The sequence below is a fragment of the Bacillus sp. ISL-7 genome (assembly GCF_018613065.1).
Window position 1 is genome coordinate 1 of the sequence record NZ_JAGGQW010000044.1, and the last position, 57,671, is coordinate 57,671.

The 57,671-nt window shown below is 36.4% G+C and carries 54 protein-coding genes, 1 tRNA gene and 7 pseudogenes (1 of these 62 running past the window's edge); 42 read left to right on the forward strand and 20 right to left on the reverse strand.

What is annotated here, in order from left to right; all coding sequences use genetic code 11:
* Positions 1 to 36: 36 nt before the first annotated feature.
* Both J7E66_RS17650 and J7E66_RS17655 read right to left on the reverse strand, forming a co-directional pair.
* Positions 37 to 255, reverse strand: coding sequence for a hypothetical protein (locus J7E66_RS17650; RefSeq protein WP_215002222.1), 219 nt, complete (start codon positions 253 to 255; stop codon positions 37 to 39).
* 191 nt (positions 256 to 446) lie between these two features.
* The gene (locus tag J7E66_RS17655) at positions 447 to 716 is read right to left on the reverse strand and encodes a hypothetical protein (protein WP_215002224.1); all 270 of its coding nucleotides are present in this window, start codon (positions 714 to 716) and stop codon (positions 447 to 449) included.
* A gap of 478 nt (positions 717 to 1,194) precedes the next feature.
* Here J7E66_RS17655 and J7E66_RS17660 point away from each other — a divergent pair, with 478 nt between their 5' ends.
* From J7E66_RS17660 to J7E66_RS17670, 4 genes are all read left to right on the forward strand, one after another.
* Positions 1,195 to 2,037, forward strand: coding sequence for a ComEC/Rec2 family competence protein (locus tag J7E66_RS17660; protein WP_215002226.1), 843 nt, complete (start codon positions 1,195 to 1,197; stop codon positions 2,035 to 2,037).
* A gap of 1 nt (position 2,038) precedes the next feature.
* A complete protein-coding gene (locus J7E66_RS17665) occupies positions 2,039 to 2,254 on the forward strand; it encodes a DUF3006 domain-containing protein (protein ID WP_215002228.1) in 216 nt (71 codons plus the stop codon).
* Positions 2,255 to 3,114: 860 nt separating this feature from the next.
* Positions 3,115 to 3,570 carry a CBO0543 family protein gene (locus J7E66_RS32910; protein ID WP_374103862.1) on the forward strand — a complete coding sequence of 152 codons (456 nt, stop codon included), beginning with the start codon at positions 3,115 to 3,117 and terminating at the stop codon, positions 3,568 to 3,570.
* A 198-nt stretch (positions 3,571 to 3,768) separates the two neighbouring features.
* Positions 3,769 to 5,043, forward strand: coding sequence for an IS110 family RNA-guided transposase (locus J7E66_RS17670; RefSeq protein WP_215002229.1), 1,275 nt, complete (start codon positions 3,769 to 3,771; stop codon positions 5,041 to 5,043).
* 743 nt (positions 5,044 to 5,786) lie between these two features.
* On the opposite strand, the gene phaC is transcribed toward J7E66_RS17670, so the two are convergent.
* The 3 genes from phaC to J7E66_RS17685 all read right to left on the reverse strand — a co-directional run bounded on the left by phaC (position 5,787) and on the right by J7E66_RS17685 (position 8,354).
* A complete protein-coding gene (phaC, locus tag J7E66_RS17675; protein ID WP_374103863.1) occupies positions 5,787 to 6,830 on the reverse strand; it encodes a class III poly(R)-hydroxyalkanoic acid synthase subunit PhaC in 1,044 nt (347 codons plus the stop codon).
* Between the two features lie 105 nt (positions 6,831 to 6,935).
* A complete protein-coding gene (gene phbB, locus J7E66_RS17680) occupies positions 6,936 to 7,679 on the reverse strand; it encodes an acetoacetyl-CoA reductase (RefSeq protein WP_215002233.1) in 744 nt (247 codons plus the stop codon).
* A 48-nt stretch (positions 7,680 to 7,727) separates the two neighbouring features.
* Positions 7,728 to 8,354, reverse strand: coding sequence for a hypothetical protein (locus tag J7E66_RS17685; RefSeq protein ID WP_215002235.1), 627 nt, complete (start codon positions 8,352 to 8,354; stop codon positions 7,728 to 7,730).
* Between the two features lie 182 nt (positions 8,355 to 8,536).
* Here J7E66_RS17685 and J7E66_RS17690 point away from each other — a divergent pair, with 182 nt between their 5' ends.
* Positions 8,537 to 9,049, forward strand: a complete 513-nt coding sequence (locus J7E66_RS17690; RefSeq protein ID WP_215002237.1) for a hypothetical protein — start codon at positions 8,537 to 8,539, stop codon at positions 9,047 to 9,049.
* A gap of 326 nt (positions 9,050 to 9,375) precedes the next feature.
* Positions 9,376 to 10,563: an acetyl-CoA C-acetyltransferase gene (locus J7E66_RS17695; RefSeq protein WP_215002239.1), complete on the forward strand. Its 1,188-nt coding sequence runs from the start codon at positions 9,376 to 9,378 to the stop codon at positions 10,561 to 10,563.
* A 594-nt stretch (positions 10,564 to 11,157) separates the two neighbouring features.
* Here the strand turns inward: J7E66_RS17695 and J7E66_RS31875 are convergent.
* A pseudogene (locus J7E66_RS31875) lies at positions 11,158 to 11,280 on the reverse strand (site-specific integrase); the annotation flags it as partial.
* A 78-nt stretch (positions 11,281 to 11,358) separates the two neighbouring features.
* Here J7E66_RS31875 and J7E66_RS17700 point away from each other — a divergent pair.
* The gene (locus tag J7E66_RS17700; RefSeq protein WP_215002241.1) at positions 11,359 to 11,784 is read left to right on the forward strand and encodes a PLP-dependent aminotransferase family protein; all 426 of its coding nucleotides are present in this window, start codon (positions 11,359 to 11,361) and stop codon (positions 11,782 to 11,784) included.
* Positions 11,785 to 11,959: 175 nt separating this feature from the next.
* Here the strand turns inward: J7E66_RS17700 and J7E66_RS17705 are convergent, their stop codons facing one another.
* A complete protein-coding gene (locus tag J7E66_RS17705; protein WP_215002243.1) occupies positions 11,960 to 12,418 on the reverse strand; it encodes an Lrp/AsnC family transcriptional regulator in 459 nt (152 codons plus the stop codon).
* Positions 12,419 to 12,895: 477 nt separating this feature from the next.
* On the opposite strand from J7E66_RS17705, the gene J7E66_RS17710 reads away from it, so the two are divergent.
* The 6 genes from J7E66_RS17710 (at position 12,896) to J7E66_RS17735 (ending at position 19,629) form a co-directional block, all read left to right on the forward strand.
* Entirely contained in the window at positions 12,896 to 14,035 is a 1,140-nt protein-coding gene (locus tag J7E66_RS17710) for a Leu/Phe/Val dehydrogenase (RefSeq protein WP_215002245.1), read from the forward strand.
* 25 nt (positions 14,036 to 14,060) lie between these two features.
* Complete coding sequence (pdhA, locus tag J7E66_RS17715) at positions 14,061 to 15,128, forward strand: pyruvate dehydrogenase (acetyl-transferring) E1 component subunit alpha (protein WP_215002247.1); 1,068 nt, start codon at positions 14,061 to 14,063, stop codon at positions 15,126 to 15,128.
* The gene (locus J7E66_RS17720) at positions 15,128 to 16,150 is read left to right on the forward strand and encodes an alpha-ketoacid dehydrogenase subunit beta (RefSeq protein ID WP_215002249.1); all 1,023 of its coding nucleotides are present in this window, start codon (positions 15,128 to 15,130) and stop codon (positions 16,148 to 16,150) included. The genes pdhA and J7E66_RS17720 overlap by 1 nt, the downstream gene beginning before the upstream one ends.
* 12 nt (positions 16,151 to 16,162) lie before the next feature.
* Complete coding sequence (locus tag J7E66_RS17725) at positions 16,163 to 17,449, forward strand: dihydrolipoamide acetyltransferase family protein (RefSeq protein ID WP_215002251.1); 1,287 nt, start codon at positions 16,163 to 16,165, stop codon at positions 17,447 to 17,449.
* A 381-nt stretch (positions 17,450 to 17,830) separates the two neighbouring features.
* The gene (locus J7E66_RS17730) at positions 17,831 to 19,207 is read left to right on the forward strand and encodes an amino acid permease (RefSeq protein ID WP_215002254.1); all 1,377 of its coding nucleotides are present in this window, start codon (positions 17,831 to 17,833) and stop codon (positions 19,205 to 19,207) included.
* A 158-nt stretch (positions 19,208 to 19,365) separates the two neighbouring features.
* Complete coding sequence (locus tag J7E66_RS17735) at positions 19,366 to 19,629, forward strand: hypothetical protein (RefSeq protein WP_215002256.1); 264 nt, start codon at positions 19,366 to 19,368, stop codon at positions 19,627 to 19,629.
* Between the two features lie 881 nt (positions 19,630 to 20,510).
* Here J7E66_RS17735 and J7E66_RS17740 read toward each other — a convergent pair.
* Positions 20,511 to 21,867: pseudogene (locus J7E66_RS17740) on the reverse strand (transposase).
* Between the two features lie 570 nt (positions 21,868 to 22,437).
* On the reverse strand, positions 22,438 to 22,644 hold the full coding sequence (locus tag J7E66_RS17745; protein ID WP_215002259.1) for an ATP-binding protein: 207 nt from the start codon (positions 22,642 to 22,644) through the stop codon (positions 22,438 to 22,440).
* A 352-nt stretch (positions 22,645 to 22,996) separates the two neighbouring features.
* Between J7E66_RS17745 and J7E66_RS17750 the strand changes: the two genes are divergently transcribed.
* Together J7E66_RS17750 and J7E66_RS32915 are read left to right on the forward strand one after the other, a co-directional pair.
* A complete protein-coding gene (locus J7E66_RS17750) occupies positions 22,997 to 23,704 on the forward strand; it encodes an IS6 family transposase (RefSeq protein ID WP_215002261.1) in 708 nt (235 codons plus the stop codon).
* A gap of 359 nt (positions 23,705 to 24,063) precedes the next feature.
* Positions 24,064 to 24,160: pseudogene (locus J7E66_RS32915) on the forward strand (recombinase family protein); the annotation flags it as partial.
* Between the two features lie 202 nt (positions 24,161 to 24,362).
* On the opposite strand, the gene J7E66_RS17755 reads toward J7E66_RS32915, so the two are convergent.
* The 4 genes from J7E66_RS17755 to J7E66_RS32640 all read right to left on the reverse strand — a co-directional run bounded on the left by J7E66_RS17755 (position 24,363) and on the right by J7E66_RS32640 (position 26,068).
* Complete coding sequence (locus J7E66_RS17755) at positions 24,363 to 24,851, reverse strand: hypothetical protein (RefSeq protein WP_215002262.1); 489 nt, start codon at positions 24,849 to 24,851, stop codon at positions 24,363 to 24,365.
* A 209-nt stretch (positions 24,852 to 25,060) separates the two neighbouring features.
* The gene (locus J7E66_RS32630) at positions 25,061 to 25,357 is read right to left on the reverse strand and encodes a DUF3231 family protein (RefSeq protein ID WP_308162536.1); all 297 of its coding nucleotides are present in this window, start codon (positions 25,355 to 25,357) and stop codon (positions 25,061 to 25,063) included.
* Positions 25,320 to 25,640, reverse strand: a complete 321-nt coding sequence (locus J7E66_RS32635; RefSeq protein WP_308162540.1) for a DUF3231 family protein — start codon at positions 25,638 to 25,640, stop codon at positions 25,320 to 25,322. The genes J7E66_RS32630 and J7E66_RS32635 overlap by 38 nt, the downstream gene beginning before the upstream one ends.
* Positions 25,556 to 26,068, reverse strand: coding sequence for a DUF3231 family protein (locus J7E66_RS32640; RefSeq protein ID WP_308162537.1), 513 nt, complete (start codon positions 26,066 to 26,068; stop codon positions 25,556 to 25,558). The genes J7E66_RS32635 and J7E66_RS32640 overlap by 85 nt, the downstream gene beginning before the upstream one ends.
* A 719-nt stretch (positions 26,069 to 26,787) precedes the next feature.
* Between J7E66_RS32640 and J7E66_RS17765 the strand changes: the two genes are divergently transcribed.
* Both J7E66_RS17765 and J7E66_RS17770 read left to right on the forward strand, forming a co-directional pair.
* Complete coding sequence (locus tag J7E66_RS17765) at positions 26,788 to 28,236, forward strand: SulP family inorganic anion transporter (protein WP_215002265.1); 1,449 nt, start codon at positions 26,788 to 26,790, stop codon at positions 28,234 to 28,236.
* Positions 28,237 to 28,251: 15 nt separating this feature from the next.
* A complete protein-coding gene (locus tag J7E66_RS17770) occupies positions 28,252 to 28,671 on the forward strand; it encodes a universal stress protein (RefSeq protein ID WP_215002267.1) in 420 nt (139 codons plus the stop codon).
* Positions 28,672 to 28,729: 58 nt separating this feature from the next.
* Here J7E66_RS17770 and J7E66_RS17775 read toward each other — a convergent pair whose 3' ends face one another.
* Positions 28,730 to 30,019, reverse strand: a complete 1,290-nt coding sequence (locus tag J7E66_RS17775) for an MFS transporter (RefSeq protein ID WP_251032983.1) — start codon at positions 30,017 to 30,019, stop codon at positions 28,730 to 28,732.
* A 317-nt stretch (positions 30,020 to 30,336) separates the two neighbouring features.
* Here J7E66_RS17775 and J7E66_RS17780 point away from each other — a divergent pair, with 317 nt between their 5' ends.
* Complete coding sequence (locus J7E66_RS17780) at positions 30,337 to 31,815, forward strand: SulP family inorganic anion transporter (RefSeq protein ID WP_215002269.1); 1,479 nt, start codon at positions 30,337 to 30,339, stop codon at positions 31,813 to 31,815.
* Between the two features lie 127 nt (positions 31,816 to 31,942).
* Positions 31,943 to 33,047 (forward strand): annotated as a pseudogene (locus J7E66_RS17785) (cation:proton antiporter).
* Positions 33,048 to 33,110: 63 nt separating this feature from the next.
* Here J7E66_RS17785 and rnjA read toward each other — a convergent pair.
* Positions 33,111 to 34,781 (reverse strand): ribonuclease J1, encoded by a 1,671-nt coding sequence (rnjA, locus tag J7E66_RS17790; protein WP_215002271.1) that lies wholly within the window; start codon positions 34,779 to 34,781, stop codon positions 33,111 to 33,113.
* Between the two features lie 376 nt (positions 34,782 to 35,157).
* On the opposite strand from rnjA, the gene J7E66_RS17795 reads away from it, so the two are divergent.
* Positions 35,158 to 35,682, forward strand: a complete 525-nt coding sequence (locus J7E66_RS17795) for a hypothetical protein (protein ID WP_215002273.1) — start codon at positions 35,158 to 35,160, stop codon at positions 35,680 to 35,682.
* 216 nt (positions 35,683 to 35,898) lie between these two features.
* On the opposite strand, the gene J7E66_RS17800 is transcribed toward J7E66_RS17795, so the two are convergent.
* Positions 35,899 to 36,372 carry a DUF4367 domain-containing protein gene (locus J7E66_RS17800; protein WP_215002275.1) on the reverse strand — a complete coding sequence of 158 codons (474 nt, stop codon included), beginning with the start codon at positions 36,370 to 36,372 and terminating at the stop codon, positions 35,899 to 35,901.
* 299 nt (positions 36,373 to 36,671) lie between these two features.
* Here J7E66_RS17800 and J7E66_RS17805 point away from each other — a divergent pair.
* From J7E66_RS17805 to J7E66_RS17840, 8 genes and pseudogenes are all read left to right on the forward strand, one after another.
* Positions 36,672 to 37,082 (forward strand): annotated as a pseudogene (locus J7E66_RS17805) (acyl-CoA dehydrogenase family protein); the annotation flags it as partial.
* Positions 37,060 to 37,932, forward strand: a complete 873-nt coding sequence (locus tag J7E66_RS17810; RefSeq protein ID WP_215002277.1) for a transporter substrate-binding domain-containing protein — start codon at positions 37,060 to 37,062, stop codon at positions 37,930 to 37,932. The pseudogene J7E66_RS17805 and the gene J7E66_RS17810, both read left to right, overlap by 23 nt.
* A gap of 21 nt (positions 37,933 to 37,953) precedes the next feature.
* Positions 37,954 to 38,661, forward strand: a complete 708-nt coding sequence (locus tag J7E66_RS17815) for an amino acid ABC transporter permease (protein WP_215002279.1) — start codon at positions 37,954 to 37,956, stop codon at positions 38,659 to 38,661.
* Between the two features lie 11 nt (positions 38,662 to 38,672).
* The gene (locus tag J7E66_RS17820) at positions 38,673 to 39,014 is read left to right on the forward strand and encodes an ABC transporter permease subunit (protein ID WP_251032984.1); all 342 of its coding nucleotides are present in this window, start codon (positions 38,673 to 38,675) and stop codon (positions 39,012 to 39,014) included.
* 45 nt (positions 39,015 to 39,059) lie between these two features.
* A complete protein-coding gene (locus tag J7E66_RS17825) occupies positions 39,060 to 39,323 on the forward strand; it encodes an ArsR/SmtB family transcription factor (RefSeq protein ID WP_215002344.1) in 264 nt (87 codons plus the stop codon).
* Between the two features lie 80 nt (positions 39,324 to 39,403).
* Entirely contained in the window at positions 39,404 to 40,498 is a 1,095-nt protein-coding gene (locus J7E66_RS17830) for an alkene reductase (RefSeq protein ID WP_251032987.1), read from the forward strand.
* Positions 40,499 to 40,625: 127 nt separating this feature from the next.
* Complete coding sequence (locus J7E66_RS17835; RefSeq protein WP_215002283.1) at positions 40,626 to 41,816, forward strand: MFS transporter; 1,191 nt, start codon at positions 40,626 to 40,628, stop codon at positions 41,814 to 41,816.
* Between the two features lie 105 nt (positions 41,817 to 41,921).
* Complete coding sequence (locus tag J7E66_RS17840; RefSeq protein ID WP_374103861.1) at positions 41,922 to 42,158, forward strand: tyrosine-type recombinase/integrase; 237 nt, start codon at positions 41,922 to 41,924, stop codon at positions 42,156 to 42,158.
* 56 nt (positions 42,159 to 42,214) lie between these two features.
* Here J7E66_RS17840 and J7E66_RS17845 read toward each other — a convergent pair.
* Positions 42,215 to 42,757, reverse strand: a pseudogene (locus J7E66_RS17845) (transposase); the annotation flags it as partial.
* Between the two features lie 284 nt (positions 42,758 to 43,041).
* On the opposite strand from J7E66_RS17845, the gene J7E66_RS17850 reads away from it, so the two are divergent.
* The 7 genes and pseudogenes from J7E66_RS17850 (at position 43,042) to J7E66_RS17880 (ending at position 48,541) form a co-directional block, all read left to right on the forward strand.
* Entirely contained in the window at positions 43,042 to 43,989 is a 948-nt protein-coding gene (locus J7E66_RS17850; protein WP_215002289.1) for a site-specific integrase, read from the forward strand.
* Between the two features lie 449 nt (positions 43,990 to 44,438).
* Positions 44,439 to 44,521, forward strand: a tRNA-Leu gene (locus J7E66_RS17855).
* A gap of 158 nt (positions 44,522 to 44,679) precedes the next feature.
* Positions 44,680 to 45,675 (forward strand): annotated as a pseudogene (locus J7E66_RS17860) (tyrosine-type recombinase/integrase).
* A 354-nt stretch (positions 45,676 to 46,029) separates the two neighbouring features.
* Positions 46,030 to 46,515 (forward strand): hypothetical protein, encoded by a 486-nt coding sequence (locus J7E66_RS17865; protein WP_251032988.1) that lies wholly within the window; start codon positions 46,030 to 46,032, stop codon positions 46,513 to 46,515.
* Positions 46,516 to 46,556: 41 nt separating this feature from the next.
* Entirely contained in the window at positions 46,557 to 47,012 is a 456-nt protein-coding gene (locus tag J7E66_RS17870; RefSeq protein WP_215002291.1) for a hypothetical protein, read from the forward strand.
* A 279-nt stretch (positions 47,013 to 47,291) separates the two neighbouring features.
* Positions 47,292 to 47,630 carry a YolD-like family protein gene (locus J7E66_RS17875; protein ID WP_215002293.1) on the forward strand — a complete coding sequence of 113 codons (339 nt, stop codon included), beginning with the start codon at positions 47,292 to 47,294 and terminating at the stop codon, positions 47,628 to 47,630.
* A gap of 77 nt (positions 47,631 to 47,707) precedes the next feature.
* Positions 47,708 to 48,541: an HNH endonuclease gene (locus J7E66_RS17880; protein ID WP_215002295.1), complete on the forward strand. Its 834-nt coding sequence runs from the start codon at positions 47,708 to 47,710 to the stop codon at positions 48,539 to 48,541.
* Positions 48,542 to 48,659: 118 nt separating this feature from the next.
* Here J7E66_RS17880 and J7E66_RS17885 read toward each other — a convergent pair whose 3' ends face one another.
* Positions 48,660 to 48,830, reverse strand: coding sequence for a hypothetical protein (locus J7E66_RS17885; RefSeq protein ID WP_215002298.1), 171 nt, complete (start codon positions 48,828 to 48,830; stop codon positions 48,660 to 48,662).
* A 529-nt stretch (positions 48,831 to 49,359) separates the two neighbouring features.
* Between J7E66_RS17885 and J7E66_RS17890 the strand changes: the two genes are divergently transcribed.
* From J7E66_RS17890 to J7E66_RS17905, 4 genes are all read left to right on the forward strand, one after another.
* Positions 49,360 to 49,581 carry a helix-turn-helix transcriptional regulator gene (locus J7E66_RS17890; RefSeq protein ID WP_215002300.1) on the forward strand — a complete coding sequence of 74 codons (222 nt, stop codon included), beginning with the start codon at positions 49,360 to 49,362 and terminating at the stop codon, positions 49,579 to 49,581.
* 62 nt (positions 49,582 to 49,643) lie between these two features.
* A complete protein-coding gene (locus J7E66_RS17895; protein WP_215002302.1) occupies positions 49,644 to 50,387 on the forward strand; it encodes a phage antirepressor in 744 nt (247 codons plus the stop codon).
* A gap of 83 nt (positions 50,388 to 50,470) precedes the next feature.
* Positions 50,471 to 51,724 carry a DEAD/DEAH box helicase family protein gene (locus J7E66_RS17900; RefSeq protein WP_215002304.1) on the forward strand — a complete coding sequence of 418 codons (1,254 nt, stop codon included), beginning with the start codon at positions 50,471 to 50,473 and terminating at the stop codon, positions 51,722 to 51,724.
* A 144-nt stretch (positions 51,725 to 51,868) separates the two neighbouring features.
* Positions 51,869 to 52,120 (forward strand): hypothetical protein, encoded by a 252-nt coding sequence (locus J7E66_RS17905; RefSeq protein WP_215002306.1) that lies wholly within the window; start codon positions 51,869 to 51,871, stop codon positions 52,118 to 52,120.
* A 732-nt stretch (positions 52,121 to 52,852) separates the two neighbouring features.
* On the opposite strand, the gene J7E66_RS17910 is transcribed toward J7E66_RS17905, so the two are convergent.
* Positions 52,853 to 53,872, reverse strand: coding sequence for a DUF3231 family protein (locus tag J7E66_RS17910; RefSeq protein ID WP_215002308.1), 1,020 nt, complete (start codon positions 53,870 to 53,872; stop codon positions 52,853 to 52,855).
* A gap of 547 nt (positions 53,873 to 54,419) precedes the next feature.
* Here J7E66_RS17910 and J7E66_RS17915 point away from each other — a divergent pair.
* Complete coding sequence (locus J7E66_RS17915) at positions 54,420 to 55,034, forward strand: recombinase family protein (RefSeq protein WP_215002310.1); 615 nt, start codon at positions 54,420 to 54,422, stop codon at positions 55,032 to 55,034.
* A gap of 250 nt (positions 55,035 to 55,284) precedes the next feature.
* Positions 55,285 to 56,997 (forward strand): GMC family oxidoreductase, encoded by a 1,713-nt coding sequence (locus J7E66_RS17920; RefSeq protein WP_308160465.1) that lies wholly within the window; start codon positions 55,285 to 55,287, stop codon positions 56,995 to 56,997.
* A 329-nt stretch (positions 56,998 to 57,326) separates the two neighbouring features.
* Here the strand turns inward: J7E66_RS17920 and J7E66_RS17925 are convergent, their stop codons facing one another.
* Positions 57,327 to 57,560 (reverse strand): hypothetical protein, encoded by a 234-nt coding sequence (locus J7E66_RS17925; RefSeq protein ID WP_215002312.1) that lies wholly within the window; start codon positions 57,558 to 57,560, stop codon positions 57,327 to 57,329.
* A 22-nt stretch (positions 57,561 to 57,582) separates the two neighbouring features.
* On the opposite strand from J7E66_RS17925, the gene J7E66_RS17930 reads away from it, so the two are divergent.
* A protein-coding gene (locus tag J7E66_RS17930) for a hypothetical protein (RefSeq protein WP_215002314.1) crosses the window boundary here: on the forward strand, positions 57,583 to 57,671 show its 5' portion. It continues 100 nt past the right edge of the window; 89 of the gene's 189 nt are visible here — the first part of the coding sequence; the start codon lies at positions 57,583 to 57,585; the stop codon falls past the right edge of the window.

Genomic DNA, 57,671 nt, shown 5'->3' on the forward strand with positions numbered 1-57,671 from the left:
TGTCTAATATGTATTCTCCTTTATTTTTTAGGCTTTTTATAATTTAGGTCTTGATAAGACGGTTCCTATTGGAATGTTCAAATCTAATAGCTCAGGAAAACGGTTAGTGACATCGGTTTTATGGCGAGTATAAAGCTTTTTATCTTCTATATAGGAATAGACAAGTCGGAACCCGTCCATTTTTGGCTCCGAAACATAATCATCATGATTGAAGGGTTCATCTGTTTTATGAAGTAACATTGGGCTAATAAACATATTTTTCACCTCTATTCTATGATACTGCGGAATTGGTTTACAGAAATTAGGTGGTTGTTGGAAGGTTACTTTTCGGTGGGTGACGGGGCAAGCACTGGAATAGAAATGGACACAGGGATAACTGTGTTTATCGTTGTTAACTGTTATATGATCAGAAATTCTCAACGCATTACCTTGATGTCTAATAACATCTAATGTCTATTTGGATTAGTTTTTGTCATATACATTGATCTCATTAATTTATGAAGTTCATCCGAACCTCTACTTTTTATAACTGACGTTGCATATTCTCTTTCAATGTTTAAATTCTGTGTTACCTTCACAATACTGTTTGTTAATGCGTATTCCTTAATGATTTGTTTTTCTAAAGTATCTGACTGATACGATTCAACCAGATTAATAAATTGCTGTAATCTTTTTACCTCTTCTTTTGCCCTATCAACGGTAATTAACTTTGCCATAATATCTCCTCCTTCAATGGAGATATTCGACAAAAGTTTACTTCAGCCTATTATTAGTTGTTAATGTTTTGTGACATTATAAAAATCACCCTCGAAAGGATGCTTTTTTAACTAAATCTTTTGGATATTATTGGGGGAGATGGTTTTTTGATTTATTGACTTTTGAAAAGAAATAAATTATTGCAATCAAAATGAGTGAGGCTAATTCCATTAACGGGTGCATTAGTAAAAAAGGACAGTAAAAGAATAATCTATAAGCAGTACAAGGGACAGCCAGTCAATTATGCTGTCTTTTTGTATGAATTCTGCTTGAAGTTCTCTATAAAAAGTCACACGATCCGTGAGCTTAATCTATGAATTCTAGACCCTTTGATGTGGTATGGATTTTCAGTAGTATCAGGAAATAACCTATTTCTAAATACCTAGTACCAAATTACTGAATAAATGGTAAAATATTTATAATTGAGGAGGAGAGACAATGAAATCAAAAATTATTAAAATAATAACAGCAGTATCTTTATTGGTAGGCCTTTTATATGGGGTTTCAACAACCGAAGCTGCAACAAAGGATATGAAAGTCCACTTTATTAATGTGGGACAAGGTGATTCAATTTACATTAAGACTGCTGCTGGTGAAGACATCATAATCGATGGTGGAAATAAAGACGGTAGCGATGTTGTAGCGTATTTAAAAAAGGAAAAAGTGGGCGACATTGAAGTGATGATTTCCACTCACCCAGATGCTGATCATATCGGTGGATTGGATGAGGTCTTAAAAGCATTTAAGGTGAAATCGGTGTATGCTCCAAAAGTGAGTCATACCTCTATTGCTTACAAAGAATTTTTAACAGCTGTTAAGCGTGAGGGTGTTAAAATTAAGACAGCCCAAAAGGGAGTCAAATTACCATTAAAAGGTGTCACAGCAACCTTTGTTGCACCAGTCAAAACATATTCTAATAGTGATTTGAATGACTGGAGTGCTGTTTTACGCCTTGTTTACGGTACAAAATCTTTCCTATTTACAGGTGATGCGGAAGTAAAATCTGAAACAGATATGATTAATTCCAAGCAAACATTAAAAGCTGATGTACTAAAAGTAGGTCATCATGGTGCTAAAACCTCGACTAGTTCTGCGTTCCTAAAAGCTGTAAAACCAACTTATGCAGTTATAAGTGTGGGCAAAAATAGTTACGGACATCCTACAAGTACGGTTGTAAACCGATTAAATTCATTAAAAGTAAAAACATATCGGACCGATAAAAGTGGACATATTATTTTTACTACCAATGGTTCAAAAATTAGTGTAAAGACGGTGAAATAATTTGGTTAAAGGAATCATTGACCGGTTTGAAGGGAAATATGCAGTTGTAGAAATAGATGGGAAAACTAAGGATTTTCCTAAAGCAATTTTTCCTAAGAGTGCAGCTGTTGGGGATGTTGTTGAAATTAACGGAGAAAAAGTCAAAGTTTTAAAAGAAGAAACTGAAAAGCTAAGGCAAGAGATTGATGAACTTATGGATGATGTGTGGGAAGATTAAATGGTGAAGCCCTCTCGATAAAAGAGAAGGGCTTCTTTTTTGCTTTAATGAAAAGGTATTTTTTGAACTATGGTAAATTTCTTCTTCAACTAACGTGGCAGGTTACTTTAAGAATGATTATAATTGAATAAAGAACTTAACTCAGAGGTGTTGCTGTTTCTTAATTAAGGAGGTATATGATGAAGTTTTTTATAAAGTTAAATATTATTAGTGCCTTATACGCTATAGCGTTGTTTATAGCAATCGAACTCATAATAAATGTATCTCATATTAGTATGTTAACTGGCTGGGAATGGGATAATGTTTACATTGTAATTGCTGCTATTAATGTTATTGGACTTCTACTTTCGACAATTTTATTCATTTACTTAACAAAAAAATGGACTATAAGTAGAAAATACAGCTATTTGTCACTCCTTTTGTGGGTACCATATTTTATTCTTTTTTTCTCTTTTTTCTCTGTTGTTTTTCCTATTAATGTAGGAGTAACACTATTTCCGAGATTTAGCCTTCTGATTTATGGGTCTGTCATTCTGTATCCAGTTTACATATTATTTATTAATCTATATGCTTCACCTCTAATTACAGATTATGAGGAAATAAGGCATTAATAATGCAGGTCACTTTTTGCAACTTATTCATCTCGCTTATTGAATTAAAGGGTGCTTTAGTTTAACAAAGAGTCGTAGCTGCGGCTCTTTTTCTTGTTCCACTAACGTATGCAGGTTAGCTTAAGAAGGTGTTCCCTTCTCTTAAGGCATAAGAATACTAATAAATTCAAATAATATTATTAATGTATATCGTATTGGGAAGTGATTAAAATTCATATAGCAATAGCAATATGGGCTATTTTGGCTGCTATGTATTGGGGGGATTGGAAAAATTTCAAACATTACTATCCAACGATAATTTTCGTTATTGCTGGCGATTTTTTATATAAAATCTTTGCACTTAATAATTATCATTTATGGAAAATCCAAAAAGACTATATTATAAATCATATTACGACTTACCTTTTGTACGTTTTAATAACCTTTTCATTGTCCACTTTTATCTTCTTATCAACTTATCCCACCCCATTAAAAAAACAAATAGTTCATATTTTGAAATGGGTCTTTATTTATAGTGTAGTCGAATGGATTGGTTGGAAATTTGGGCGGATTACTTATTATAACGGGTGGAGTATTTGGTGGTCGATTTTTTTTAACGTCAATATGTTAATAATGATGCGAATTCATTATGTTAATTTCTTGTGGGCTATTACATTAAGTATTTTATTTACATTTTTTTACTTGTTTGCCTTCAATTATATATAAAATCGAACATAGAAATTCTTGAACTAAAGGGTGCTTTACTTGAATAAAGAGTAAAGCACTTTTTCTTATTGAAGTAACGGATGCAGGTTAGCATTCCTGTAGATCGTTAAATATCAGGTTTGAAAAAAATAGAGCCCCTCAGTAAGATACGAGTATAGAGTCCAATCTAACTCAGAGTCTAAAGGAGGAAGCCCTAATATGAATTTTAAAATGCAAGACAAACAAAATCAACTAATTGAAAGAATTTCCGATACACATCTTATTGTTGGTGTTGATATTGCTCAACAACTACACGTTGCAAGAGCAGTTAACTTCCGTGGAATTGTAGTTGGAGATCCTCTTATATTTGAAAATAATGAAGAGGGGTTCATTAAACTATTAAACTGGATTCATGATTTAAAAAGATTAAAAAACTTAGATGCAGCAATAGTAGGTATGGAGCCTACAGGCCATTACTGGATTAACCTATCAAAATGGTTATACAACCAAAACATTGAGGTAGTAACAGTCAATCCTCACTTAGTAAAAAGGAATAAAGAGAATCGAGATAATACCCAATCTAAGAGTGATAAAAAAGATGCGCTCGTTATCGCAGATATGGTCAAAAACGGATACTATTCCTTTATCCGCCCTTCCTCAGAATCATTTGAGAAACTTAGAGTTCTAATGTCTAACCGTGATGTGATTGTAAAACGTCTCGTCATGTCTATAAATCAAATAAATCGATGGGTGGATGTTGTCTTTCCAGAGTTACGACAAGTGTTTAACGATGTTTCGTGCAAAGGTTCAATCGCAACCCTTCGTTTATTTCCAACTCCAGATGAAATATCTTCAATGGAGTCACTAGATGTCATGAGGGGATGGAAGTCATTAATGAAAAGACAACCAGGACCTAAAAAAGCTCAATTACTGATCAATCTAGCAAAATCTTCTATTGGAACTGGGCAAGCACTTGATGCTTATAAATTCCATCTAGAACAATTATTAGAAGAATATGACCTCGCTGTAATACAACTCGAAAGAGTTGAACAACAAGTTAAAGAAGTTCTCAATAAAATACCATTTGCAAAAAAACTACTTACGATTAAAGGAATCAGTGAAATTTCATTAGCTGGGATACTAGGTGAGTCAGGAGATTTAAGTGGATTCTCCCACGGAAACTCTCTATTACGTCATGCAGGATTACATCTATCTGAAGCAAGTTCAGGCAAATGGAAAGGTCAGATCGTCATTTCGAAGCGTGGAAGATCAAGACTCCGACGCTTCCTCTACTTAGCAACTATGAGCCTTGTGATGAATAACCCTGAATTTAAAGCGGTCCATTCCCATAATGTGAAGGTTAAAAAGATAAAGAAAATGAAATCAATCATGAAACTGATAGGAAAACTAGCAAGGATTTTTGTAGGAATAGCACGGCGAAACGAGTCTTACTGTCCAAGTAAACTCCAAGTATTAATCCCTTTAGCAGCATAGAAATAAATCATTAGTAATATATAATCATCATCTAAAACAGTTAACTTTAATTTTTGAATGTTGCCTTATTCGTAGGATTTCAAATATGTACGGAGTACCAGGTTTATTGAACAAAAGGGCATTGTGACCCATCAGGTTAGCATAACTGGCCTCCACCCCTTGGACAGGCATGACGAAGGAATGAGAGGGCGATTGACCCGTTGAGACATGGGAGGGAAAGCCTCCAGGGGCGGCGTGGAGATGTACATTATATGGAAAAATATGGAGTAGTAGCTAACTCCTTTATTTAACTATGCCTTCACGAAGCCAAATGATCTGAATTCATTCCAATTACCCGTCAATCTATTTATAGGGGTTATGAAATCCTGCGAATAAGTGAGCATTTAAGAGATATTCGTATCAAACTGAGGGAGTGCAATAAGTTCATTAATGTTTTTAGCCGATTGAGCAAGGGGAGTCGGATCATGAAGTAAATAAACACAATCAGCCCTTCTAAAATGGCCGCCTAATCGGTAGCAAGAGTTTGTAGTGAATTCAGAGATCTATGTTGCTATTACAAAGACGATGAGCCGAAAGACCTCTAGTTTTTTTCGTTTAAGAAACATTTTGCAATCAACAGCTTACTGGCTTACTGACTACATAAAAAAAACGTCCAAGAGATTCCTCTTGGACTTTCGGCGTAAACAGAAGAAGGAACTAATTTCTGTACTCCACTAATTAGTTTACAAATCCTAAAATCTTTGTTAATCTGACCGTTGTTCCAGCCAATCTCCTATTGTTGGATAAGTGACTTTTGATGCTTTAGAGCCAAATGCTACAGATACGTGTCCGGTTGGAAGAGAAATATACGTTTTATCCTTGCTGGATATTACGTCCATTAACGCTTCCACCTGGTGCGGCTGGGCAATATGGTCTCTTTCAGCAGACAGGTTGAGTACATTAGCGGTGATGCTGCTTAAGTTGACCTTGCGCCCGCGAATTTCGAGTGCACCTTTAATCAGCTTATTTTGCTGGTAAAAATCCCGGACCCACTGACGGAAGGCTTCACCTGGGAATGCAATCCCGTCGCCTACCCATTTTTGCATGAGTTTCCAGCTTTTAATAAATTCTTCGTTGTTAGCGCGATCCACCAGACTAACATACGGTCCGTAAAAGTTGGTCATTGGCTTTAACATTTTGTTTCCAAAATCGATCATTTCGGGTGGAATAACGCCCAATGTATCGACAACCTTGTCGATGTCAAAATACCGCTTATCAAGGAAAGAACCAAATAAGCCTGTGTCTTCAAAATCAAATGGGCTTGTCATAAATATGGCATTGCGAATCGGCAATTCAGGATGAAGAGCAGTAAAAATGGAAGTCATAGTGCCGCCCATGCAGTAACCTAGGATTGAGACTTCATCCGCCTGGGATGTCCGCAATACTTTACGAACTGCACGTGGAATGTAGTCCATAATGTAATCATCCAGTTTCATATTTCTGTCTTCCTTGCCAGGTGTACCCCAGTCAAGAAGATACACATCAAAACCGCGGTTAACCAGATATTCAACCAAACTGAATCCTCTTGTTAAATCTAGGATATACGGTTTATTAATTAATGCATAAACCATTAGAAGTGGAATTTTATGTTTTTTTGGTTGATCGGATGTGTAGCGGTATAATGTCGCTTTGTTTTTTGTCCAAATGACTTCTTTTGGTGTTGGCCCTACTTCTGGTTCGGCATCCTTTGTTAATACTTCAGCTGCTCTTTTTATTTTTGCATAATAATTTTGGTATTGCTCCGGCATAGCTGCAGAAATCTGTTCTTCTATAGTTGGGATTCTCATGATTCCTCACACCTTTCAAAGTAATGCGAATCGAATGGTGTATCCTAACGATAGGGAATGATCTCGCTACATATACAGCCCGCCGTTAATATTTAACTGCTGCCCAGTGATATAATCACCATCTTTACATAGGTAAATAACTCCTTTTGCGATTTCATCTGGCTGACCAAATCGGCGTTGCGGAACCTTAGCGACTATTGATTCGCGAATATTTTCCGGAATGGCTTTAACCATCTCTGTGTCTATAAATCCCGGGGCTATCGCATTAACCGTTACACCGCTTTTTGCAAGCTCCAGAGCAAGAGATTTTGTGTAACCAATCATTCCGGCTTTTGCTGCAGCATAATTGGTCTGCCCAAAGCCGCCAGCCTGGCCGATAATAGACGATATGTTGATGATGCGGCCCGCATCTGATTCAAGCAAATGCTGCAAAGCAAAAGAGGTTGTATTGTAAACGCTGTTTAAATTCACGTCAATAACTGTTCTCCAGTCTTCTTCACTAAGTTTTTTGAAGGACTTGTCTCTTGTGATCCCTGCATTATTAACAAGGATATCTAGTCTGCCAAAATGATTAACGGTTTCTCTTATTAATTTTTCAGCATCCGATAATTTTGAAACGTCTGCTTGCACGGCATAAGCTTCGCTGCCGATTTCGTTTATTTCTGCGACCACCTTTTCTGCCAGCTCATTGCGGCTGTTATAGTTGATGACTACTTTTACGCCGTTCCTTGCTAATTCCATGGAAATCGCTGCACCGATTCCTCTGCTCCCACCAGTGACAATCGCAACTTTGTTATTTAAATCTGCCATTTACACCAACCCCTTTATATAAGTTGTTGTATTAAATGTTAAAGAATTTTACAGGCTGTTTTGCTCATCCTTGTTACTTGCTGCTCTTTTGTTATTGGCAGCTACTTTGTTCTTTGCTGTTCTCCTGTTTTTTGCAGCCGCGGTGACTTTTGTCACTTCTTTGTTATTAGCAGCCGTGGTAATCTTTGCTGCTTCCTTGTTATCCTCAGCGGCGTTGACCTCTGCAGCTTCGTTGACCTCTGCAGCTTTGTTGATATCTGCAGCTTTTTTATTATTTACTTCGATTAGAGAATTTACTTGAGTAATGATTTGGTTAAGTTTAGCATCTAGACTTTTTAGTTCTTTTCCAAAATCTTTAATTTCAGTTCGCAGTTCTCCTTGGTTTAGTTGTTTAGCTCTCGTTTCTTCCCAAAGCTCTTCTAAGTCATCAACTTTTGTATCCACATTGACGATAAGGGACGAGATTTTTGCAATGTCCGTACGGGTTGGGACATTCATCTGCTCAAAATAACGTTCGGTTGTTTCATTTAACATTTTTTGGAACATAAGATTCATATCCAAGATCTGCCCCATGGCCTGTGATGGAAATTGTTCTTTCATTTTTTCATCGATTAAGGTACTGGACTGGTTAAAATAGTTTTTCCACATTTCAAACATGTCTAAGTTTTGAGTCATTTAATTGTCGCCTCCACTATTTCCAATTTTGCTAACACTTATGGTACCCAATAAATTTTAAATAAAGATAGGGTAAAGATATGAAGAAAAAGTAAATACTTTAAATAATAATTATTTGACAAATTTCTCACATAGGTGTAATTTACATATAGTGTTATTTATTATTGAGGAGGTATTTTATAATGGAAGTAAACAATGAGTTCGTTTCTAATTTTGGTGAATCACTAGTAAACATTTGGACAAACAGTTTGGACAAGGTGTCCGCTTCTCAAAAAGAAGTAGAAAATCTTTTACTTCAAGCATTTACAACTCAAAAAGAATCATTGGAGAAAATTACTGGTGACCTTGGCTTAATCCAAGAACAACAGAAAAAATTAATTACAGAAGTTCGCGATTACGTAAAGCAAAATGTTGAAACAGTTTATGGTGAACAAACAAGCCAGTCTTTCGAAAAGTGGAATGCTCAACTGGATGAAATTAACAACCGCGTTCAACAGTTAACTTCTACTCCAAATAAAGAAAGCTTAAATTTATTAAATCAGTCACAAGAGCAGTTCCAACAATCGATTAAAAATAGTATCGAACAGCAAAAAAAGATTCGTGAAGAGGCTTTAAATCAATTTAAATCTGCACAAAAAGGATTTATGGATTTATTTGAATCTAACACAAAAATGGCATTTAATTTGTTTAAGTAGAACAGCGATTTCGCTGTTCTTTTTTCTATATACAATTTTCTATATACAATTTTCTATATACAATTTATATCCTACCACTAAAGGACAATCTGTAACGAAAAGGATCTCCTAAAAAGCTTATCTAATGTTTTTCCCCACAACCACAGTATTTTCCAAATACCAACAACTTTTAGTCTGCCTTTTGCATATTTCGTTTTGGATAAAGACAGGATATCAATTGGAAAGAAAAAATTTCAAGTTACCTATATTCTTAATTCCTTTTAAAAATGATTTAACAGTTATTTTAAATGATTAAAAATAAATGACTTTTAAAGGAGAGACTTAACATGAATCAAACAGAAGTGGTTATCGTCAGTTCGGTAAGAACAGCAATTGGAAGCTTTAGTGGAAGTTTAAAAAGTGTTCCGGCAACAACATTAGGTGGAATAGTTATCAAAGGAGCCATTGAAAAAGCTGGGATCAATGTTACTCAAGTGGATGAAGTCATTATGGGGAATGTCTTACAAGCAGGACTTGGGCAAAACCCAGCAAGACAAGCTGCCATTGCTGCTGGTTTGCCTCATGAGGTATCCGCGCTAACGATTAATAAGGTATGCGGTTCAGGACTGAAAGCGGTTCATCTAGCAACACAAGCTATTCTTTCAGGGGATGCAGAAGTGGTAGTTGCCGGAGGAATGGAAAATATGAGCCAGTCTCCTTTCTTGCTTAGAGGGGCTCGCGATGGATTCAAGTTGGGAGATCAGAAATTGGTGGACAGCATGATTCACGATGGACTATGGTGTGCCTTCAATAATTATCATATGGGTATTACAGCTGAAAACCTTTCTGCAAAATATGAAATTTCTCGTGAAGAACAAGATGAATTCTCTTCATGGAGCCAGCAAAAGGCTCAAGCTGCGATCGAATCGAATCGCTTTGCAGATGAAATTGTTCCTGTTGAAGTGCCGGGCCGTAAAGGACAAGTAACAGTATTCGCCGAAGACGAATTTCTTCGTGCTGGAACAACTGCAGAAGGGTTGGGAAAGCTTCGCCCAGCCTTTAACAAAGAAGGATCTGTCACAGCTGGAAATGCTTCTGGAATAAACGATGGGGCAGCAGCATTTGTCATCATGAGTCGTAAAAAAGCAGATGAATTAGGAATTAAACCGTTAGTTACCGTAAAAGCGAATGCAGGTGGTGGCGTGGATCCAAGCATTATGGGAATCGGCCCGGTTACAGCTGTAAAAAAGGTTCTAAAAAAGGCTTCTTTAACATTACAAGATATGGATTTAATTGAAGCGAACGAAGCTTTTGCCGCTCAATCAATTGCAGTGGATCGTGAACTTCACTTTGATAAAGAAAAATTAAATGTAAATGGCGGCGCAATTGCGTTAGGTCATCCAATTGGTGCCAGTGGAGCACGCATTTTAGTTACTCTCATTCACGAAATGCTAAAACGTGATAGCCGCATGGGATTAGCAACACTTTGTATTGGCGGTGGCCAAGGAGTAGCAACCATTGTGGAACGTAATTAAAATATAATTCAACAATTTGATTTTTTTCAATGCTGGCCTCCTAATATCCCTATTTCTTTTTTTATATGCCTTAAAGAGTAAACGCTAATATTGTTTAAGTGGCATGACCTTCACACCAGACGCACTGATTTTTAATTTTCTTGCAGTAACCGATGAGTAGTTTATCTAAGAATATTATAAATAAAAATTCAGATATCAATGACATTACTGTAACGAAGGATGGTCAAATGACTTCCATCTCGGTGTAGTATGGAACTATCCTTTGAAATATGAGAATATTAAACTTTATTTGTTTTGAAATTGTAAATAATTAAAGTTAATAAAACTCATTTGAAGTTGATGTGGCGGGGATTAATTTATTCTAGCATTCAGGAATAAAATCATAGAAGACAAGTTCAGTCTTCAAAACTGTTTGAGACCTGCGTGCCAGGTCTGGTGGGTTCGATTCCCACGCAGTCCCGCCAACCTTGATATATAAGGGTTTTTGAGGGTTATATGAGAAGTTAAATAGAGTAGAAAGTTGCTGGCCAACAACTGAAAACATTACCTTAGGTCACATTTTGGTAACATTGCTTTTTAAATAATTTACATAGGTTATTTATTGAGCTGCTCAAACTGCTGGGCAGCTTCTTTTTGCATATTTGGTAACACATGAGTATACGTGTCCATCGTGATTCCGATTGTCGAATGACCTAATCGTTCAGAAACGACTTTAGGGATTCCAACAGCTGTCTACGGTTTCAGTGAAGAACTAGCTCAGCGAATCCGTAAGTACGATAGACATTGAAGGAGCCGATGTCGGCGGAAATTGGAGGTACTCTAGCAGGGAATGCCCTATCAATGGCTACCATGCGTGCCACCTTGGAAAATGTGCTTACTGCGGAAGCATATGATCGAAACATTGCTCTAACCAAACGTTTTTGTGATGGTGTGGAGTCAGTGATTAAAGAACATAACCTCCCGTGTATTGTTAAACATCTTGGTTGCCGTACAGAGTATTGGTTCCGTGACACTCCACCAAAAAACGGTGGGGAAGCCGCTGCAACATCTGATTATGAACTGGATCGCTACATGCACCTGTATGCTCTAAATCGAGGAATTTTAATGACTCCTTTCCACAACATGGCACTGATTTCTTCCCAGACAACTGTTGAGGATATCAATCATCATACAAAGGTATTCCGTGAAAGTGTAGAATCACTTCATGGAGCAGGAGTATAAATTATCTATGAAAAAATGGCAGCCCGCCTACTTCATGTCTGAACTATTTAGCATGATTCGTAAAATAAACATTGAGGTGGAAAGATAAAAATGGGAAGACATTAGATGAGTTGAAAAGAAAGCAGTTATAAAAAGCTGCTTTCTTTTTCCATTTTTCATACCCATTGCACCAGGTTTACTTTTTTACTTCCTTAACGTCATGTGGAGTGATGCAGCGAAATGAGACGGGTGATGATAAAACGATTGATGTATTTACATTTCCGTAAGGAGTTAGCCGGTCAATAAGCCTGCTCAGATGATCCATCCCTGTAACGGCAGCCTTAAGTAAATAGCTAACTGAGCCGGTTAACCGATGACATTCAACGATGTCAGGGTCAACGATAATCCGCTTCTCAAATTCTGTATAAGATAATACCTTGAGTTCACTTACCTGAATATAAACGATTACATCCCGTCCAATGGCTTCGAGGGATACCCGGGCACTGAATCCTTCAATAATTTCCCTATCTTGAAGCCTTTTTAAACGCTCAGTAATGCTTGGACGACTAAGGGATAATTTCTTCGATAATTCACTTAAAGTCATCCGTCCGTCCATTTGAAGAAGTTCAAGCAGACGAATATCTAATTGGTCCATAGAATTATTCTCCTTTTAAAAATGAAGTTAAATATTGAAAAACTTATGCAAAATATAATGCTTATCACCAAAATTTATGCATTTTGATATGTTTTTCAATTATATTATAGCTTAATATTAAATAGAAGCATAATCTTTCTAATTTTTAAACAAATAAAAAGATTATGTATTATCTCAAATCAGGGTAATTTCAATGAACTCGATCATTGTTTATGGAAGGTGCTGATTAATTTGTCCGCATCAACAGCAGAAGGGTTTGTTGTAACGATATCTACTGCCAAGCTTCTATTTAATAAAATGTAATCGCTACCAAAGCGGAAAAGCTAGGTACCTAGAGATGGTCATTCGAGAAGAAAGAGTCAAGCAAGTCGTCGAAAATGAAACTTCTTCATCATTAACACAGGAAAAGAAGTTGTTTTTTCTCTTTTTTTAAAATGTTTTTCTACTATAATCACAGTGCTAATGGAGGTAATTTAAATGAACGTGTTAGAACACTCTGTACAAAAAACTGAATCAGTTATTGAAAAAATGCATGAGCATGAGCAAATTGTTTTTTGCAATGACCCGACAACAGGGTTGAAAGCGATTATCGCCATCCATAATACAACACTCGGACCTGCATTGGGGGGCTGCCGTATGCGCCCGTATCGTACAATGGATGAGGCCTTGGAAGATGTACTCCGTTTATCTAAAGGGATGACATATAAATGCGCTGCTGCCGATGTCGATTTCGGTGGAGGAAAAGCGGTAATCTTCGGTGATCCTGCAACGGATAAAACACCAGCTATGTTTAGAGCTTTCGGTCAGTTTGTTGATTCTTTAAACGGACGTTTTTACACAGGAACAGATATGGGTACTTCAATGGATGACTTTATCCATGCCTCAAAAGAGACAAATTGCATCGTAGGAATTCCTGAAGCATACGGAGGCGGCGGTGATTCATCCATTCCGACTGCGCTTGGAGTCATTTATGGTATAAAAGCAACGAATAAAGTCGTTTTTGGCACAGATGATCTTTCCGGAAAGACCTTCACTATCCAAGGTCTTGGAAAAGTAGGGTTCAAAGTAGCCGAACAATTGCTTGAATCCGGAGCTGATTTATACGTAAGTGATATTAATGAAGAAGCCATAAAAGCCATTCAAGAACGTGCAAAACAATTAGGAAGCATTGCTCGTGTAGTAAGCGGAAATGATGTGTATTCTGCAGAAGCAGATGTATTTGTTCCTTGTGCTTTTGGTGGAATTATTAACGATGAAACAATCGAACTGTTAAAAGTAAAAGCAGTGGCTGGTTCGGCAAATAATCAGCTTCTTACTGAGAAACACGGAGAAGTACTAAAACAAAAAGGAATTTTATATGCTCCAGATTACATTGTAAATGCTGGCGGTCTAATTCAAGTAGCAGATGAACTATACGGCTACAATAAAGAGCGTGTATTATCGAAAACAAGATCCATTTACACATCGTTATTGGAAGTGTACAGACAGGCAGGGTTGGATGATATCACGACCATTAAAGCGGCAAACCGACTATGTGAAAAACGAATAGAAGACCGAAAAAAGCATAATAGCTTTTTCACTCATACCAAACGTTCTAAATGGGATATTCGTAAATAATAATTTCTGTTTATGAGGTGATGACATGTTAACGGAATTTCCAATATTTCAAATTGTCGATGAAATCGGCCAATTAATAAATGAGGATTACAAAGATAAAATAACCGAAGATCTTGTTAAAAAATTCTACTATAATATGGTTCGCATTCGTACCTTTGATCGAAAAGCCATTAGTTTGCAACGTCAAGGAAGACTTGGTACGTATGCTCCGTTTGAGGGTCAGGAAGCTTCTCAAGTTGGAAGTGCACTGGCGCTTGAAAAAGATGACTGGGTATTCCCTACCTATCGTGACCATGGTGCCACGTTAACGTTTGGAGCCGGCATGGCCCGTACATATTTATATTGGAATGGGCGTGTGGAGGGATGCGTGTCTGAAGAAGGGAAAAAGATTTTCCCACCAGCCGTTCCCATTGCAACACAAATCCCGCATGCAGCAGGGGCTGCTATGGCGGAAAAAAGAAAAGGTACGAAAAATGCAGCGATTGCCTATTTTGGAGACGGTGCCACTTCAGAGGGCGATTTCCATGAAGGATTGAATTTTGCCAGTGTGTTTAAAGCTCCAGTTATCTTCTTTAATCAAAATAACGGCTTTGCGATTTCAGTGCCGATTAAAAAACAAATGAATTCCAAAACGATTGCCCAAAAAGCACTCGCTTATGATATGCCGGGTGTCCGTGTCGATGGAAACGATATTTTTGCTGTGTATTTCCAAACGATGGAAGGGCTAGACCGTGCCCGTCAAGGACTAGGCCCAACTTTAATTGAAGCAATGACATGGAGATATGGTGCTCATACAACGGCAGATGACCCGACTAAATATCGCGATCAGTCCCAAAGTGACACAATTCGAGAAAATCGAGATCCTCTTCTTCGTGTAGAACGCTTTATGAAAGCAAACAACTTCTGGGATGCAGAATGGGTGATGAAGGTCAAAGAAGAAACCGCAACCGAAGTAGAACAAGCAGTAAAAGATATGGAAAGCTATCCAAAACCAAATATTAATGATTTATTCGATAATGTATTTGAAAAGCCGACTTGGACGATTGCGAAACAAAAAGAAGAATATTTTCAATTGATCGGGAGGGAAGCCTGATGATTTTAAGTGTAGACAGACCGGCAGATGACCAAACTACAAAAACTAACGAGCTAACACTCGTTCAAGCCGTAACAGATGGGTTGCGCACGATTTTAAAAGAGGATGAGCGAGTCCTTCTGCTTGGTGAAGATATCGGTAAAAACGGTGGCGTATTCCGTGCTACCGAGGGTTTGCAAGAAGAATTTGGGGAAGATCGCGTTATTGATACGCCACTGAGCGAAGCAGGGATTATCGGAACCTCTATCGGAATGGCTGTCAATGGATTTAAACCCGTAGCGGAGATGCAGTTTCTTGGTTTTATTTATCCGGCGTATGAGCAGATCATGACACATGTATCACGCATTCGTATGCGTACGATGGGAAGCTATACAGTTCCAATGGTCATCCGTGCTCCATACGGTGCAGGCATCCGTGCTCCGGAAGTTCATTCAGACAGTGTGGAAGCATTGTTTACTCATATGCCCGGAATAAAAGTTGTTTGCCCTTCATCTGCATACGATGCAAAGGGTCTGATCATCGCAGCTATCGAAGATCCGGATCCCGTCATATTTTTAGAGTCTATGAGAATCTACCGTGCTAACCGTGAAGAGGTTCCGGAAGGAAAATATATAGTTGAAATCGGAAAAGGGAAAAGGCTCAAAGAAGGAGATGACGTTTCTGTTTTTGCATGGGGTGCGATGGTACCGGTAGCCATGAAAGCAGCGGAACAGGCCGAAAAGTACGGCATTACCTGTGATGTAATTGATTTGCGGACCCTTTATCCTCTTGATAAGGACATTATTGCAGAATCTGTTCAAAAAACAGGACGTGCGGTTATTGTTCATGAAGCCCATGCAACAGGCGGAGTGGGTAATGATATTGTTTCCATTATAAATGATACATCATTTTTGTATATAAAATCTCCGATTGAGCGCGTGACAGGTTTTGATGTACCGGTACCATTATTTGCGCTGGAAGAACATTATTTACCTACACCAAAGCGGGTATTCAACGCAATCGAAAAAGTTGTGCATTTTTAGGAGGGGAAAACATTGGTTGAAGTAAAACTACATGATATTGGTGAAGGGATGACAGAGGGAGAAATTATTCACTATTTCGTAAAAGTGGGGGATATGGTCAAGGTGGACCAGCCTCTTGTAGAGGTACAAACGGATAAAATGGTGGCTGAGCTTCCTTCCCCAGCTTCAGGGAAAATAAAGGAAATTGTTGTGGACCATGGTAATACGGTCTCCGTTGGTACTACTCTTCTGGTACTGGAAACAGAAGGAGCAAAAGCGGTAGAAACAGAAAAGAAACAAGCAGAAGCAGCTTCTAAAAAGGCAGAGGCGTTACAATCACAACTGCAGCAAACAGATGTGATCGAGCAAAAAGGAGAAAAAAAATTCATCATTGCGGCGCCTTACACAAGAAAAATTGCACGGGAGTTTCGTGTAGATATTAACGAAATTACAGGTACTGGAACATTTGGGCGCATCACTGTGGAAGATATATACAACTTTGTTAAAAAACGTGATAAAATCCAATCTCCTAAGGAAATGAAAGCGCCTTCCGCCGAAGTGACTGAAGCAAAAACAGAACCTAAACAAGAGATTCAAAAGCAGGAAGTTCTGAACATAAATGAATCTAATGCAGAAGTAATTCCGTTTAGAGGCCGTCGGAAGCAAATTGCAAAGAAAATGACCCTATCACTTTATACGATTCCTCATGTGACACATTTTGAAGAAGCAGATCTAACTGAGCTGCTCACCTATCGAAACGATTTAAAAGAAATGAATATCAATGTTTCGGCTGTTGCTTTCTTTATCAAAGCGATCGCAGTGGCATTAAAACAATTCCCTGTATTCAATGCCAAGCTTGATGAAGAAAACGAAGTAATCCGTTTAGAAAAGGAATATAACATTGGAATTGCCACGGATACAGAAAATGGTTTAATTGTACCTATCATTCATCATGCTGACCAATTATCTGTTCGTCAAATTCATGACAAATTGAGAGAGTTAACGAAAAAAGCGCAAGAGGATAAGCTGACGTCGGCTGAATTAAAAGGAGGAACATTTACCATCAGTAATGTCGGTCCATTAGGAAGTATCGGCGCTACTCCGATTATTAATCATCCGGAAACAGGGTTAATTGCCTTCCATAAGACGAAAAAAATGCCTGTTGTTATGGAAAACGATGAGATTGCGATTCGCTCGATCATGACCATGTCGATGGCGTTTGACCACCGCGTTGCAGACGGTGCTACAGCAGTAGCCTTTACGAACCGCTTTAAACAATTAATTGAAAACCCTAAGTTGTGGCCAATAGAACTTGCATAGTAACCAATAAATCCACTAAACTCCAAGAATATAACTAGTAAGTCCCGTCAAGCTCAGGGACAATAGGACACCAAATTAGGAAGACTACTCCACATCATTTTGGTAAAGTATTTTCATTGCCAATAGATTGGTTGAAGTCTTCCTATCTCAAAAAGCAGATAAGATGTGGAAACAGATCTACGAAAATAAATCGGACCTCACCAGAGGCTTGGGTGGTAGAAAGAAATTTCCAAAAAAGAACAACAGCAAAATTTGTAAGCGTTTGCTTTAAAGGATTTTTCCGGTTGGACAAGTTCGTTACCATCCAGGAAACCCGTTGATAGTTCATTTTGATCTTGTCGTTCTGGTATATTAATTAAAAGAGTTTAGGAGGACTAATTAATGAAAGATGCATCATTGCAAAAGAAGTTGTTGCCGCGGCATATAAGTATGATGGCAATGGGAGGAGCAATAGGGACAGGGATTTTTAAAGGTAGTGCAGAAACCGTATCATTAGCAGGACCAGGTGTTATCTTTACATATGTGTTCGCAGGACTATTGCTTCTTGTTGTTATGGGAGCTATAGCAGAAATGGCCATCGTCTATCCGAACACAAATATGAAAGGCTTTGTTCAGAAAGCATTTGGTAAGCGCGCTTCCTTTGTTATAGGCTGGATGTATTGTTTCATGTGGCTGGCCGTATGTGTCATCGAGATTGTCGTGGCAGGCAGCTTCTTGCAATACTGGTTTCCATCCATTCCTCTTTGGGAATTAAGTTTAGGCTGTGCCGCTTTAGTTATTGGAATTAACATGATGAATGTTAAAAATTATGGGGAATTTGAATTTTGGTTTGCAGGCATTAAAATCACCATGATTATCGTATTTATCATAATAGGAGCAGGTATTTTATTTGGAGTCATCCCGAGCAATCAATCCAACTATCTTCACAATTTTACAGAGCAAGGCGGTTTTTTCCCGAAAGGGTGGATGTCAATCTTTTCAGCTCTGTTTATTGTTATGTTTTCTTATGGAGGTTCTGAATTAATAGGATTAACAGTAACAGAAGTAAAAGATGCAGAACGGATTTTACCTAAGGTGATTAAAAGTTTTGTTTGGAGAATTATTTTGTTTTACACGCTGCCAATTCTGGTCATTTGCGGTTTAATTCCTTGGAATGAAATTGGCATCAGTCATGCGAGTCCGTTTGTCCAGGTGTTATCCATGGCCGGCCTGAAGGGGGCAGCTCACCTTATGAACTTTATTTTAATTACAGCTGTCTTATCTGCAGCCAACTCCGGTATATACGGTTGTACACGGATGCTTCATTCCCTAGCGGTTGAAGGGGAAGCTCCAAAGTCTTTCTCTTTTGTATCAAAAAAGGGTGTTCCATTATACAGTTTAATATTAACAGCAATTATATTAGTCGGCGGCTCCATGATTGCCTTTGTTGCGCAGGAAAAGGTATTTACTTTATTAATGGCGGTTCCGGGTTTTGTCGTATCGTTGGTCTGGATTGGTATTTGTCTAGCACATTTAAAACTTCGCAATTCCTATCCTAAAGAACCAAGCTTTAAATTGTGGGGCTTCCCATATGTAACTGCGATTACAGTCGTTACGTTAAGCATCATATCAGTAATATTTTTGTTAGATGAACAGAATCGAGTGAGTATTATTACTTGTCTCGTTGTTTTAGCGGTGCTATTTTTGATTTCCATCTTTAAGTTTAAAAATGTGGATGAAAAAGATACCAAGATAGTAAAACAGAATAAAGTAGTATAGTCATATCCATATTTAAGAGAATAGATAAACAATTAAAAAAATGATATGGGCCATAATGGCTCATATCATTTTTTACATTTATAAATACTTAAACTTCTGTTTCAACAAAGGACTGATTTTTACGATAAACCATTGCTTCCATGGTAGCGATCAATTCTTTGTTGCTATATACACGAATGTTATACCATAGCGATGCCGGAAATGATGATTTCAAGGGTGCTGAAAGGGAAGCATGCCAGGATTACATGTATTTCACAAAAAAGGCATTTGTTGTGGAAAATATCATTCGGTCTCGGATTGGATTTGTTCCAGTACGAATCACTGATAAATATTTAGCCATCTATCTAGCAAACATCGAAAAGGATAAAAAAGGTTCAATGGTAATTCGAATCCAACGCCAGGAGTTAAAACCCTTAATTTAGCGTAAATCTAAATGAAAATAATGTTGGAAAAGGATCTTATTGATTAAACTTTGTTTTAGTTTCCTATAGGGAGCATCAAATTTTGAATAGAAATCAGGTCAACCGTTAAGTGGTCGAGAGGAGAGGTAAGGGACGAAAACGGGTACCCACAAGTGTACTAAAAGCGGATGGTTGACGATAAAATGAGGATTGTTATGTATAAGATATCAATCAACTATTATCCTTTTCTCCCTTTTCTAACTCCCAATTGAAAAACACCCACACTGTATGATACGAACCCGAATATAATCATAATAACTTTCTTATGCAATTTCCACAGCAAGGCCACATTAGATGTAAGAGTTCCTTTTGTATGTAAATAATAGAGATAAACAATTAGCAGTGATAGGAAAATAAGAAAGAGAACCTTAAGAAAACGTAAGAAATTTAAATTTTCAAGAGAAGATGTTATCTTTATGTTGTTTTTTGAAGAAGATCTTTTATTTGTTTTTGTTTCGGCCATAAATTTTCCTCTCCCATACTATAATTGAAATTTAATACTTAATTTTATGTTAAATAATTGAAAAAATAGTTATAAACTATATGACGGTTTTCCAATCAGTCGTGATTATTTTGATTATAGAAATTTCTGTTATTTTCATCAAGCTCTATTATAGGAAAAATTATTCTAGGTCGAGACTTTAGTATTGTTCCTTTTAACAATAATATCAAAATATGTTTAAACATATATGATAAAATATACTATATAATATTATTTAAATTATATTTTACTTATAAAAATATTAAAAACAATATTAATGTTTTTAATATATGAGTTAATTTCATAATTGTTTTTTTGAATTTTTAAGCTGGCCGAATTTTCAATGCTATGTTTTTAAAAATTAGGCAGCCAATCTCATTTCTTTCATTTGTTTGTTAATTCGATCTACAGCCAGTTTTGTTGAGTTGTACACAAGAGTAATTAAATCAAAATGAACTTTTGCCTTTTTTCCAGTTCGGTATCGAACATTTTTTAATTGGAAGAACTCTTTTAAATACGCATTCACTCGTTCAACCGCAGTTCTTTGTTTATAAAGTTTTTTCCAAGCTTCAGAACCTCGTCCGGGTGCTGAATATCCTCGAATATCGGTATCAATCTTCATTTTATAGACCTTCTGGCATAGAGAATCATTGGATAATGGGCAGGTTTCACACTCTTTTGGTCTTACGTACTTCAATGAGCGATACTTTTCATCATAATTTTCGTATCGATAAGAATGTTCTCTCACACATGTCGGGGCAAAATGCTCATCAAAGCCAATCATTTCACCTTCATTGCGCTTATTATAGGCGATGATTCCATAAGCTTTCATATTCAGAAGTTGTTGATAGATTGGCACATAGTCATAACCAGCGTCCATAAGACCATAACGAATGGGTAGAGAAGGAAGCCTTTCCTGGATCCCTTTTAGGAGAGGAATGGCTGCTTTTCCATCGTTCAAACTAGCAGAAGTCATCATGGATTGTAAGATATACTGACTGTTTGTTCCCACTGCTAGATGTGCCTTGAAGCCGAACCAAAAGGTATTTTTACCTTCGCTATTTTTCTTAATACCCCAATTGGGCTCCAACGGAGCCTCAGTTCGTAAGGTTTCTAAGCTAATGGGCAATTGGTCTTCTATCGTCTTTTTGTAAATTGATTTTTGATTTTCTCTTTCCTGTACTTCTAATTGAAAGGCTTCTTGTTCAGCCTTTGGTTTGCGTCCACGCTTTTTTGGTTCATGCTTTGGCTTCTTCTCTTGTGGAGTGGAACGGTCTCTAGACTCAAAGTGAGTCGCATCTATTGCCACATCCTCATCACAAACAAAACCTTCTTGAATGGCTTGAAGGAGTAAAGAATCCTGAACCGATTCAAAGGCAGTAGAATCACTTAATTTAGAAGTAAGACGAGAAAAGGATGCTTCACGGAATTCGATCTGAAAATAGAAAGCCACAATCCAAACGAAACATAAAATCCTGAGTAAGACGTTTAATTAGATCTTTAATTGTTGGTATTCTTTCCAGAATACGAGCTACCTGTGCATAAATCATGGCAGGATAATTAAGTTCTGTCGGTGCACCGTAAACAGACTTTTCATTAACTGCAAATAATAATGGTTCAATGTGAGGAGTAGAAAAAACTGCTTCAAAACGTTTAGATGGTTCCAATTCATAAAAATTCTGCATGTCAAACAGGCTTCCTTGTCGTATAATAGACATGGGAGTCAACCTCATTCCATTCTTGATTTTGTTTGTTTGGTCACTTACATTATACAAGAATTTGGGGAGGTACTCCTTTTTTTAACGCTTGGGAGACAAGGGATTGGAAATATGAAATTCATTCATATAACTATTTTATAATGTCTTCCACCAGTAGAGTTAAAAAGTAAAGAGAAAATACATCAATAGCAAGTAATTAAACGTTTTGAATGACTTACATATATTGATATAAATAAATTGATTGAGTTTTCAAACATACACTGGATCCATTTTATTCGAATTAAGATTTTGGGCTTATAGAGAAGGTATTGACGCTGTATTGCAAACTGGTATGCAATTCGTTAGATCAAAAGCGGCATTATCTCTTAGAGCACACTACGCTAAGATGAATCAACGATATAAACACCGATCTTCGAACCGAACCTTTTATATGAGCCTACTAAAAAATTATTTGCCAAAAGGACCCGAATGCTGAATCAAATAAGTGCTGAATCTTACAAAAAATTCATACTTATATAATGTTGGTCCCTTGAATAGTGTAGCAAATAATTACATCAATAGATTAAGGGGTTATACATGGAAAAGAGCAAGCTTCAGCCTTTTTTCCATGTTCTTTTCGTCTCTTTTGTTTCGTTCATATTCTACCAATATATTTAGGAAAGAAAGATAACTGACTTCTTCTTTTTCGGCTTTTGCAAGTATAGCAGGAAGCTCCTTTGAAACTTCCGAAAGGCGGAGAGATATCAGGGCATCCTGAAGTTGTCTGATCTGGTTCATTTGATTCCCTTCATAATGGTGACATACTGGTCAAAAGGTCGCTGTTTTGCCTCTACATTCAATAATGGAAACTCCTCTACATCTGTAGATGTTGGTTTATATTCAGCGGTAGCGCTTGGACTGTTCATCTTAACCTGGCGCTGGCGTTTTCAATCTATTCCTAGTTTCGATAAGAATTTCGTTCATAGGCTTGCTCCCTTCAAAAATTCAACATAATAGATTAATATTCTACTTTTCTTTCGAATATGAAGCACTTTTTCGGGTTCTGGTGCAAAAAGTTTTACACAATTACAAGTAATCTCTAAATCTTGGACATACTGGTACTATTACTCTAGAAAAGGACGTGATCAGTATGGAAAAGCAAAATTTATTTAAGTGGAAACATTATCAGCCAGACATTATTTTGTTAACAGTAAGATGGTACCTACGGTACAACTTAAGCTTTCGTAACATAGTGGAGATGATGGAGGAACGTGGCTTATTCATTGCTCACACAACGATTATGCGTTGGGTACATCAATATGGTCCTGAGTTGGATAAGAGAATCCGTCGCCATCTCAGGCAAACGAATGACTCATGGAGAGTCGATGAGACCTATATCAAGATAAAAGGGGAATGGATGTACCTGTATCGTGCAGTAGATTCCGAAGGAAACACCATTGATTTTTATCTTAGAAAAAATAGAAATGCCCAATCAGCAAAGTGCTTTTTCAAAAAAGCCTTGGCTTCTTCGCATGTATCCTCTCCCCGTATGATCACAGTTGATAAGAATCCAGCGTATCCTGTTGCGATTCAAGAATTACAAGAAGAAAAAAGCATGCCTTCAGGCACGCAAATAAGACAACAGAAGTACTTAAATAATATCATTGAGCAAGATCATCGCTTTATAAAGAAGCGAGTTCGTTCTATGCTAGGATTGAAATCGTTTCGAACTGCCAAAAAGATATTGAGTGGTATGGATGCGATGCATATGCTTCAAAAGAAGCAAGTTTTGTTACGGGAGAAGTCTGTCAAAAACCAGAAAGAATTTATACATCAGTTGTTTGGACTTACAGCATAAGATAGGATTCCAAAAGGAATCTATTCATTTTTTCAAACTTTTATTGTATTTGCACCAGAACCATTTTTTGTAACAACAACTTAAAAATGGTAATTTAAATAGGGATTTGCTCCTAAAAAGTGTTGTAACTTTTGGCAAACTAAAATCTATTATTAGGGAAGAATTTTTTTTCTCTTTCCTACTGTAATCCATACCCGTTCAAAAAAGTACATTTTTTCGAACAGGTATTTTTTGTTCAAAAATGGCCGATTTCAACGTTCGTAAAACTAAAAAAATAATTTACGGACGGTCACTGTTTTTATTATATTTTTACGAACGTTTTATAGTAGAATAAGAGAAATAAGAATTGAAGTGAGGGACAAGAGTGGAATGACATTACGAAAAACATCCAGGCCGACATTGTGGTACTGGATATGCCTTTATTGGATACCACTCAATTTAAAGATAGTCTTTGTATAAAACTCTCCTTTTTTGTGCAGCTGCTAGCTTCTTCAGAAGCTGAAAACGTTAATGTATCAACGATGTGTAAACGATAAAAAACGAACAAAAACCAAGCCCTTAAGTATCAAGGGATTGGCTTTTTCTGTTTCCTGAAATCATCATTATGTTAATTTGAATGTCAATGCGATATACAAGTTTCTAATATTTTGTTCAATAATTATGTATGACGCTTTCGTAGTAACTTTAATTGCCAAGGTAACCAAAAACCAAAAACAATAATGAATACAGGGATAGACCACAGAGTATGCCATCCTTTTAACTTCATATATCCTATTTGAACAAGCATCCATTCAGAAAAGAAGGACACGATCGTAAAAAGGGTAACATATATCCATTTCTTTTCTTGTTTAAAATAGTTAAGAAATATTGTAGCGTAACAGGAAGGGATGATACCCATACTTATCAAATCACCAATTCCTTCTTGCTTTGGGTCACGACCTAGATCAAATACATCTAAGTAATTTAACATAAGGAACACATCTATTACTATTGCTACATAGCCAGTCGTACCAAAGATAAAATAAATTTCTCTCCAACTTAATCGTTTCGGCATGAAAATTATATAAATCAAAGCGACAGTACCTAGAGTAATTGGAAACCATATACCTTTTGCTGACAAATCTAAGTTTTGTGTAATTCCTTCCATAATATGTCTCCTTTATTATTATAAAAAAACAGACATTAATATTTCGTTCTATCTATTGCTGATTGAATATGACCATAAAAGCTTAACATTATTACTTCGTTAAAGTTTGATTGAATGTTAATCAAGAATTCTAAAGAATGGAAAGCTTGGTAATGCACTGCTGCAAAGGACCCTTGCAAGTTGATCTATTTTCGTCATTTTATCTCCTTCTAAGTATTAGCTAGTTTATCATGATCCACTACTTTTGGAGGTTGTTCCATCCACCCATTATCGATCATTATGTTTGCAGCGTCTTCTATAAATTTTAGGACTTCACCTAAAATTCGGAGGTAATTGGTAGATAAATCACGTCTGGAACTTGTTGACAAACTTGTCCCGTAATATCCAATGGCGCCTGCGGCTAGTGCATTTACATGAAACATCATTAGTTTATCGGAAAAAGGGGAAACGGTTGAGTCTAATACTTGGTTATCCCAAGACACAGAAGCTGGAAGGGAATTTTTCATTTAAAACGGAACTATAAATTTCAATATGCTTTGAAGCAATTTCTTTTCCTCTTGAGAAAAAGTTACCCACTTCTTTTGACTTTGCCACTTGACTGAAGCCAATGAATGTTGACATAGCTAACACATTTCTTTGAATATTAGCATAAAGATTCGTTACTTCTAACGTAGTAAGTGATCTACGTTCTCCAAACCATCCAGCTAAAAAGTTTTGTTTTCGAATAAAATCGACTTTTTCAGGAGTCGTAACATATGGCGCTCGTATATAGAGACCTTTAGATAGTATAAAACATTTCCTGTGTTTTTGAGAAGTTTCTTTGAACCATCAATACATTCTGAAAAATAATCAAATACATCAGAACGTGTTGATAATGTCAACGAGATGCTGTAAGCGTTTAACCCTATTGAACTCCATTGTTGTAGATAATAAAGAAAGTAAGAATCCGAAAATAATCGTGGAGCTGTAATATCAACATCTTCTTCTTTAAATCCATATGGAATGGGAATTTTCTCACCGTTAAAGATTAATGTAAGTTTTTTTATGTGTGCCTGTGCTAACTCCAATGCATATTCGACTACAGGACGAATCTCAGGATCCTCTGCTTTTTCCAAAAAGTATTTAAGTACACAAATGGATAGGCTATCATTCATGTAGGCAGACCACAGCTGTGAAATTTCAGCAGACGTTAGTTTAATGTAATTTTCACTATGCATAAGAGATTCTTCCTCCATTAACTTGAAATGAAATCCTCATGTTATCTTTCCTAATCATGTAAATAAATATTTATCGTATTATGAATTCGCATATGATGAGAGAAAAGTCTTGGCCACTTTTAAATTTAAAAAGGTTTATGATTTCATGGAAAAGTAAAAATGAATATTTCTTCATTTTAGTTTAATGATGACAACATCAAGCTAGTGATTAAACTAAGCATATAATATACATTATATTCATCTAAACTATTAAAATCCTTGTTATACTCGTCATGTAATGTTGATTTATGGTTCAATTTGGGATGATTTTTGGAGATTAAAGTATTTGTCCTTTTTCTGAAGATTAACAATAAAATATTCCAACATGACCATCGCATCTTACCTTATATGCTGAGTTTCATAAAACCCTTACTACCTATCGGAAATGTTTCCGGCAATTAATTGATTTATGTTTTGGCAGTATGTTTATTAATCATTTTGAATTATTTTATTTAGAAAATCCTGTATAATCTTTAATATTTATACATTTTTTCGATCTTTGCTTATTGTGTTAACGAAGCAGGTTTGTTTAATAAGAATTTTTAGAAGGGAGTGCTGGTAAACAGGCTTTTTTTTTCTGGTTTGGAGCAGGAAATGCATTTTTGTCTACTTTTCCCAAGGTAAAAGGGAATACTGTTGTTTAGAGTATAACCGAAGTTTAAGAAAGGAAGATAAACAACTTGGAGCAACTTTCTTATAAACAATCATGGTTCGGTAATCTAAAGGGAGACATTCTTTCGGGAATAGTAGTTGCACTTGCATTGATTCCTGAAGCCATTGCTTTTTCCATCATAGCTGGTGTTGATCCAATGGTTGGATTATATGCCTCTTTTACCATTGCGGTTGTTATTTCATTTGTTGGTGGAAGACCTGGAATGATTTCTGCTGCTACAGGGGCAATGGCCTTAGTTTTTACTGAATTAATAAGGGAACATGGACTTCAATATCTTTTAGCTGCCACGATATTATGCGGTGTCTTTCAAATAATATTTGGAATATTTAAATTGTCTCGATATATGAAATTTATCCCACGATCAGTTATGGTTGGTTTTGTTAATGCTTTAGCAATTTTGATTTTTATGGCTCAATTGCAACACTTTGTCGGAGAGTCGTGGATTATCTATGTATTAGTCGGAGCGACTTTAGCCATTATTTATTTGTTTCCGTATATCACTAAGGCCATTCCCTCCACTCTCGTAGCTATAGTAGCAATTACAACTTTAGTGATCATTATGAAGATTGATGTGAGAACTGTAGGTGATATGGGAGCCATTTCACAAACATTACCTACATTTTTAATTCCTCAAATCCCAATTACATTGGATACCTTAATGATTATTCTACCTTATTCACTGGCACTTTCAGTTGTCGGCTTGATAGAATCGCTTTTAACAGCCTCCATTGTCGATGATATGACGGATTCAGGAAGTAATAAAAATGCTGAGTGTAAAGGTCAGGGAATGGCCAACATTGTGGTTGGTTTTTTTGGCGGAATGGCTGGATGTGCAATGATTGGCCAATCTGTTATTAATGTTAAGTCAGGTGGAAGGGGCAGACTTTCGACTTTTATTGCAGGTGTCTTTTTGATGTTTTTAATTGTCGTTTTGGGGAAAATCGTTGTACAGATTCCGATGGTGGCATTGGCTGGTGTCATGATTATGGTATCCATTAGTACATTTGATTGGAATTCTATACGAACACTCCACATACTTCCAAGAAGTGATGCAATCGTGATGATTGTCACTGTCCTAACAGTCGTTTTGACAGATAATCTAGCTATCGGTGTTATTACAGGTATTTTACTTAGTGCCATCTTTTTTGTGTCTAAGATTTCTAAAATTAGTGTAAAAAGTGAAAAGGAAGGGAATAAAAGAACATATCGTGTTAATGGGGAACTATTTTTTGCATCTGTGACGGAGCTTTTAACGAAATTTGATTACAAGGAAAATATCAGAATTGTTGAGATAAATTTAAGCCGTTCCCATGTATGGGATGACTCAGCAGTGGCAGCAGTCGATAAGATTGTTTCAAAATTTGAAGAAAATAATATTATGGTAAATGTAACAGGATTAAACGAGGATAGTACAGAATTAGTAAATAAGTTAGCTAATAAACTGGGAACACATTAAGGGAGGTTATGGGGAATGTACAAAAAAATTGCATTAGCGACAGATGGTTCAGCACACTCAAAAAGAGCAGCAGAAAATGCGATCAATATCGCTAAATGTAGTCCTAATTCCAAAATCGAAGTCTTATATGTTGTTGATCCAGATAGAGTGAAATCTGATGTGCTTAGTAATTGGAATTCGGCTGATATTGGGGACAGCCGTAAAAGCCGAATGAGGGAAGTAGAAAGAATGGCAAAAGAATCGGATGTCTCTTATGATATTAAGATTTTACATGGCGAGCCAGGTCCTGTCATTGTTGATTATGTTAATAAAAATAAGTTTGAAATCGTTATCATAGGAAGCAGGGGACTTAACGCACTTCAAGAATTTGTTTTGGGCAGTGTAAGTCATAAAGTGGCTAAACGTGCAAATTGTCCCGTATTAATAGTTAAATAAATAAACAAAGTAAAAACAGAACGGTTACAATACCATTCTGTTTTTTTAATTTTTTAATCTAATTGACCTTTGCAGCATTCTTAATTAAAAACTTCTGTTTATCAGGTTTCTTTGCGATAGCTGCACTTACGAGCCCGATAATTGGAAAAAACATTAGTAAAAGTAAACTTTCGTTGTAACTATGGAATTTGTCAAAACCTATTCCTAATGGCAAAGGTCCACATGCAGAACCAATAACCATTACCATCATCGCAACCCCGCTAATACTTCCCAGATATTTTCTGCCAAAATAATTGGACCAAACGATATTAAGTGTAATTCGTTCCACTCCGCCGCCAATTCCCCATATTACCCCGAATAGTATTCCTAAAGTGGCACTATTCACTTTGGTTAACAGAAATAAAGTTAGCACTTCCAAAACAAAAACAAAGATTAACAATCGATTGGTACTTACTCTTTCTAATATAAACCCTGATATAAACGAAATTGGGAAGCCTATAATAGCCATTAGACTTAAAACGGTAGCCGCCAGTTGGGGTGATAATTGATTCTGGCCGAAAATGGACAATAAGTGAAAAGTTATCCCTGTATTAACGAGTGCAGGAATACCGACACAAATTAATATCGCCCAAAAAGTCCTAGTCCTCATGGCTTCTTGTAATGTCCAATCATCATCTTGAACGGTTATTGTTTTATCGCTGTGATTATTATTTTTAGAAACAATGATCGGTTTTCCGTCTGGGTGCAAGCCAATATCTTCTGGACGATTTCGTACTATAAAAAAGGCAAGAGGTGCAAATAGAACAATTAATAACACTCCCCATATTTGCCAAGTCGTTTGCCAGCTCGTTAATTTAATTAGCCATGCATTAGCGACTGGGAAAAATGCCGCACTCGCAACACTACCTAATGCCATAAAACTCATGGCACGACCACGCTTTTGAATGAACCATTGGGGAACAAGGGTATTTGGAATAAGTGTCATGCTTCCTTGACCAAATAATCGAATTAAAAAGAATCCAATGGCCATCATCCATGTATTTACGACAAAGCTATTAAAAAAACACGCCAACCCAAGTAATAGGCTAACAATCACCATCATTTTTCTTTGACCTAATTTATCCACCAAGCGACCCATGAACATCATAAGTATGCCTGAACATAATGTGGCAAAAGAATAAAGACTAGAGATCTCCGAACGAGTCCATCCAAAACTTTTTATGTATTCATCAATAAAAACAGAATTGGAATATGTCTGACCAGGACCTGAAAAAAAACTACCTAACCCAGCTATACACACGATGACCCATCCATAATAAAACGTTTGCCTCTTATTTTCACTAATCAAATGATAGCCACTCCCTTCTTTAAATAATTGGTTAAACGCACAAATCCCGGCTAATAAATTTCAAGTTACTCAATTGAATTATACTATAAACCAAAGGTCCCTATATCTTCCAAAAAAATTCTTTCAACACTATAAGTTACCCCGGAAAAGGTAGAAAAACATCGTATAACAAAGGAAGCTTCTCTTGTGTCCGCTTTCATGGCGTTTCACAAATTTGCCACAATCCTTTATACTTTGTTTTGTTAACAACGGACCCGACTTTCATGAGAGTTGAAAGTCAATAAAAAAAAACAAAAGAAAAGGGAGAGGTGCTAAGTTTGAATTTAAGTACAATTAAATATTCATGGTTTGGAAACGTCAAGGGAGATGTGTTAGCAGGTATTGTTGTTGCTCTTGCTTTAATTCCAGAAGCAATTGCATTCTCAATCATTGCAGGTGTGGATCCGATGGTGGGACTGTACGCTTCCTTCTGTATTGCCGTTACTATTGCTTTTGTGGGTGGACGACCTGGAATGATTTCAGCTGCCACGGGTGCAACTGCTTTATTAATGGTAACATTGGTTAAAGACCACGGTTTGCAATATTTACTGGCTGCAACCATCCTAACTGGTGTTTTACAAATAATCATGGGAGCTTTAAAACTAGGTCGTTTGATGAAATTTGTCCCTAGATCGGTAATGACTGGATTTGTTAATGCCCTTGCGATATTAATCTTTTCAGCTCAATTAGTCCAATTTAAAGGGGCATCTTGGCAAATGTATGCGATGGTAGCAGGAGCACTTGCCATTATCTACATCTTACCTCGTTTTACTAAAGCTGTACCTTCACCATTAGTTGCGATTATTGTTATTACAGCAATCTCAATATTTACGGGAAGTGATGTTCGTACAGTTGGGGACATGGGTGAATTGACTTCGAAATTACCTATATTTTTAATTCCTGACATTCCGTTTAACTTTGAGACTTTGCAAATCATTTTTCCTTATTCCTTGTCTATTGCATTGGTAGGACTAGTGGAAACACTTTTAACTGCTTCTATTGTAGATGACATGACAGATACAGAAAGTGATAAAAATAAGGAAGCACGTGGTCAGGGTATCGCTAATATCGTCTCAGGATTATTTGGCGGAATGGCTGGATGTGCGATGATTGGTCAGTCTGTCATCAATGTTAAATCTGGTGGTAGAGGACGTTTATCTACATTTGTTGCAGGTGCTTTTTTATTGACACTAATCATGTTGCTTAAAGGGTTCCTGGTACAAATTCCAATGGCAGCCTTAGTCGGAGTTATGTTCATGGTTTCAATTGGAACATTTGATTGGTCCTGCCTAAAAACATTAAAAAAGGTACCAGTTACTGATACGATTGTTATGATCGTGACTGTTGTTACAGTGGTTAAAACTGACAACCTATCTATGGGTGTTTTAGTCGGAGTAATTTTAAGTGCCATTTTCTTCGCAGCAAAGATTTCAAAAGTAACTGTAACAAGTCTGTCATCAAAAGGTTCTCACAAGAAGGTTTATCATGTATCTGGACAACTCTTCTTTGCTTCTGTAACAGACTTTGTTAACAGCTTTGATTATAAAGAAGCTGTGAGTGAGATTGATATAGATTTGTCCAATGCTCACCTTTGGGATGACTCAGCTGTTGGTGCCATTGATAAAGTGGTTATCAAGTACCATCAAAATGGGGTTAAGGTGAATCTTAAAGGACTAAATACAGAAAGTAATAAACTAATTGATAAAATAGCGGTTCATAACAAGCCAGGTGGGCTTGAGAAAGTTGCTAGTCACTAATATATCGTAAATCATTTTTCAATTGGAGGAGCCTGTCACCAGGGGATATTTATACCCTGGTGACAGGCTTTTTTGCATTTTTTTATGTTTTATACAAATTCTAATAAGATGGAAAGGCGGTATTAAAATGTTAATACTTCAATTAGCCATTATTTTAATTGCATCTAAAATTGCTGGGAGTTTAAGTGTAAGATTGGGGCAGCCATCAGTGCTTGGAAAACTCCTTATTGGGATTGTATTAGGACCATCAATATTAGGCTTGGTGACAGAAACAGAAACCTTAGCAGAATTCAGTCAGATCGGTGTTATACTTTTGATGTTTATAGCTGGGTTAGAAACGGATATAGATGAATTTAAACGAACTGGAAAAGCATCTACCTATGTAGGCCTTGGCGGTATTATCGTTCCACTTGTTTTAGGATCTTTTGCTGGACTGATGTTAAATCTTACATCCGTACAATCCTGGTTTTTAGGGTTATTGCTTTCTGCTACAAGTGTAAGTATCTCCGTTCAAGCATTGAAAGAGATGGGACATTTAAAAACTCGTGAAGGAACGACCATCTTAGGGGCCGCCGTTATTGATGATGTGGTGGTAGTTATAGCTTTGGCATTTTTAATGAGTTTTGCAGGTGGAGATGTCAACTTAACCACAGTAATTTTAAAGAAATTTTTATTTTTCGCAGGAGCCATTATTGTTGGTTGGAAAATCGTTCCTTTGTTTATGAAAAGATTAGCTATTTTAAAGGTAACGGAAACTGTTGTTTCATCTGCTTTAATCATCTGTTTTATTTTTGCATATTTAGCAGAGTACACAGGTGTCGCTGCAATAATTGGAGCGTATATCGCTGGCGTAGCCATAAGCTTAACTGACTTTAAGCACGAGGTATTCGAAAAGATAGAAACCATTAGTTACTCGATATTTGTCCCTGTTTTCTTTACATCCATTGGAGTAACTGCTCATTTTGGCTATTTTGACTAAACTAATTGGTGCATCCATTGGTGCGAAGGTTGCTAGGTTCTCTTGGAACAGTTCGTTCGGCATTGGGGCAGCTATGGTATCTCGTGGTGAAGTTGCATTAATCATTGCAGCTATTGGTTTAGAAACAAAACTGTTGAGTCAAGAAATGTTTGCAGTAATTGTTGTTGTCGTACTTATTACAACGATAGTAACTCCTCCAATGATGAAGATGTTTTTTAATAAGAATTCACAAAAAGAGCTGTCCAATAACTAAAATAACAAAAGCACGCTGAATTTCTCAGCGTGCTTTTTCAAATTCCACCATTACATACCATTACTAATTGACATCCATAATTATTGGAAGGATCATAGGCCGTCTTCCTGTTTCTTTATAAATTAACGGCTCAACATAATTTAAAATTTCCTTTTTTATGTTTCCCCACTGAAGTCTTTCTGCTTCAAGAGATGTTATAGTAGCTGTGTGTGCGGCATCCTTAATTTTTCCTAATAATTCTTCAGATTCTCTCATAAAGACAAATCCTCTTGTAATGATTTCAGGTCCCCTAATAATGGTCTTATTCTTAAAGTCAATGGCTATAACCGCCATTAAAATACCTGATTCTGATAGTTTTTTACGATCCCTAAGTACAATCTCCCCAATATCACCTATTCCTTCACCATCAACGTAAACTGGATCTGCAGGGACACTGCCAGTCAATTTGGCAGTCGTTTCATTGACTTCGAGTATATGCCCATTATCCATTATAAATGAATTGCTGAAAGGCACATCGCATTCCTGTGCTAACTCTACATGTCTTTTTAACATACGGTATTCCCCGTGAATGGGTACAAAAAACTTAGGTTTCATCAATCGAAGCATGAGTTTTAGTTCTTCTTGGGCACCGTGACCTGATGTATGAATTTCAGTGAGCCTGTGATGGATTACATTCGCACCTGCACGACTTAATTGGTCAATAATTTTGTTGATACTAGTTGTGTTACCTGGTATAGGGGAGGATGAAAAAATCACAGTATCTTCTTTCTTTATTGATAGTCTGGGGTGTTTTTTATTTGCAATTCTTGATAAAGCAGCAAAAGGTTCTCCCTGGCTTCCCGTGCAGATAACCAGTATTTGATCATCAGGATATTGGTTAATTTCAGTTTCATCAATTAATGTGTTATCTGGAATGGTTAGATAGCCAAGCTCTTGGCCTATTCTAACCGCTTTTACAAGACTTCTTCCAAGGACAGCAATTTTTCGTTTATTAATAATTGCGGCATCAATTGCTTGTTTAAACCGATACATATTGGAGGCAAAAGTAGCAAAAATGATCCGCCCAGAAATATGATTAAAAAGGTCGTGTATTGTTTGACTTATTTTTCTTTCAGACATTGAAAATCCAGGTATTTCACTATTTGTACTATCTGAAAGTAGGCAGACAACTCCTTCATTACCGATAGCAGCCATTTTAGAAATGTTTGATGGATGACCTAAAGGAGTTAAATCAAACTTAAAATCTCCTGTATGAACTACATTACCTTTTGGAGTTCTGACAACAATACCGTAAGAATCAGGTATGCTATGGGTTGTTCTAAAAAAATCTACTGCAACATTCATAAAAGCAATAGTTTTATCTTCTTCGATTTCATATAGTCTCGCTTTATCCAATAAGCCATGTTCTTTTAGCTTTTCTTTTATTAATTCAATAGCCAATTTTCCTGCATAGATGGGGATGTTTATTTCCTTTAATAAAAAGGGGATACCACCAATATGATCTTCATGACCATGTGTAACGAATAAACCTTTTATTTTATCCTCATTTTCAATCAAATAAGAATAATCTGGGATGACGTAATCAATGCCAAACAACTCATCTCCAGGGAATTTAATACCTGCGTCCACCAGAATAATTTCATTTTGGTATTGAATAACATAAGTATTCTTACCGATTTCACCTAAACCACCAAGTGCAAAAACTTCAATGTTATTATTTTTTAAAATCGCCATTAACCCACTCCGTTCATAATAAACTGTTACTTTAATTCTAACACAGAATTGGGTCTTGCTAAATTTCTTCTATACGTATATTTTTTAATAATAATCCTAATGTGAATAAATTCACTTAAACTAACGGGTGCAAGAGTAAAATATGGAGATCGCTGCGGCGGTCTTTTATGTTTGTTGTGCTAGGGAAGTTAGTTGTACTAGATTATCTTTCGGAGGTAGTCATATAACTAAACAAACTTGTTAAGTATGTTCTTGGTTTAAGTGCTAGTGGCAGTTTAATCGGATAGAAAAAAGGGGAAATCTGTATATTTTTTTATACGAAGTTAAAACTAGTGGGAATACAAAAAATGGAAATTAAATAAAAGGAATTAACTTTATGAATTTTATCTTCGCTATAATTTATGTTTACATAGGGTGGAAATTTGGGAAATGGAAAGAATTCAATAGGTATTACCCAACACTATTGTACCTAATAATTGGTGATTTACTCTCTCAGTATTTATTATTTAATCATACTATGTGGATGTTTCATCCTTATGGAAAAATCGATGAATTACTATTTAATAATCATACATTAATTGCTTTGACAAAAATGGTTATACAATATCCAGTTACTATCGCTATTTTTCTTGGAAGGATGACATCCAGTAAAAAGCAACAATTATTTTCAATTGTTTTATGGTCTGGAATTTATTCGGTTAATACACTAATAGCTTATTTTTTTGGTGTAATCACTTTACATAATGGTTGGAACTGTTGGTGGGATTGTGCTTTTAATGTAATGTTGTTTTCGATGTTATTTATACATTACAAAAAACCAATTTTAGCGTGGATACTTACTGTTTCGATTATATTGGGATTGTGGTGGATTTTTGATGTTCCTTTTTCTGTTCTTAAATAACATTTCATTATAATTTAATATTGCTTTAATAAGTGCGATTCTTCAAGATGAAGGTCGCCTTTTGTTTTTTTCATAAACGAGATTGTGAAATATTACACTTAAACTATCGGGTGCAAGAGTTAAAGAAGATCAGGAACAGTGGAACAATATAATTGACAAGTAAAACCACTTGGGTTATTCCAAGTGGTTTTACTTTGATGCATATGTTTGCTTTATCTATTTAAACGATTTAGCGGTCTCAATTAAATCCACTTTGGACAATTTCTTATTAGATTGTTCAGTATAATATATTAAAGTATATTCTAAATCTCCATCTTTCCATCTTAAAGTCTGTTCTTCTTTACTTGCAATATATTGTCCTTTTCTTTCTCCAATTTTGACTTCTTCAGATTTTGAATTAGAATGACCTTCTTTACCTTTTACTACCAAAAGCTCCAAGTGATTGTTATTTCCCTTCCCATTGGTAAAAAAGTCAAATGTTTTTATGTCTGTTTGGTCTGGAAGTGAATCAAATGAAGCTTTCACATTTTCGAATGGTAATTTTGTTGGCAATTTAGGTTGGAATCCGTAGCCTTTGACTTTTTCTTTTAATTTTGAATTATCAAACGCATATAAGTTGGAGCTGTTAGAACTGCATCCTGCAAACAATAGAAGAACAAAAGTTAATAATATTAATAATTTCTTTTTCAAATTTTCTCCCCCAATATATATTAATCTCTAAATATACTTTAGCATAAAATTCCAGTTGTATTTGTGCTTTTTAAAATAATTTATAAATAACACAGCAATTAGTACCCAATTTCCCATAATGACAATAGCTATTGTAAACTTGTTAATTCCTATGATATTTTTTTACAATGTTTGCTAAAAATGGTGTTACATCAATGAAAAAAGCATACTTCGCACTTCAAAGCCTCCAGGGGCGGCGTGGAGATGTACATTATATGGAAAAATATGGAGTAGTAGCTAACTCCTTTATTTAACTATGCGCCAATACCCATTCGCCCAATAGTATTAAGGGTCCAATCGCTCAGCTGCCAAACGTGCAGGCTTTATTAGGTGAGATGGACTTGGAATTATACAAAGCAAGATTTGCCCTATATGGTACGGCAGAGGCTTACATTGATGAGGATCGTAATAAGGATATTACGAACGAAGCGCTTGTAGCCAAACATATTGTGACAAATTCAGCGATTACAGTTGTCGACAAAGCCATGCGATTAGTCGGAGCAAAAAGCTTACAGCTGACAAATCCACTGCAGCGTTATTACCGAGATGTTCGGGCAGGCCTACATAATCCGCCTATGGATGATCTAACCATTTCAAAATTAGCTCAAACAGCTATTCATCAATATGAATCTAAGGGAGGAAAAGACAATGAAAATGAAAAAAGTTTTTAAAATCGCCGCTACAGGAATAGCTTTAGTAACTCTAATAGCAGGTTGCGGCTCAAATACAACAACCGGCGCAAAATCGGATTCAGGAGATGCTGGGAAAGAAGTTAGAAAAGTAAAAGTAGCGTTTGATCAAGGCGGTAAACCAATAGGATACGTAGATGAAAAGGGAAACCCAACTGGATATGAAATTGAAGTCATGAAATTAGTTGATAAGGCACTGCCAGAATACGAATTCCAATATGTGCCAACATCAAGTGAAGACTTATTGATAGGGGTTCAACAAGGCAAATATCAAGTAGGTGTAAAAAATGCCTGGTTTACAGAGGAAAGAACGAAGAGTTATATTTTCCCTAAAGAATTCCTCGGACTTAGCGGCGTTGGCCTTTTGTTAAAAAAGGAAAATGAAGATATAAAAGATTTATCAGATTTTGCTAAAGCTAATCTTTCTTTAGCTCCTATTGCTGCAAGTAATGCTCAATATACCATTGTGGATGAATATAACCAAGCCAATCCAGACAATAAAGTTAACCTGGAAGCCGGAGATGCATTCTCAGTGGATGTCGTTCAATGGGTAAATGAAGGACGTGTAGATGGAGGCATTTATTTGGGAGCAACGTATGAAAAGCAAGTTCTTGCAAAGGATGGTCCTTATCATAATTTAGCAAATGACCTTGTTTATAATGAGTTTGCGGTTGTCAAAACGTGGCCATTATTCAACAAAAAAGAACAAGAATTTGCAGATGCCTACGATCAAGCCATCAAGAAAATAAAAGAGGAAAAGAAGACAAACAAACTGATGGTTAAGTTCTATAATACTGATTTATTTAAACTATTGGATACTGTAAAAAGGTAACCATCTAAAAAGAGGTGGAATATGCAAACGTATTTTGATAGTGCCTACATTTGGGGAGCATTGCCACAACTTCTTTCGTTTTTACACGTAACCTTTATGGTTGCAGGTCTATCGGTTTTGTTCGGTACGATTCTAGGATTTATCTTAGCCGTAATGAAACTCGGAACGAGTACGGCTGCCAGAAAAATCGCCAATGGGTATACCACCATTTTAAGGTGTACCCCCTCTATTGTTCTTTTATTTTTAGTGTATTACGGGCTTCCGGCAATAGCCAGTAACTTTGGTATAGACCTTAATCATCTTCACACTTCGATTTATGTTGTGATTACCTTTTCGCTGCAATTTGGGGCCATCATGTCTGAGGTGATGAGAACGGCTTATGAAGCGATCGACCGGGGGCAATATGAGGCAGCGGTTAGTGTCGGGCTTAGTCCTGCCCAGGCATTTCGGAGAATTCTGTTGCCGCAAGCATTTGTTGTCGCATTGCCCAATTTCGGCAACAGCCTCCTTGAATTAATGAAAGAAGGATCATTAGCGTATACCATTGGTTTGGTTGATATTATGGGAAAAGCAAGTCTTATTATTTCAAATAACTATAATTCTCATTCGTTAGAAATTTATCTTGCCTTATCTCTTATATACTGGGTTTTATCCATTTTGATTGAACAGTTCTTTTCAAAGTTAGAAAAGATTTTTAGTAAAGGTAAACTGGTTATAAAAACGACATAGGGGGTGACAGCATGTCGGTCGGATTGGATGTTCCATTTTTAGTAAAAACCTTTTTTGTTGCATTATCTGGAGTGCCTATAGCCTTACTCATTACGATTGTCTCCTTACTCATTGCTCTGCCTTTAGGATTTTTGCTCGCCTTATCGCGGATTAATCGAATTCCAGTGATAAGCCAGTTGGCACGAGTCTCTGTTTCGTTTGTGAGAGGGACTCCTGTCATTGTTCAAATTTTTATTATTTTTACAAGTGTTCCTCTACTATTGGCTCCCATATTCGAGAAATATCATGTTAAAACGAGTATCTCATTCTTTTTCTTGACATGGGATTTTTATTTAAATACAATATTTCTATAAATACTGAAATAAGTATTTATATTTTTTGGAAGGGGGTCATCCTTGGTGAATGATGATATTGCAGTAAAAGTCTATAAGGCACTGGGTGAAACAACACGTTTACAAATTGTTAAAGTTTTAGCAAAACAACCGGAATTAGCTTGCCATGAAATGAAAAATCAAATAAAAGTGTCGGCCAATTCAACTTTGACACATCATTTAAAACCATTACTCGATTGCGGATTGCTTTCCGTTCGCAAAGAGGGAACCTTCCGATATTATAGTTTACAACGAGAAATCCTTGAACAATACGCTCCCGCTTTACTTTAAACAGAAAGCGGAAAATTTTTAATCTATATTTCAGTATTTATAGAAATACCGAATAATAGAATTGAATGGGGGAAAATTATATGAGTCAACTTAGCAAAGATTATAATGGGAATCTGAAAAATGGTTTAGAAAGTAAACTTTTTGAACCTATAAAAATGGGAGCATGGAATTTACGCTCTCGTACGGCGATGGCTCCTTTAACAAGATGTTTTGCTGATGATCAAACTGGCGTAGTTGGAGATGATGTGGTGGAATATTATCGAAAACGTGCTGCTGACGGAATCGGATTAATTATTTCAGAAGGAACAGTAATTAGTCCTAGAGGAAAAGGCTATCCTGGAATTCCTGGAATTTATTCTGAGGAACAAATTAAAGGGTGGAAAAAAGTAACTGATGCTGTGCATAAAGAAGGCGGTACGATGATTGCACAAATTTGGCATGTAGGACGCTTATCACATCATGAACTTGCAGGTAACTTGCCACCTCAAGCCCCATCGGCCATTCCTGCTGAAGGATTAGTATCTCGTTTTCGTAAGCCATATGATATCCCTGAAGAGATGACAATTGCGAATATAAGGGAAGTTGTAAGTCAATATGCGCAGGCGGCAAAAAATACAATCGAAGCTGGATTTGATGGGGTAGAAATTCATGCTGCACACGGATATTTAATCGATCAATTTAATTCAGAAATAACGAATCATCGCACTGATCAATATGGAGGTAATCTGGCACAAAGATTAACATTCATGAAAGAAGTAATAAGAGCAGTTATAGATGCCATTGGTACTGAGAGAACGATGATTCGATTTTCTGCTCATAAAGCTGATGTTCCAAACTATATGTGGGAAGATCCAGAAACGGCCATTCGTACATTTGTTGAAGCATTTAATGAAGTTGGCGCTACTTTACTACATCCATCAATCATGCAATTTAATAGAGTTCTTGCTGATGGAAAAACAATGCATCAATTAGTACGCAAATATTGGGACGGACTGATTGTTGGGGTAGGCAGTCTAGATCCGGAAATGGCTGAACAAGCTTTAGAAGAAGGGACAATTGACGTTGCAGCATTTGGACGTCCATTAATTTCAAATCCCAACTTTCTTCATCGTTTGAAAAATGGTGAAGAATTAGAAGAATACGATGCAAAGAAACATCTAAATATTTTAGTATAAATAGTTAATCCATATGAAAATGGAAAAATAGAGGAAGCTTTTGATTGAGCTTCTTTTTATCAATTTGGTATTTCGGTATTTATAGAAATATTAAATTAATGTAAAAAAATGGAGAGGGAGATTATACATGTCAAATAACGGGAAGATTTATATTTTAGCAATGATTAGTTTTTTAGTCGGTACATCCCAATATATCATTACAGGTATTTTAGATAAAATGGCAGATGCTTTAAGTATTTCTATTGAAGCTGCTGGTCAACTTATTACCGTTTATTCGCTAGCTTATGCCATAGGTACACCTATTCTAATGGCATTATTGGCTAAAATGGAAAGACGTAGGTTACTTATTTATTCTTTGAGTTTCTTTATACTAGGGAATATACTCTCAGTAATCATGCCTGGTTATGGCTTGTTTATGATTGCTCGAATTATTATGGCTTTAAGTACAGGGGTAGCAGTTGTTACTGTTTTAAGTTTAGCAGCAAAAATTGCACCTGCAGATAAAAAAGCAAGTTCAATTGCAACTGTTGTTATGGGATTTACAACTTCGTTAATAATTGGTGTACCTATTGGTAGATTTATTACATCTGCTTATGGGTGGAAATTTGTCTTTCTTGGTGTTGCTCTTTTAGTGTTTATTGCAATATTTATCATTTTAAATTCAATCCCACGAATAATGGGGGATGAACCAATTCCTTTAACTAAACAAATTGTAATGTTGAAAAGACCTAAAATTACTCTAGGTTTATCAATAACGTTCTTCTTAATGGCAGGATATGGAGTTGTATTTACTTATTTATCTCCTTATCTTATCAATACTGTTGGAATGAGTGATCACCTTTTAAGTATAGCTTTACTTGCTCTTGGAATCGCTAGCTTATTTGGATCTAAATTCGGAGGCTTCAGTGCAGATAGATGGGGTATAGTGATTACCTTAAAAAGTGGATTAGTACTTAATATTGTTTCGATGATCTTGCTTTCATTCGTATCAAATTCTTTAATCGCAGTTTTTATGATTCTTATCATTTGGTCATTTGCAGGGTGGTCTTCAGGTGCTACACAACAATATAATTTAGCAACAATTCATCCAGAATCTTCTGATGTCTTACTAGGTCTGAATCAGTCAATGATGCAATTAGGATTCGCAGTTGGGGCAGGTCTAGGAGGGATAGTAGTAGGGCAATTATCAGTATCATCGATCACTTGGTTTGGAGCTTTAGGAGTTGTGTTTGCTCTAGTTACAACCTTTGGCTTATCACGTTTCTTGATTCGTGAAAATGTAGTTAATCAAAGTTTTAGAGCTCATAAAAGAGCGTAATCTAATTTCGAATAAATGAACTTACTCCTGTACAAATATGTAAAATCACTACTGGAGCGTTGTAACGTTCAATTGATCGGCATGGAAATATCAAGGAAAGGTTGAGTGATAAATCCGTATCTCATTATAAAGAAATATATAGGAGAACTTGGGATGGATGCAAACGACTTTGCAGCACATAGTTTAAGAAGTGGATTATCAACAAGCGTAGCAATGATGGGAATGACAGAAATAGCAATTATGAAACAAACAGGTCATAAAACTAGGGAAATGGTTGATCGATATGTTCAGGCTGGTCTACGTTATAAAAACAATGTAAGCAGCATTTTAAAAAACTTATAACTTCCAATTTTCAGTGTGTTGGAGATTTCGAAATTATCTTTTCTATTATGTACAACTACCCACCTAAATTGAAAGGCTTCTTGTTCAGCCTTTGGTTTGCGTCCACGCTTTTTTGGTTCATGATTAGGCTTTTTCTCTTGTGGAGTAGAACGGTCTCTAGACTCAAAATGAGTCGCATCTATAGCCACAGCCTCATCACAAACAAACCCTTCTTGAATGGCTTGAAGAAGTAAAGAATTCTGAACCGATTCAAGGGCAGTAGAATCACTTAATTTAGAAGTAAGACGAGAAAAGGAAGCTTCGGACGGAATTCGATCCGAAAATAGAAAGCCACAATCCAAACGAAACATAAAATCCTGAGTAAGGCGTTTAATTAGATCTTTAATTGTTGGTATTCTTTCAAGAATACGAGCTACCAGTGCATAAATCATGGCAGGATAATTAAGTTCTGTCGGTGCACCGTAAACTGACTTTTTATTAACTGCAAATAATAATGGTTCCATGTGAAGAGTTGAAAAAACTGCCTCAAAACGTTTAGATGGTTCCAAATTATAAAAATCCTGCATGTCAAACAGGCTTCCTTGTCGTATAATAGACATGGGAGTCAACCTCATTTCCATTCTTGTTTTTGTACGTTTGGTCACTACATTATACAAGAATTTGGGGAGGTACTCCTTTTTTCATGCCCTGAAACGCTTGGGGGACAAGGGATTGGAATTATGAAATTTATTCAAATGTTAACATTTTAGACTGGTTCACTGCTAACTTGTGAATTTAAATCATGGATTTTCACTCTATTTTGTTTACGAAAATGCTAAGTTCCGATAATATATAGTTATCGGAACTTAAAACCGGAAAAAACAGCCGTTAAGGAGGTTCGATTATGTTAACTGAAAGTGGGAAATTTCTTCAGATTGACAAAGAAAAACTGGAAAAAATTAAATTCTACATACAAAACTCTAAAAGTAAGAACACCCAGAGAAGTTACGCGTCGGACTGGAAGCATTTCACAGAGTGGTGTGAGTTGAATGGGCGAGATCCTCTTCCGGCATCTGCTGGCACGCTTTGCCTTTATTTATCGGAATTGGCAACGACACATAAATATTCGACCATACGAAGACGAGTTTCTTCTATTAATATGGCGCATAAATTCAAACATCATCTTCCACCTTCCAAGGAAGTTGAGGTTCAAGCCTTATTGGAAGGAATTAAAAGAGAGATCGGTACTCGGCAAGAACCGAAAAAGGCGTTGATGCTACAGGTCCTTCCGGCCTTAATCGATAAGATTGACACATCGACTCTTATTGGAATACGAGATAAAACTATTCTTTTATTAGGTTTTGCCCTGGCAAGCCGACGTTCAGAATTGGTATCTATTAATATAGAAGATTTAGAAATCAACGACCTTGGGATGGACGTAAGAGTTCGCGAAACTAAAACGAAAAATGATGATTTTATAAAAGGCGTTGTTTATACGTACAATGAATATTGTCCAGTTAAAGCAACTAAAGAATGGATTAAAATAAGTAAAATCAATACAGGAGCGTTATTTCGTTCCATTGATCGACATGGAAATATCAAGGAACGGTTGAGTGATAAATCCGTAGCACTAATCATAAAGAAATATATCGGGGAACTTGGGATGGATGAAAATGATTTTGCAGCACATAGTTTGAGAAGCGGACTGTCGACAAGTGCTGCTATGATGGGCATGACGGAAATTGCGATTATGAAACAAACTGGACATAAAACTAGGGAAATGGTTGATCGCTACGTTCAGGCAGGTCTACGATATAAAAATAACGCCAGTAGCATTTTGAAAAATTTATAATTTACAATTTTTAGTGTGTTGGAGATTTACATTTAAACGAAATTATCTTTTCTTTTATGTACAACAACCCACATAATTTCGTTACATGCTAATTATTAGAAAATTAATGCAATTGGAATTAGTGGAAGGAAAATGGCAAGTTTCATAACCAATCAATTTAGGAAAAAAGAGGTATCTGTTCCCGGGAAAATTGGTAGATTATTCGTTTATGCGGTGCTAGTAACATTCAATTTGTCACATTCTATAATCTCACCAAAAGCTATTATTAATGGTTTGTTTTAGGACTATGTTTATAAGTTTGTTGGGTCGATTAGAAAAACTTATGAGATAAAAGTAATTACTTGGGTTTTTCATGCACGCCTGTTTCTAATTTTTTTAGTTTACACATTTATTTACTGCGAAAGCTTTATCCCCAGTTCAAATCCGGGTATTGCCTTCGTTTGATAAATGCTGGTGTGGCGGAATTGGTCAGACACGCACGACTCAAAATCGTGTTCCGTGAGGAGTATCGGTTCGACCCCGATCACCGGTATCAATTTGTTTACGAAAGAAAAACGAGAATGCTCGTCATATCAACGTTTTAAGTGTTCCTGCTACGGTAGGGACGCTTTTTTCGTTGCCCTAAAAACCGTCTACGAATAAGTTCAAATCTGACGCACCTGTTAATACGCAGTGGAGGTCGAAGGATCGATGAGCAGGAGAAAAAACGAGTTAAATCCACGGGAAATACGGATTATGGAAACAAAGGTGAAGACTTACGTAGAGTCGTTTGCCGCTGCATTGGATTTATTTCTAAAAGACTGTGAGGTACGTAATTTACGTCCACATACCATTCGTTACTATCAAAATGAAATCCACGCATGATTGAATCAACTAAGGGAGCAAGGGATTAACGTTGAAACGTTGTCGCCCGTACTTGTTACACAGGAACATATAAAAGAAAATGTAATTGCATATATGCGTCATCAAAAGGGTTTACGAATAGTGACGATTAATACACGATTACGAGCATTACGGGCGTTCTTTAACTACTTGCATAAGGCAAAGCACATACCTCAAAATCCATTTGAAGACATCACTTTGTTAAAAGATAGAAAGACAGTAATAGCTACATTTTCGAAGGAACAACTCAATAAACTATTTAAACAACCTGATTTAAAGACTTTTACTGGAGTACGTGATTACACGATACTAATGCTGTTACTGGAAACTGGTATACGTGCTAGCGAATTGGTAGGCATATCGATTGAGGACATTCTATGGGAAGATGATTTAATCATAATTAGACAATCTAAAAGTTATCGTCAACGACAAGTACCTATTACGAAACCTATGAGGCAACAACTGAAGAAGTATATCATTATACGAGGTAGTATTGAGACGAATGCTTTGTTTGTCACAGTCGATAGCAATCCGTTGTCTAAACGTGGCCTTCAGAATCAGATAAAGAAGTATGGAAATGAAGCTGGAATTAAAGGAGTTCGATGCAGTCCTCATACATTTCGTCATACGTTTGCCAAATTGTCGGTGCAGAACGGTGCGAACATATTTGAGTTGCAAGCAATCTTAGGACATACTTCGTTTGAGATAGTTAAGACATACGTTAACCTTTTCGGGAATGACGTAAGAGATCGGCATAGGGAATTTTCACCGTTAAGGATCTTGGATAACTTAATCAACCCTTGACTGATAAAAGTAGAAATTTACGCTATACGAATAGGATTTGTCTTCAACTTATTTTCCGCCATTGGCATATGAATATGGTGCGTAGTAACGTTCAAAAAACGAACTAGGACGTGCAGAATCAGCACAGCCCTCATTCACCGTTGAATTACGATTTTAGTAAGCCCGATAGCATTACGTCACCTTAACGGGTGGCGTTTTTTCTTGTTAAACTAACGTAAGCAGTTTAGTGCAATAAAATGCTAATGGACAAGTTTTGATTAGTTTTTTTGTTGAGGAAAATATATTTTATTCCCATAATGGGAAACTTATCTTTGAACGATAGATTAAAAACTAACGGTTAAAGGAGCAAATATTATGTTTAAAAATAAAAAAATGGCATTCGCTTTAGGGATGCTAATCATTCCATGGCTATCTGTACCCTTTCTTGGAAAAAAATCATTTTTCAGGTTTTTACCTGTAGCAAGTTTTACTAATTTAATCATAAGTGTGTTCAGTGTCATTGCTAATAAGAGAAAATGGTGGATAAATAAAAATCCTCTTTCTCCTGGTTTGGTTGATTTTACATATATATTGGGTCCTTTTTTTGTAGCCACGCTATGGATATTTAAACTGACATACGGGAATTTTTTTAAATATTTCATTACAAATGCAGTATTGGATGTTATTTGTGCTTATCCTTTTGCGGAAGTATGGGAAAAAGTAGGAGTATTTAAATTTAAAAAATCAAGTCATACTATTTGGTATTTGTTTTGTATTTCTTTAGCAGTTATTATTTATGGGTTTCAGAAAATAGTGGAAAAGTCGATAAGGGAAACAAAAGGTCCTGAAGCAAAATTATAAGGTAAAGCATCATATATACCGATATTAAAGGTTGATAATTAATGAAAAAGACAACTAAATTGGAAGCAATACTTTGGAGCGTTGCTTTTCCAGGTTTTGGACAGCTTTTAAATGGGCACCTTATTAAAGGAATTATGTTTATCGTTTTGGAATTCACCATTAATGTGAACAGTTTTTTTAACCAAGCTATTATGTTTAGTTTTCTTGGGAAAATAAAAGAAGCTGAAAGAGTGGTTGAACACCAATGGCTTATGTTTTACCCTTGTGTTTATATGTTTGCCATGTATGATGCTTATAAATTTGCGGAAGGGGAAAATCCTCGCTTATCGTTTATCCCATTTGCTTTTGGAGCCTATTTTGTAACAATAGGTCTTATGTACTCACCTAATAAGATTTTTGGCATACCATTTGGTCCAATTTGGCTTCCAATGATGTCTCTTATTCCAGGGTTAGGAATCGGATTTATCGTTCGTCATATTATGATGAAAATTGGTTGAAAACACAAAGTTATAGTGAGAGACCTTCCTAAAAGGAGGGTAGGAATCTTTTTGCCAAAATTTTGACCCGAAATTACTGTATTTTTAGTATTATCTAATACTTAAGGTGCTCCGCAACAATATTTTATGATGAGGGTAAAGATTGTGAAATAATATACTTAAACTATAGGGGGCTTTAATTGAATAAGAAAGTTAAAGACTGCTGAAAAAGTGGTCTTTTATTTTTTTTACAATTAGAACGTTTGTTCGTATATAATAATTACGAAGGAGATGACCGAAATGGCAGTACGTGATCGTGGTAAATTAAAATGGCAGCCTGCGTCCTTTTTACCGTTAGCGTTCGAGATGCAACGTGAGATGTTTAAGGATCAGGAACGACAGGCTATGCCGATATTAGATGAATATCAAGTACAGGAATTTGATGATCGGATATGTTACGCAATGGAATCTAATAGCGCAGTACAGCTAACGGTATGGGATGACGGATTTACGCATGAGATTACTGGTCGAATTCATTACGTCGACCAGATAACAAAGCAGCTTCGGGTTAAGGTAAAGTCTGGAGATTTTGAAAGAATTGCATTCGAAGATGTAGTCGGAGTGGTTGTTATCAGTTAATCAAATAAGTTCCCTTGAAATCATCTCAATAGTGTAAAATTAAGGATAAAATTAAAACACAATATGGAGGCAAATAAATGGCTGAAGAAAGAGAACATAAAAATGCTCGTCGTGTTTGGTTAGTACCAGCTAATCCAAATGAATATGACATAGCAAGTGCATTTATTCGTTATGAAACGTTAGACTGGAAACGCTCCGTTAATTATGAAAATGGAGATATTTTATTTATTTACGTTTCAGGTAAAATCCAAAAGGTTCAATATAAAGTTGAAGTAATACAAGGGCTCGTACGAACTAATGATACTTATCATAATAAAACATTTTGGGTTGATGAAAGTAAATTTGAGCAATCGAAAGAATGGAATTATACTCGTATTCGTTTAGTAGATGAGGTTGATACTACTGAATTAACACTTGCTAAATTAAGAGAATATGGTTTGAAGGGAAATATTCAAGGTCCCATGAAACTTACTGGGGAACTTAGGGATTATGTCATGTCGTTCTTTGAAAAGGATTTAACAGATGGTTATTATCCAGAAGAAGTTCCTGAAACTTTAGAAGAAGGTATGCGCAAATCTGTAATGGTCAATATATATGAACGTAATCCTATTGCTCGGAAGCGATGTATGGATCATTATGGGGTCAAATGTCAAATTTGTGATCTAAATTTTGAAGATACATTTGGAGAAGTAGGTAAAGATTTTATTCATGTTCATCACATAATACCACTACACGAAATTCAACAGGACTATATTGTAGATCCAATAAATGATCTAATCCCGGTTTGTCCGAACTGCCATGCGATGCTACATCGTAAGGAAAATGGCGTGTATTTGATGATAGGACAATTAAAAGAACGAATTATAAGTAATAGAAAACCCGTACAGATTAATAGTTTAGTTAGTTCTTAACTGCCCCGAATAATTTCTTCTTAAAGGAGATTTGATGAACCAGCCAGAACTGTAAATGCTGATAAAGTGAAACAAAAGGGCCTAGGTATATTACCGGGGCTTTTCGTTTTGTATATCGCTAAATTTTAATTGCTGTTGTAGCTTTCAGTAACGCAGATTCTTCGGTATCACCCTGTCTTTTTACGGTCCTCTTCTGTTTGTAATCGGATATAATCACCTCAAACTTACCGTCTGTTCTTTTGTACGTTAAAACTGTTATTTTTCCTCTTTGTATAATTTTACCACTCATCAACGTATCGCCTCACCCTTCTATCTTTATTAATTCGGTTGCAGTCTACTGTTACCTCTGTACAATTACGTATGTTTTGTGAATTCGTCAATCCACGCACAATAACTACCCTTTCATTACTTTTTTTCGCTATAAAATCGCTATCGCCAATAGCCTACTAAAATATCATAAGGAACTAAAAGCGTATACCAAACGGTAGGCGCATTTTTTTTATTTATTTTTAAGTTTTTCGTTACGATGGGCCGAATGGGCCGGACTGTACATATGAAGAACAACAAAAAAGAGTGGTTAAAGTTTCAGTTTCAGTAAATTGTCGTAATAGCAGTTCTCAAATTAATTTTGTTTAAGGCGTTACAAAACGGATTTTGAACCAGATTTAATGTATGAAGAACATCAAAGGAGGTTGGCTAAAGCCCCAATAAAATTAGAGCACTACTAGTAGTTCTCAAATTAATTTTGTTTAAGGCGTTACAAAAACGATTTTGAACCAGATTTAATGTATGAAGAACAACAAAGGAGGTGAGCAACGATGGTTACATCTGCAACAATCAGAATCGTTAGGGCGTATTTGAACCTAACACAAGGTGAATTAGCACAACGGATTGGTGTAAGTGCTGGTTCGGTATCATCGGTTGAGAACGGAACGAGCAGAGTTACTTCTGAATTCGCTAAGAAGTTCAAACGAGCTGTTGGAATTACGGATGCCGTGTTAATCGACATTCAATATTTGCAGACAGTGATAGCTGAATAATGGAGTCATAGAATTCAAGTTTACTATCAATATTACAAATTTAATTTATGGAGGAATATAAAATGACTAACGAACTAACAATTTTAAATTTTGGATTAAATGAAATAAGAACAGTTGCTATTGATGGGGAGGTTTGGTTTGTGGCAAAAGACGTTACCACTGTATTGGATATTAAAAATCCAAGGACTTCCCTTGCATTGCTAGATGAAGATGAAAAGGGAGTACACAGTATGGACACCCTTGGCGGAAAGCAAGAACTCACGATCATTAATGAAGCCGGTCTTTATACATTAATTTTAAAAAGTCGTAAGCCTGAAGCAAAAGCCTTCAAGCGATGGATTACCCACGAAGTAATCCCAACGATTCGCCAGCACGGTGCGTACTTCACTGATAATGTTCTAGCTAAAACGTTAGATGATCCAAATTACATGTTAGGTTTATTGACAAACTTGGCAGAAGAACGAAATAAAAGGATATTAGCCGATCACACGATAGCATTGCAAGCACCAAAAGTAGAGGCATATGATTCGTTCCTAAGTGGATTGAATACAATGACCATAACTGAGGCAGGTAAATGTTTAGGTATGAGCGGAATTAAGCTGTATGAGATTTTAAGGAGAGAAGGTATTCTTCTTAAATCTCCATACAATGCCCCTGCACAGGAATATCTAGACAAAGGTTACTTTAAGGTAATCTTAAAAAGAAATGATATGCCTTACCCCGCTAATGTCCGTCAAACAAGAGTAACAGCTGCGGGAGTTGACTTTTTATTTAAGATTTTAAATCGTTATGGATTGATTGCTTAAGGGGAAAAAACCATGATGAGATTGTCATTACGGCAGTCTCCTTTTTTTAGCAATTAATATATTAAATTCTGGAGGAAGAAATAATGAGTAAAATTGTTAAGGTGATCGATAGTATGATGGGGACGGGTAAGACCAGTTACGCCATTCAGATGATGAAGGAGGCGGAAATTAACGAAAAGTTTATTTTTGTAACACCGTTCCTTGACGAGGTCCAACGTATTAAAAAAGAAGTCCATAATAGGGACTTCAAAGAACCTGATGCCAAGCACGGATCAGGAACAAAACTGGAGTCGTTAAAAAGACTAATATCGAAGGGTGAGGACATAGTAACGACACACGCCTTATTTGCTATGGCAGACGACGAATTAATTGAATTACTAAGTTGGTCTAATTACACATTAATTATGGATGAAGTCATGTCGGTTATTTGTCAGATACCTGTTCGAAAGGGCGATATACAAATGATGCTGAATGGTGGAGCGATAGAGGTTGATGAAAGCGGCAGAGTTACTTGGAAAGAACACCCAAAGTTTGACACAACGTTTAGCATTGTTCGAGATTATGCTATTGCAGGGAACTTGTACCTAGTAAACAACATTGCATTTGTTTGGAACTTTCCGGCCAAGATTTTTAATCTGTTTGATAGGGTTTATATTATGACCTATATGTTCGACGGGCAATTGCAAAAGTATTATTACGACTTACACAATGTTCAGTACGATTATTATTTGGTTGTTAAAGAAAAAAATAGATACGAGCTGGGGCCATCATCCGATGTTCCGGAAGACCGATCGTACTTAAAGAACCTCATTCATATATATGAAGGAAATTTGAATGAAATTGGTCATATTGATAACACATTGTCAAAAAGTTGGTTTATAAATAACCACAACAAAGTAAATGTGAAGTGCTTAAAGAACAATCTGTACAATTTTTTAAGGAATATCCATAAGGCTCCTGCCGATAAGATACTTTGGACAACGTTCAAAGATTATAAGAGAAAAATAGAAGGGAACGGCTTTAGGAAAGAAGAGCCTGAAAATACCTCTAAAGTGGACGTTGGACAAGCCTGTTTTATTCCGTTTAATTTGCGTGCTACCAACAAATATAGACATAAGGACGTATTGGCATTTTGTTTAAATCGATTTATACATCCAATTGAGGAACATTTTTTTGAACAGCACAATGTTAAAGTCGATGAAGACTTATTAGCTTTATCCGATTTATTACAGTGGATATTCCGATCTGCCGTAAGAGAGGGTAAACCCGTCCATATCTATATACCAAGTCGTAGAATGCGTGAATTACTGAAGAAGTGGTTAAATAACGAAATCTAAAACAGATGATACTTTATAACCTGGGCGTTTTGCCTGGGTTTATTTTTTTGTATGCAACTAGTAATTTGTAAGGTATAAATAAAGTAACAACCGTAGATTTGCAGAATCGAAACGAAATAAGAAACAAAGAAGGAGGGCGTAAAAATGATCGTTGATTTAGCGCATCACAGGTGGCGGAAAAGATTATTGGATTCACGCAAAGAAGGAACGGTATATCAACTACTAGGTTTGGACGAGCATAGTGTTATGGACATTTTTTTTAGCTATAAAAACGGCAAGTGGTGTTTTAAGCCAGACTTATCGAAACCAGTTATAGAATTTGACGATGTAGATAAAGCAACAGAGTACATAATCTCGTTGGGTGTCGAAGAGTACGATTCACAATTCGGTATTTAGACGGTATGACTTACGGGATGTGCATCTACTAATCTAGCAAGAGGACCATGCTAAAATCGTCTGAAAACCCAGTCGTATCAAGGGTTCAAGGCGTGTTGGTCTTAAAAGAAAGTATATGACGTAATAACCTTCGCCTGACGGCTCGGTGATGTAACTAAAGCATATTAGCTTCAGTAACATCTATAAAATACTGACGGTGTAGTTTTAATAGAAGACTGCCTAAGCAGGATTCAACTGAGCGTCAGCGAAGTTTAAGACGTCTTACGATTAAATGTTAAGCCAAAAAGTAAAATTATTGTACAGGATTTTTGATTAGCATCTGATCCGACTCAGTGGCGGCTTCCATCGATTTATAGAAATACACTTGATGCAGCTTGACCGAAAATGGCGTTCCTGGAAACCTCGGGGTTTACGGATTAGCTGTTCAACAACCTTGATGTACCAAGCGTTTGGAAGGTATTTTTAATCGATTTGTAAAGTGAATTTGCTTGACAATATGACATTGAAACCGTCACTTTTCGGAAAACTTCGAGGAGGCGACTTAACTTACTTTATTACGATAAAGCGTTGTTAAAACTGGGTTTCGAGATATCTACCGTGCTTTAATACGCTGAAGGATATGACGTTAATCAATACCTACCAGAAATCCAGTGACAGTAACTAGACTAAATTGTCGTATCCCTAAATAAGAAAAGGCGACACCCTTATTGAAGTAACAGCCATAAACTTTAATTATTCGGTGTCTTTTGTTTGGGATAGTTTTTGTTTATCGGTAGTTCCAGGTGGTTGTTCTAGCCATTTGTTATCAATCAAGATGTTAACTCCATCCTTAGCATACTGAGCGACTTCTAGCGATAAGCGTTCATAATTTAGAAAAAGGTCTGTTCTTTGACTTGCCGCCGCTCCAGTTGCGTAATTTCCTGAACCAGTCGCACTTAACAATGCCATATGAGACATGGCTAATTTGTCTGAGAATGGCGGTGTAGTTGAATTTGTTATAGCAACATCTGATGAAATTGGTGGTTGTATATCATTGTCGAGTAGAGCTGCAGAAAAAATCTGCACATGCTTTTTTGAAATATCGTTACCTCTTAACATCCACTTTTGTATATTTTTTCTCGGTGATGTTTGAGCAAAACTAATAGAAAGATGACTACCTATTAGATTGGTTTGAATGTTCATATAAAGATGAGATATTTCAACTGTATTTAAAGGGCGTTGCTTACTGAAAAGAGAAAAACCACTTAAATAACTTCTGCTATCTACGTAATCAGTCTTTGTTGGGTATGCAATATACGGTGCTCTTACAAACAATCCTTTAGAAAGTGCGACATCTGAACTTCTGTCGAATAAATCGGACGTTTCTTTTAGTCCTTCCATAAAATAACCCCTTACATCTTTTCTTGCACTCATGGAAACGAGTCCACTATAAGCAAGTAACCCAACCTTTGCCATGTGGTTTATGTAAGTCAGCATAAATGAATCAGTATATAGGGGAGGAGCATTTAAATTGACATCTTCGTTAGTAAATCCTGTTGGTAATGGCAAATCTTCTTCTTCGAAAAGATGAGTTAGTTTTTCTATATGAGAAACTGTAAGGTCATATGCAAACTGTATAATAGGCCTTATATCTGAGTCTTTAACATGTACTAGAAAATATCCAAGAATGCACTTAGCCATACTATCGTTCATATAGCCAGTCCAAGTACAAGCGATTTCTGATGATGTTAGGCTAATACGGTTTTCAGTCATATTCTGAACTCCTTCAAAAATATATATTGGTATAATCTTTCCGAATAAACTTGTTTTTATGTAGCCTAAGATGACCTTGATAGTGTGGTCATCCAGTCATAAAATGCAAATAAGACGACCAATCCGCAAGTCATCCGTCCATCGAATATTTACCTACTGTAAACTACCGCTTGGAAATTTATTCGTATCTATTAAGTGCATTTTTGAATTGTACATTGTGATTTTCTAATTTTGCGTAAGATACAACGCAAAAAGCATTAACTCTTTGACGTAATCAGGTGGTTTAACGCCGAATATAACTTCTAAAAAGATTTTAATTCTTCATCTTGACCTGCTATCGGCATAAAAGGTAATTAAATATATTCGTTTAGGTATACATTTACGAACACTCCGATCACATCCGTCAAACTCGCATTCTACTGTTTGCAACATTGTTCGTAAAAGTGTAAAAAATACTTTATGAATATTCGTTTATTAACTATACATTTACGAACACCTTCGATATACTGGAAACAATTACATCAGTGATCGAGAGGAGTATGGAAATATGGATAATCGTAAATTCGGATACATTCGTGTTAGCAGTCGAGATCAGAACGAGGCACGTCAGCTGCAGTCTATGAAAGAAGTCGGCATAAGCGACAGGGACATTTTTATCGATAAGCAGAGTGGGAAAGATTTCAAACGGGAACAGTATCAGTCTTTAAAGCATCATTTAAGAGCTGGTGATGTATTATACATTCATTCGTTAGACCGATTTGGACGTAACAAGGAAGAAATTTTACATGAATGGACAGACATTACTAAGAACAAGAAAGCGGATATCGTTGTTTTGGATATGCCTTTACTAGACACTACCAAGTTCCAGGATAGCCTAGGAACGTTTATTTCCGACCTTGTACTACAGATACTTTCGTGGTTAGCTGAAGACGAAAGAGAACGGATCAGGAAGCGTCAAAGAGAAGGGATTAATGTAGCTCAAAAAGATGGTATACGCTTTGGCCGACCTAAAGCTGAAATAACTGATGAATTCATTATGGTCTATAATGAGTGGAAAGAAGAGAGTATTACTGCAACAGAAGCAATGAAAAGAGCGGACATGAAGCGAACAACATTTTATAAATTAGTTAAGGAATACGAGGAGCAACGGGCGAGCCTATAGATGGTTCGCTTTTTGTTTGTTTATTACGTTCAATACAGGGGCTACCCTATCACAAAATCAAGCACATATAATAATGCTGTATGCCTCGTGTAACGTAGACATGGAAACGAAAAATCTGAATCTAAAACTCTTAATCATGCAAAAGGAACAATAAAAATGTACTGATTAACTATAGAACTTGTCCATATCAAATAGAATGTTTTTTGCATTTACTAAATTTATAAGTATATTTCTATTTGAAAGGAATGAAATAGTGAAAAAAACAATTTTTGATTATATAGTAATTGGTGCCGGAACGGCTGGAGGTGTAATTGCCAAAAAATTAACTGATGACAAAAGGACCTCTGTGCTTGTTCTTGAAGCGGGAACGAATATCCCTAATCCTAGTCCATCTATTGAGGAAGCAAACGCTTTAGCAAATGATAATAAACTCTCCTTTAACGCTCTTTCTCAAATAGAGGAGAATATAGGTCGTCAGCTTAAATTATGGAGTGGAAGAGTAATTGGTGGAAGTTCACAACATAACTTCATGGGTGCAGTACGAGGAAGTCGTAACCTTTATGATGAGTGGGCAAGTCTTGTAGGAAATCAATGGAGTTATGATAATATTCGTTCCTTATTTAAACAAAATGAAACCTACACAGGAAATACGCAAAGCCCAAACGAACGTGGAAAAGATGGTCCAATTTTCGTTAGGCAACAAGTTATTCCGAATGATGGCCTTATCTATAATTTAGCTAAAGCAACGTCTGATGTGCTAGATATTCCAATTGTCGAAGATTATAATACAGGAATAAGAGATTGTACATTTTTCAAATTTCAACTTACCCAACAAAAGGTTGATGGAACATTTGTCCGTTCATCTACTGCAACAGGATATTTAAATGCAAATATTGTCACACAAGGAAATGAGTTTGACCCTGATGAGTTTGGGATTGGTCGGAGAAAGTTAGTCATTTTAGCAAAAACGACCGTAAATAAAATACTATTTAAACAAAAGGAAAGGGATACCATTGCTGTTGGGGTTGAATATGTAAGAGACGGCATTACACAAAATTCATATGCTCGGAAAGGAATCATTGTCTCTGCAGGTAATTTCTCATCCGTTATTTTACAACGTTCAGGAATTGGTAGATCGATCGACTTGACTAAAGCGGGTATATCTACATTGGTAGAGAGTCCGAATGTTGGTCATAATTTTCAAACTCAATATTATGCTGGGATGGGTATAGAAGTAGAAACTGGCCGACTCCTCCAAGTCTTGTCTTCTGACCCAAATGAGCCAATCGCACTAGGTGCTTTTAATAAGGAAAGAGGGCCAGGACGTCGACTTCAATATTTAGGTGTTCCAATTCCCTTGTTTGTACCAATTCAAGATGTATTTATAAATAATTGGCAATTTAACCCATCAAAACCAAGCAATATTATGAGTATTGCGATTACCGACCTAAACCCTAATAGTAAAGGAAAGATAACGGTCGCACATAGTGATCCAGAAGCTTATCCTTCTATTAAGTTTAATCCATTAGAAAATCCTGATGATTTAAATTTTATGGTAGACCAATATATTGAGACTTTTAAAATTATAATGAAGGCTCGTGAATTAGATCCTGAAGGTATTTATAAAGTTGTTTACCCTGCCGAAAGTATATTTCATTTAACTAATGAGGAAGAAAAAAGAAGCCTGCTTGCTGATTATGTCAAGGCATCTTATACGAATCTAGCTCATTTTGGGGGACAATGTAAAATGGGTAGAAGCATTCAAGAAGGAGTAGTAGATGGTTTCCTAAATGTTTTTGGTACTAAAAATCTAAAAGTGGCTGATCTTTCTATTGCTCCTGTTTTACCAGATGGTAATCCTTCCTTGGCTGTTCAGATGATTGGATTAAATGCAGTACGATTTATTCTGGATTTTGAAAATGACCACCACCATGAAAGTAGTAGCGATGAAAGCAGCAGCTAATATTTGAACTACACGGAAAGATCGTTTCTACTTTTTAGAGCGGTCTTTCATTTTGGACAAGGGTGCCACCCCATCACAAACAAAGCCCCCATGCCATATCGCCACTTGCCTCACGTAACGCACACATGGAGACGAAAACTCCGAATCCCGAAAGTTCAGGAACATAAAAGTAACCCCTATAATTGGACAGACTGACTCCATAATTTGTCCCTTTCAATTAGATTACCTTTTGCATTTACTATAAAGATTGAAGACTATTTTTTTCGAAAGGATGTGGTTTTTATAGCGACTCTACGTACGGGACCTTTTCTTATTCCTATCTTTACCCATCATCCACCTAGTCCCTGCAATATCGTGATCGTGACGCTAAGTAACCAGACAAATCGGACTCTCACAGCCACAGTACGAATCGACCAAGTTATTTTTCCACCGGGTCCGGCTGCTCCTCCGTCTCCTATATTGGTGCTGGCTCCACCATCTCCCTTCAGGTTAACTCCGAACACAGCTGCGGGGTTTGCTGTACCGGTATTCACTCCTATTCCGATCACAGACACCACTGCCACAGTAGCAGGCGACCCACGTACTTTGATCGTAACTGTTAGCGGAGATGTTGAAGAATCAGGTGATCTCATTGAAGTCAGCGTCAAAGGCGGTTTCTCATCGGATGGCAGTTC

Excerpts from the sequence above, each read along its gene's own strand:
- J7E66_RS17650 (WP_215002222.1), bottom strand. The coding sequence starts at position 255 with ATGTTTATTAGCCCAATGTTACTTCATAAAACAGATGAACCCTTCAAT.
- J7E66_RS17655 (WP_215002224.1), bottom strand. The coding sequence starts at position 716 with ATGGCAAAGTTAATTACCGTTGATAGGGCAAAAGAAGAGGTAAAAAGA.
- J7E66_RS17660 (WP_215002226.1), top strand. The coding sequence starts at position 1,195 with ATGAAATCAAAAATTATTAAAATAATAACAGCAGTATCTTTATTGGTA.
- J7E66_RS32910 (WP_374103862.1), top strand. The coding sequence starts at position 3,115 with ATGTATTGGGGGGATTGGAAAAATTTCAAACATTACTATCCAACGATA.
- J7E66_RS17670 (WP_215002229.1), top strand. The coding sequence starts at position 3,769 with ATGAATTTTAAAATGCAAGACAAACAAAATCAACTAATTGAAAGAATT.
- phaC (WP_374103863.1), bottom strand. The coding sequence starts at position 6,830 with ATGCCGGAGCAATACCAAAATTATTATGCAAAAATAAAAAGAGCAGCT.
- phbB (WP_215002233.1), bottom strand. The coding sequence starts at position 7,679 with ATGGCAGATTTAAATAACAAAGTTGCGATTGTCACTGGTGGGAGCAGA.
- J7E66_RS17685 (WP_215002235.1), bottom strand. The coding sequence starts at position 8,354 with ATGACTCAAAACTTAGACATGTTTGAAATGTGGAAAAACTATTTTAAC.
- J7E66_RS17690 (WP_215002237.1), top strand. The coding sequence starts at position 8,537 with ATGGAAGTAAACAATGAGTTCGTTTCTAATTTTGGTGAATCACTAGTA.
- J7E66_RS17695 (WP_215002239.1), top strand. The coding sequence starts at position 9,376 with ATGAATCAAACAGAAGTGGTTATCGTCAGTTCGGTAAGAACAGCAATT.
- J7E66_RS17700 (WP_215002241.1), top strand. The coding sequence starts at position 11,359 with ATGTCGGCGGAAATTGGAGGTACTCTAGCAGGGAATGCCCTATCAATG.
- J7E66_RS17705 (WP_215002243.1), bottom strand. The coding sequence starts at position 12,418 with ATGGACCAATTAGATATTCGTCTGCTTGAACTTCTTCAAATGGACGGA.
- J7E66_RS17710 (WP_215002245.1), top strand. The coding sequence starts at position 12,896 with ATGAACGTGTTAGAACACTCTGTACAAAAAACTGAATCAGTTATTGAA.
- pdhA (WP_215002247.1), top strand. The coding sequence starts at position 14,061 with ATGTTAACGGAATTTCCAATATTTCAAATTGTCGATGAAATCGGCCAA.
- J7E66_RS17720 (WP_215002249.1), top strand. The coding sequence starts at position 15,128 with ATGATTTTAAGTGTAGACAGACCGGCAGATGACCAAACTACAAAAACT.
- J7E66_RS17730 (WP_215002254.1), top strand. The coding sequence starts at position 17,831 with ATGAAAGATGCATCATTGCAAAAGAAGTTGTTGCCGCGGCATATAAGT.
- J7E66_RS17745 (WP_215002259.1), bottom strand. The coding sequence starts at position 22,644 with ATGAACCAGATCAGACAACTTCAGGATGCCCTGATATCTCTCCGCCTT.
- J7E66_RS17750 (WP_215002261.1), top strand. The coding sequence starts at position 22,997 with ATGGAAAAGCAAAATTTATTTAAGTGGAAACATTATCAGCCAGACATT.
- J7E66_RS17755 (WP_215002262.1), bottom strand. The coding sequence starts at position 24,851 with ATGGAAGGAATTACACAAAACTTAGATTTGTCAGCAAAAGGTATATGG.
- J7E66_RS32630 (WP_308162536.1), bottom strand. The coding sequence starts at position 25,357 with ATGAAAAATTCCCTTCCAGCTTCTGTGTCTTGGGATAACCAAGTATTA.
- J7E66_RS32640 (WP_308162537.1), bottom strand. The coding sequence starts at position 26,068 with ATGCATAGTGAAAATTACATTAAACTAACGTCTGCTGAAATTTCACAG.
- J7E66_RS17770 (WP_215002267.1), top strand. The coding sequence starts at position 28,252 with ATGTACAAAAAAATTGCATTAGCGACAGATGGTTCAGCACACTCAAAA.
- rnjA (WP_215002271.1), bottom strand. The coding sequence starts at position 34,781 with ATGGCGATTTTAAAAAATAATAACATTGAAGTTTTTGCACTTGGTGGT.
- J7E66_RS17795 (WP_215002273.1), top strand. The coding sequence starts at position 35,158 with ATGAATTTTATCTTCGCTATAATTTATGTTTACATAGGGTGGAAATTT.
- J7E66_RS17810 (WP_215002277.1), top strand. The coding sequence starts at position 37,060 with ATGAAAATGAAAAAAGTTTTTAAAATCGCCGCTACAGGAATAGCTTTA.
- J7E66_RS17815 (WP_215002279.1), top strand. The coding sequence starts at position 37,954 with ATGCAAACGTATTTTGATAGTGCCTACATTTGGGGAGCATTGCCACAA.
- J7E66_RS17820 (WP_251032984.1), top strand. The coding sequence starts at position 38,673 with ATGTCGGTCGGATTGGATGTTCCATTTTTAGTAAAAACCTTTTTTGTT.
- J7E66_RS17830 (WP_251032987.1), top strand. The coding sequence starts at position 39,404 with ATGAGTCAACTTAGCAAAGATTATAATGGGAATCTGAAAAATGGTTTA.
- J7E66_RS17835 (WP_215002283.1), top strand. The coding sequence starts at position 40,626 with ATGTCAAATAACGGGAAGATTTATATTTTAGCAATGATTAGTTTTTTA.
- J7E66_RS17850 (WP_215002289.1), top strand. The coding sequence starts at position 43,042 with ATGTTAACTGAAAGTGGGAAATTTCTTCAGATTGACAAAGAAAAACTG.
- J7E66_RS17865 (WP_251032988.1), top strand. The coding sequence starts at position 46,030 with ATGTTTAAAAATAAAAAAATGGCATTCGCTTTAGGGATGCTAATCATT.
- J7E66_RS17870 (WP_215002291.1), top strand. The coding sequence starts at position 46,557 with ATGAAAAAGACAACTAAATTGGAAGCAATACTTTGGAGCGTTGCTTTT.
- J7E66_RS17875 (WP_215002293.1), top strand. The coding sequence starts at position 47,292 with ATGGCAGTACGTGATCGTGGTAAATTAAAATGGCAGCCTGCGTCCTTT.
- J7E66_RS17880 (WP_215002295.1), top strand. The coding sequence starts at position 47,708 with ATGGCTGAAGAAAGAGAACATAAAAATGCTCGTCGTGTTTGGTTAGTA.
- J7E66_RS17885 (WP_215002298.1), bottom strand. The coding sequence starts at position 48,830 with ATGAGTGGTAAAATTATACAAAGAGGAAAAATAACAGTTTTAACGTAC.
- J7E66_RS17890 (WP_215002300.1), top strand. The coding sequence starts at position 49,360 with ATGGTTACATCTGCAACAATCAGAATCGTTAGGGCGTATTTGAACCTA.
- J7E66_RS17895 (WP_215002302.1), top strand. The coding sequence starts at position 49,644 with ATGACTAACGAACTAACAATTTTAAATTTTGGATTAAATGAAATAAGA.
- J7E66_RS17900 (WP_215002304.1), top strand. The coding sequence starts at position 50,471 with ATGAGTAAAATTGTTAAGGTGATCGATAGTATGATGGGGACGGGTAAG.
- J7E66_RS17905 (WP_215002306.1), top strand. The coding sequence starts at position 51,869 with ATGATCGTTGATTTAGCGCATCACAGGTGGCGGAAAAGATTATTGGAT.
- J7E66_RS17910 (WP_215002308.1), bottom strand. The coding sequence starts at position 53,872 with ATGACTGAAAACCGTATTAGCCTAACATCATCAGAAATCGCTTGTACT.
- J7E66_RS17915 (WP_215002310.1), top strand. The coding sequence starts at position 54,420 with ATGGATAATCGTAAATTCGGATACATTCGTGTTAGCAGTCGAGATCAG.